Origin of the sequence: Paraburkholderia fungorum, from assembly GCF_003610895.1 — a bacterium.
Lineage (GTDB): Bacteria > Pseudomonadota > Gammaproteobacteria > Burkholderiales > Burkholderiaceae > Paraburkholderia > Paraburkholderia fungorum_B.
On the sequence record NZ_MCAS01000023.1, the window covers coordinates 345,031 to 402,047 of the forward strand.

The 57,017-nt window shown below is 62.8% G+C and carries 49 protein-coding genes and 1 other RNA gene (2 of these 50 only partly in view); 25 read left to right on the top strand and 25 right to left on the bottom strand.

What is annotated here, in order from left to right:
* Positions 1 to 769: the 5' portion of an LPS export ABC transporter permease LptF gene (gene lptF / locus BCY88_RS22270; RefSeq protein ID WP_120346329.1), read on the bottom strand. Its footprint begins 329 nt before the window's first position; 769 of the gene's 1,098 nt are visible here — the first part of the coding sequence; its start codon is at positions 767 to 769; its stop codon lies off the left edge, out of view.
* 137 nt (positions 770 to 906) lie between these two features.
* Between lptF and BCY88_RS22275 the strand changes: the two genes are divergently transcribed.
* The 3 genes from BCY88_RS22275 (at position 907) to BCY88_RS22285 (ending at position 3,631) form a co-directional block, all read left to right on the top strand.
* Positions 907 to 2,433 carry a leucyl aminopeptidase gene (locus tag BCY88_RS22275; RefSeq protein WP_120346330.1) on the top strand — a complete coding sequence of 509 codons (1,527 nt, stop codon included), beginning with the start codon at positions 907 to 909 and terminating at the stop codon, positions 2,431 to 2,433.
* A gap of 52 nt (positions 2,434 to 2,485) precedes the next feature.
* Entirely contained in the window at positions 2,486 to 2,902 is a 417-nt protein-coding gene (locus BCY88_RS22280) for a DNA polymerase III subunit chi (protein ID WP_120346331.1), read from the top strand.
* Between the two features lie 93 nt (positions 2,903 to 2,995).
* Positions 2,996 to 3,631: a DUF2486 family protein gene (locus tag BCY88_RS22285; protein WP_120346332.1), complete on the top strand. Its 636-nt coding sequence runs from the start codon at positions 2,996 to 2,998 to the stop codon at positions 3,629 to 3,631.
* A gap of 89 nt (positions 3,632 to 3,720) precedes the next feature.
* On the opposite strand, the gene BCY88_RS22290 is transcribed toward BCY88_RS22285, so the two are convergent.
* Together BCY88_RS22290 and ilvD are read right to left on the bottom strand one after the other, a co-directional pair.
* Positions 3,721 to 4,062: a c-type cytochrome gene (locus BCY88_RS22290; protein WP_120346333.1), complete on the bottom strand. Its 342-nt coding sequence runs from the start codon at positions 4,060 to 4,062 to the stop codon at positions 3,721 to 3,723.
* Between the two features lie 178 nt (positions 4,063 to 4,240).
* Positions 4,241 to 5,914, bottom strand: a complete 1,674-nt coding sequence (gene ilvD, locus BCY88_RS22295) for a dihydroxy-acid dehydratase (RefSeq protein WP_120346334.1) — start codon at positions 5,912 to 5,914, stop codon at positions 4,241 to 4,243.
* Positions 5,915 to 6,130: 216 nt separating this feature from the next.
* On the opposite strand from ilvD, the gene BCY88_RS22300 reads away from it, so the two are divergent.
* Both BCY88_RS22300 and lgt read left to right on the top strand, forming a co-directional pair.
* Complete coding sequence (locus BCY88_RS22300) at positions 6,131 to 7,123, top strand: LysR family transcriptional regulator (protein ID WP_120346335.1); 993 nt, start codon at positions 6,131 to 6,133, stop codon at positions 7,121 to 7,123.
* Positions 7,124 to 7,256: 133 nt separating this feature from the next.
* Positions 7,257 to 8,162: a prolipoprotein diacylglyceryl transferase gene (gene lgt, locus BCY88_RS22305; RefSeq protein WP_120346336.1), complete on the top strand. Its 906-nt coding sequence runs from the start codon at positions 7,257 to 7,259 to the stop codon at positions 8,160 to 8,162.
* Positions 8,163 to 8,256: 94 nt separating this feature from the next.
* Here the strand turns inward: lgt and BCY88_RS22310 are convergent, their stop codons facing one another.
* From BCY88_RS22310 to BCY88_RS22330, 5 genes are all read right to left on the bottom strand, one after another.
* Complete coding sequence (locus BCY88_RS22310) at positions 8,257 to 8,988, bottom strand: SIMPL domain-containing protein (RefSeq protein ID WP_120346337.1); 732 nt, start codon at positions 8,986 to 8,988, stop codon at positions 8,257 to 8,259.
* Between the two features lie 206 nt (positions 8,989 to 9,194).
* On the bottom strand, positions 9,195 to 9,653 hold the full coding sequence (locus BCY88_RS22315) for an EVE domain-containing protein (protein ID WP_120346338.1): 459 nt from the start codon (positions 9,651 to 9,653) through the stop codon (positions 9,195 to 9,197).
* Between the two features lie 95 nt (positions 9,654 to 9,748).
* Positions 9,749 to 9,930: non-coding RNA, 6S RNA (gene ssrS / locus BCY88_RS22320), on the bottom strand.
* A 110-nt stretch (positions 9,931 to 10,040) separates the two neighbouring features.
* The gene (locus tag BCY88_RS22325) at positions 10,041 to 10,355 is read right to left on the bottom strand and encodes a cell division protein ZapA (protein WP_007175941.1); all 315 of its coding nucleotides are present in this window, start codon (positions 10,353 to 10,355) and stop codon (positions 10,041 to 10,043) included.
* Positions 10,352 to 10,708, bottom strand: coding sequence for an ATPase (locus tag BCY88_RS22330; RefSeq protein WP_120346339.1), 357 nt, complete (start codon positions 10,706 to 10,708; stop codon positions 10,352 to 10,354). The genes BCY88_RS22325 and BCY88_RS22330 overlap by 4 nt, the downstream gene beginning before the upstream one ends.
* 569 nt (positions 10,709 to 11,277) lie before the next feature.
* Between BCY88_RS22330 and BCY88_RS39910 the strand changes: the two genes are divergently transcribed.
* The 6 genes from BCY88_RS39910 (at position 11,278) to cobC (ending at position 16,205) form a co-directional block, all read left to right on the top strand.
* Positions 11,278 to 11,712, top strand: coding sequence for a hypothetical protein (locus BCY88_RS39910; RefSeq protein WP_120346340.1), 435 nt, complete (start codon positions 11,278 to 11,280; stop codon positions 11,710 to 11,712).
* Positions 11,713 to 11,806: 94 nt separating this feature from the next.
* Positions 11,807 to 12,853, top strand: coding sequence for a FecCD family ABC transporter permease (locus BCY88_RS22340; protein ID WP_120346341.1), 1,047 nt, complete (start codon positions 11,807 to 11,809; stop codon positions 12,851 to 12,853).
* Positions 12,850 to 13,689, top strand: a complete 840-nt coding sequence (locus BCY88_RS22345; RefSeq protein ID WP_120346342.1) for an ABC transporter ATP-binding protein — start codon at positions 12,850 to 12,852, stop codon at positions 13,687 to 13,689. The genes BCY88_RS22340 and BCY88_RS22345 overlap by 4 nt, the downstream gene beginning before the upstream one ends.
* 39 nt (positions 13,690 to 13,728) lie before the next feature.
* Positions 13,729 to 14,790 carry a nicotinate-nucleotide--dimethylbenzimidazole phosphoribosyltransferase gene (gene cobT / locus BCY88_RS22350; protein WP_120346343.1) on the top strand — a complete coding sequence of 354 codons (1,062 nt, stop codon included), beginning with the start codon at positions 13,729 to 13,731 and terminating at the stop codon, positions 14,788 to 14,790.
* Between the two features lie 63 nt (positions 14,791 to 14,853).
* Positions 14,854 to 15,630, top strand: a complete 777-nt coding sequence (locus tag BCY88_RS22355; RefSeq protein ID WP_120346344.1) for an adenosylcobinamide-GDP ribazoletransferase — start codon at positions 14,854 to 14,856, stop codon at positions 15,628 to 15,630.
* A complete protein-coding gene (cobC, locus tag BCY88_RS22360; RefSeq protein WP_120346345.1) occupies positions 15,615 to 16,205 on the top strand; it encodes an alpha-ribazole phosphatase in 591 nt (196 codons plus the stop codon). Before BCY88_RS22355 ends, cobC begins: the two co-directional genes overlap by 16 nt.
* A 129-nt stretch (positions 16,206 to 16,334) precedes the next feature.
* Here the strand turns inward: cobC and BCY88_RS22365 are convergent, their stop codons facing one another.
* From BCY88_RS22365 to cobU, 4 genes are read right to left on the bottom strand one after another with little or no spacing between them, the layout of a single operon-like run.
* On the bottom strand, positions 16,335 to 17,246 hold the full coding sequence (locus tag BCY88_RS22365; protein WP_404935716.1) for a cobalamin-binding protein: 912 nt from the start codon (positions 17,244 to 17,246) through the stop codon (positions 16,335 to 16,337).
* Complete coding sequence (cobD, locus tag BCY88_RS22370) at positions 17,243 to 18,280, bottom strand: threonine-phosphate decarboxylase CobD (protein WP_120346346.1); 1,038 nt, start codon at positions 18,278 to 18,280, stop codon at positions 17,243 to 17,245. The genes BCY88_RS22365 and cobD overlap by 4 nt, the downstream gene beginning before the upstream one ends.
* Positions 18,273 to 19,208 carry an adenosylcobinamide-phosphate synthase CbiB gene (gene cbiB, locus BCY88_RS22375; protein WP_120346347.1) on the bottom strand — a complete coding sequence of 312 codons (936 nt, stop codon included), beginning with the start codon at positions 19,206 to 19,208 and terminating at the stop codon, positions 18,273 to 18,275. The genes cobD and cbiB overlap by 8 nt, the downstream gene beginning before the upstream one ends.
* Positions 19,208 to 19,762, bottom strand: coding sequence for a bifunctional adenosylcobinamide kinase/adenosylcobinamide-phosphate guanylyltransferase (cobU, locus tag BCY88_RS22380; protein WP_120346400.1), 555 nt, complete (start codon positions 19,760 to 19,762; stop codon positions 19,208 to 19,210). The genes cbiB and cobU overlap by 1 nt, the downstream gene beginning before the upstream one ends.
* Positions 19,763 to 19,928: 166 nt before the next feature.
* On the opposite strand from cobU, the gene BCY88_RS22385 reads away from it, so the two are divergent.
* On the top strand, positions 19,929 to 21,389 hold the full coding sequence (locus tag BCY88_RS22385) for a cobyric acid synthase (protein WP_259461486.1): 1,461 nt from the start codon (positions 19,929 to 19,931) through the stop codon (positions 21,387 to 21,389).
* 141 nt (positions 21,390 to 21,530) lie between these two features.
* Positions 21,531 to 21,947 carry a DoxX family protein gene (locus BCY88_RS22390; protein ID WP_120346348.1) on the top strand — a complete coding sequence of 139 codons (417 nt, stop codon included), beginning with the start codon at positions 21,531 to 21,533 and terminating at the stop codon, positions 21,945 to 21,947.
* 242 nt (positions 21,948 to 22,189) lie between these two features.
* On the opposite strand, the gene BCY88_RS22395 is transcribed toward BCY88_RS22390, so the two are convergent.
* On the bottom strand, positions 22,190 to 22,609 hold the full coding sequence (locus BCY88_RS22395; protein ID WP_120346349.1) for a PaaI family thioesterase: 420 nt from the start codon (positions 22,607 to 22,609) through the stop codon (positions 22,190 to 22,192).
* Positions 22,610 to 22,821: 212 nt separating this feature from the next.
* Between BCY88_RS22395 and BCY88_RS22400 the strand changes: the two genes are divergently transcribed.
* A complete protein-coding gene (locus BCY88_RS22400) occupies positions 22,822 to 23,460 on the top strand; it encodes a ParA family protein (RefSeq protein WP_120346350.1) in 639 nt (212 codons plus the stop codon).
* A gap of 80 nt (positions 23,461 to 23,540) precedes the next feature.
* Here the strand turns inward: BCY88_RS22400 and panD are convergent, their stop codons facing one another.
* The 4 genes from panD to BCY88_RS22420 form a co-directional block, all read right to left on the bottom strand.
* Complete coding sequence (panD, locus tag BCY88_RS22405) at positions 23,541 to 23,927, bottom strand: aspartate 1-decarboxylase (RefSeq protein WP_120346351.1); 387 nt, start codon at positions 23,925 to 23,927, stop codon at positions 23,541 to 23,543.
* A gap of 49 nt (positions 23,928 to 23,976) precedes the next feature.
* The gene (panC, locus tag BCY88_RS22410) at positions 23,977 to 24,810 is read right to left on the bottom strand and encodes a pantoate--beta-alanine ligase (RefSeq protein ID WP_120346352.1); all 834 of its coding nucleotides are present in this window, start codon (positions 24,808 to 24,810) and stop codon (positions 23,977 to 23,979) included.
* A 187-nt stretch (positions 24,811 to 24,997) separates the two neighbouring features.
* The gene (locus BCY88_RS22415; RefSeq protein ID WP_120346353.1) at positions 24,998 to 25,870 is read right to left on the bottom strand and encodes a segregation and condensation protein A; all 873 of its coding nucleotides are present in this window, start codon (positions 25,868 to 25,870) and stop codon (positions 24,998 to 25,000) included.
* A gap of 4 nt (positions 25,871 to 25,874) precedes the next feature.
* Positions 25,875 to 26,060 carry a DUF3460 family protein gene (locus BCY88_RS22420; protein ID WP_054035105.1) on the bottom strand — a complete coding sequence of 62 codons (186 nt, stop codon included), beginning with the start codon at positions 26,058 to 26,060 and terminating at the stop codon, positions 25,875 to 25,877.
* 402 nt (positions 26,061 to 26,462) lie between these two features.
* Here BCY88_RS22420 and BCY88_RS22430 point away from each other — a divergent pair, with 402 nt between their 5' ends.
* The gene (locus BCY88_RS22430) at positions 26,463 to 28,301 is read left to right on the top strand and encodes an autotransporter assembly complex protein TamA (RefSeq protein WP_183081425.1); all 1,839 of its coding nucleotides are present in this window, start codon (positions 26,463 to 26,465) and stop codon (positions 28,299 to 28,301) included.
* A gap of 28 nt (positions 28,302 to 28,329) precedes the next feature.
* Positions 28,330 to 32,688, top strand: coding sequence for a translocation/assembly module TamB domain-containing protein (locus BCY88_RS22435; protein ID WP_120346356.1), 4,359 nt, complete (start codon positions 28,330 to 28,332; stop codon positions 32,686 to 32,688).
* Between the two features lie 107 nt (positions 32,689 to 32,795).
* Here BCY88_RS22435 and BCY88_RS22440 read toward each other — a convergent pair whose 3' ends face one another.
* From BCY88_RS22440 to BCY88_RS22450, 3 genes are all read right to left on the bottom strand, one after another.
* A complete protein-coding gene (locus BCY88_RS22440; RefSeq protein WP_120346357.1) occupies positions 32,796 to 35,831 on the bottom strand; it encodes an enterotoxin A family protein in 3,036 nt (1,011 codons plus the stop codon).
* A 323-nt stretch (positions 35,832 to 36,154) separates the two neighbouring features.
* Positions 36,155 to 38,290 carry a methionine--tRNA ligase gene (gene metG, locus BCY88_RS22445; protein WP_120346358.1) on the bottom strand — a complete coding sequence of 712 codons (2,136 nt, stop codon included), beginning with the start codon at positions 38,288 to 38,290 and terminating at the stop codon, positions 36,155 to 36,157.
* A 464-nt stretch (positions 38,291 to 38,754) separates the two neighbouring features.
* The gene (locus BCY88_RS22450; RefSeq protein ID WP_120346359.1) at positions 38,755 to 39,408 is read right to left on the bottom strand and encodes a YiaD family glycine zipper/OmpA-like lipoprotein; all 654 of its coding nucleotides are present in this window, start codon (positions 39,406 to 39,408) and stop codon (positions 38,755 to 38,757) included.
* Positions 39,409 to 39,739: 331 nt separating this feature from the next.
* On the opposite strand from BCY88_RS22450, the gene apbC reads away from it, so the two are divergent.
* The 5 genes from apbC to BCY88_RS22475 all read left to right on the top strand — a co-directional run bounded on the left by apbC (position 39,740) and on the right by BCY88_RS22475 (position 45,387).
* On the top strand, positions 39,740 to 40,828 hold the full coding sequence (apbC, locus tag BCY88_RS22455) for an iron-sulfur cluster carrier protein ApbC (RefSeq protein ID WP_120346360.1): 1,089 nt from the start codon (positions 39,740 to 39,742) through the stop codon (positions 40,826 to 40,828).
* A gap of 142 nt (positions 40,829 to 40,970) precedes the next feature.
* Positions 40,971 to 41,504: a superoxide dismutase family protein gene (locus tag BCY88_RS22460; protein ID WP_120346361.1), complete on the top strand. Its 534-nt coding sequence runs from the start codon at positions 40,971 to 40,973 to the stop codon at positions 41,502 to 41,504.
* A 171-nt stretch (positions 41,505 to 41,675) separates the two neighbouring features.
* Complete coding sequence (dcd, locus tag BCY88_RS22465; RefSeq protein ID WP_012432068.1) at positions 41,676 to 42,245, top strand: dCTP deaminase; 570 nt, start codon at positions 41,676 to 41,678, stop codon at positions 42,243 to 42,245.
* Between the two features lie 83 nt (positions 42,246 to 42,328).
* Positions 42,329 to 44,614, top strand: a complete 2,286-nt coding sequence (locus BCY88_RS22470) for an arginine/lysine/ornithine decarboxylase (RefSeq protein WP_120346362.1) — start codon at positions 42,329 to 42,331, stop codon at positions 44,612 to 44,614.
* Between the two features lie 2 nt (positions 44,615 to 44,616).
* Complete coding sequence (locus BCY88_RS22475) at positions 44,617 to 45,387, top strand: lysozyme inhibitor LprI family protein (protein ID WP_120346363.1); 771 nt, start codon at positions 44,617 to 44,619, stop codon at positions 45,385 to 45,387.
* 783 nt (positions 45,388 to 46,170) lie between these two features.
* Here the strand turns inward: BCY88_RS22475 and BCY88_RS22480 are convergent.
* The 3 genes from BCY88_RS22480 to zwf form a co-directional block, all read right to left on the bottom strand.
* Positions 46,171 to 48,087, bottom strand: coding sequence for a bifunctional transcriptional regulator/glucokinase (locus tag BCY88_RS22480; protein ID WP_120346364.1), 1,917 nt, complete (start codon positions 48,085 to 48,087; stop codon positions 46,171 to 46,173).
* The gene (pgl, locus tag BCY88_RS22485) at positions 48,065 to 48,787 is read right to left on the bottom strand and encodes a 6-phosphogluconolactonase (RefSeq protein WP_120346365.1); all 723 of its coding nucleotides are present in this window, start codon (positions 48,785 to 48,787) and stop codon (positions 48,065 to 48,067) included. Before pgl ends, BCY88_RS22480 begins: the two co-directional genes overlap by 23 nt.
* Positions 48,788 to 48,983: 196 nt before the next feature.
* Positions 48,984 to 50,447 (bottom strand): glucose-6-phosphate dehydrogenase, encoded by a 1,464-nt coding sequence (gene zwf / locus BCY88_RS22490; protein ID WP_120346366.1) that lies wholly within the window; start codon positions 50,445 to 50,447, stop codon positions 48,984 to 48,986.
* 532 nt (positions 50,448 to 50,979) lie between these two features.
* On the opposite strand from zwf, the gene BCY88_RS22495 reads away from it, so the two are divergent.
* From BCY88_RS22495 to BCY88_RS22510, 4 genes are all read left to right on the top strand, one after another.
* A complete protein-coding gene (locus BCY88_RS22495; protein WP_120346367.1) occupies positions 50,980 to 52,227 on the top strand; it encodes an ABC transporter substrate-binding protein in 1,248 nt (415 codons plus the stop codon).
* Positions 52,228 to 52,424: 197 nt separating this feature from the next.
* On the top strand, positions 52,425 to 53,363 hold the full coding sequence (locus BCY88_RS22500) for a carbohydrate ABC transporter permease (protein ID WP_120346368.1): 939 nt from the start codon (positions 52,425 to 52,427) through the stop codon (positions 53,361 to 53,363).
* The gene (locus tag BCY88_RS22505; protein ID WP_120346369.1) at positions 53,353 to 54,210 is read left to right on the top strand and encodes a carbohydrate ABC transporter permease; all 858 of its coding nucleotides are present in this window, start codon (positions 53,353 to 53,355) and stop codon (positions 54,208 to 54,210) included. The genes BCY88_RS22500 and BCY88_RS22505 overlap by 11 nt, the downstream gene beginning before the upstream one ends.
* A gap of 106 nt (positions 54,211 to 54,316) precedes the next feature.
* The gene (locus BCY88_RS22510; protein WP_120346370.1) at positions 54,317 to 55,432 is read left to right on the top strand and encodes an ABC transporter ATP-binding protein; all 1,116 of its coding nucleotides are present in this window, start codon (positions 54,317 to 54,319) and stop codon (positions 55,430 to 55,432) included.
* A gap of 131 nt (positions 55,433 to 55,563) precedes the next feature.
* Here BCY88_RS22510 and BCY88_RS22515 read toward each other — a convergent pair whose 3' ends face one another.
* Complete coding sequence (locus BCY88_RS22515; protein ID WP_120346371.1) at positions 55,564 to 56,481, bottom strand: LysR family transcriptional regulator; 918 nt, start codon at positions 56,479 to 56,481, stop codon at positions 55,564 to 55,566.
* A 181-nt stretch (positions 56,482 to 56,662) separates the two neighbouring features.
* Positions 56,663 to 57,017 carry the 3' portion of a glutathione S-transferase family protein gene (locus BCY88_RS22520; RefSeq protein ID WP_120346372.1) on the bottom strand. The gene runs 305 nt beyond the window's last position, so 355 of the gene's 660 nt are visible here — the last part of the coding sequence; its start codon lies off the right edge, out of view; the stop codon is at positions 56,663 to 56,665.

The window sequence follows — 57,017 nt, forward strand, 5'->3', positions numbered from 1 at the left end:
TCGGGTTGCGCAGGAGCGTGAGCGTGGACAGGCCGGTGGTAGTCGGCGTATTGACAACAGGCTGGCTCTGGATTTTCACGCCGTAGCGCTCGAACTCCATGATGCGGAAATCAGGGTGGCCCGGTTCGCCGTCATAGCGGCGCCCGTTTTCCAGCACGACGAAGCGGTCGCCGTTCTTGTGTGTTTCGGTATGGCCGGTTTTCGACACGATCACGTTGAGCTTGCCGTTTTCCGTGCTGGTCACGAACACGTTTTCGACGCGTGCCTGGTCGGGCGACATCTTCTCGATGAAAAACACCCGGTGGCTGCTAGCCGATTCGCGGAACTGGCCCGGCGCCAGCAGCGAGACTTCGTCGCGCTGCTGGAAGCGCGCGCGCAGCAGCTTGCTCTGCTGGTTCGACCACGGCCAGCCGACGAACACGAAGAACATGATGAGGATGATGATCGGCGTGGCGAAAATGCCGATCGGCTTGATGAAGCGGGTCAGACTGACGCCCGAGGCGAGCCAGACCACCATCTCGGAGTCTTTGTACCAGCGGGTCAGGACGAACAGAATCGACACGAACAGGGTCGCGACGAGCATGATGGCCAGATAGCCGATCACGGTCAGGCCGATCAGGACCAGCACGTCGCGCGGATCGATCTCGCCCGAGGCCGCGAGGCCGACGATGCGGATCATCATCGTCGTCAGCACGAGCGTGAGGAGAACCATGAACACGGCACCAGCCGTATACGCGAGTTCGCGCTGGAGGGAGCGTTCGAAGATCATTATTGATGATGGGAGGGGGCGCTCTCAGTGACGCACGGGTTGGTTCCCGTCACGCCTCCGGTGCAGCCGCCGCGGGAAAAATAGCGGATAATTGCGGCTTTCATCCTAAGCCCAGACTTTATCCGAGGACAAGCGCGATGGACTTTAGCATAAAAGCCTGTGATTGGACCAAAGGCTCGTCAAACGGTTTCCTGACCGGGAAATCCGATTGCATCGTAATCGGCGTGTTCGAGTCGCAAACGCTCTCGGGCGCTGCGCTGGAGATCGACGCGGCCACCAAGGGCCTCCTGACCCGCATCATCAAGGCCGGCGACATGGAAGGCAAGGCCGGCACCACGTTGTTCCTGCACGAAGTTTCGGGCATCGGCGCTTCGCGCGTGCTGCTCGTCGGGCTCGGCAAGCAGGATGCTTTCAGCCAGAAAGCCTACGGCGAAGCCGTGCGGGCTGCCTGGCGCGCACTGCTCGGCACCAAGATCGTCCAGGTCACCTTCACGCTGGCCCAACTGCCGATCCTCGAGCGTTCGGCCGATTGGGGCGTGCGCGCCGCGATCCTCGCGCTGCGCGAGCTGACCTACAAGTTCACGCAGATGAAGAGCAAGCCGGACAACGCCGCGCGCGCACTCAAGCGCATCGTGTTCAGCGTCAATACCGGTGACGAGAAGGCCGCCAAGCTCGCGGCCAAGCAGGGTGCCGCGCTTGCCAACGGCATGGATCTGACGCGCGATCTCGGCAACCTGCCGAGCAACGTCTGCACGCCGACCTACCTGGCTAACACCGCGAAGAAACTCGCCAAAGACTGGAAGCTGAAGGTCGAAGTGCTCGGCGAGAAGCAGTGCGAGGCGCTCAAGATGGGTTCGTTCCTGTCGGTCACGGCCGGCTCGGTCGAACCGGCCCAGTTCATCGTGCTGCAGTATCACGGCGGCGCCGCGAAAGCCGCGCCAGTGGTGCTGGTCGGCAAGGGGGTGACGTTCGACACCGGCGGCATTTCGCTCAAGCCGGGCGAAGGCATGGACGAGATGAAGTACGACATGTGCGGTGCCGGATCGGTGCTGGGCACGTTGCGCGCCGTCGCCGAAATGGGCCTGAAAATCAACGTGGTCGGCATTATCCCGGCTGTCGAGAACATGCCGTCGGCCACCGCCACCAAGCCGGGCGACATCGTCACCAGCATGAAGGGCCTGACGATCGAAGTGCTGAACACGGACGCCGAAGGCCGGCTGATCCTGTGCGACGCGCTGACCTACGCCGAGCGCTTCAAGCCGGCAGCGGTTATCGACATCGCCACGCTCACGGGCGCCTGCATCATCGCGCTGGGTCACCACAACAGCGGCCTGTTCTCGAAAGACGACGCGCTGGCGGGCGAGCTGCTCGATGCATCGCGAGAAGCATCCGACCCGGCCTGGCGCATGCCGCTCGACGACGAGTATCAGGACCAGCTCAAGTCGAACTTTGCCGACCTGGCCAACATCGGCGGCCGTCCGGCGGGCAGCGTGACGGCGGCGTGCTTCCTGTCGCGCTTCACCGAAGCGTACCCGTGGGCGCACCTGGACATCGCCGGCACGGCATGGAAGAGCGGCGCGGCGAAGGGCGCGACCGGCCGTCCGGTACCCTTGCTCGCGCAGTTCCTGATCGATCGGGCCGCTGACGGTCGCGTTGCACAATGACGCATTGCAGTAAAGTTGCGGGCGTCGCTGCAGACGCAACGCGGAGCCGCCGATGACGAGAATCGATTTTCACTCGAACGTCGGCGATTCGCTGCTGTACGCGTGCCGCCTGATCCGCAAGGCGTATCAGGCGGGCCAGCCGACCATTGTGCTGGCTGAGCCCGAGCGCCTGCGGGCTTTCGATGAGCAGTTGTGGACCTTCTCGCCCCTCGATTTCGTGCCGCACTGCATGGCGGGCACGCCGCTCGCCGCGCAAACACCGATCGTGCTGGCATCGAATCTCGACGATGTGCCGCACTATCAGGTGCTGCTCAATCTCGGCGCGGCGGTGCCGGCGCAATTCGCGCGTTTTGAAAGATTGCTTGAAGTGGTCGGTAACGCACACAACGAACTCGCCGCGGGCCGCGAACGCTATCGTTTCTATCGCGATCGCGGCTATGCTTTGAACAACTACAAGCAAGGCAGCTAGGCTTCGTTCCGCTCGTGTCGCGTGGTGTTCCGTCGTGTGAATTCGGCGCGTGCGCGGCCTGCTTCCGCTTGAACTCAAACACGGAGAGTGCGCGTGTCCGATCCTAACGACGATAGTTCCATCCCTGTTCTGCACGAGATTCTCGTACCGGGCAAGCCTGCCGAGGCGCGTCACGCGCCGGATAGCGCGGCGGCTCCGGCTGCGCAGCCGGTATCTGATCCTGATGAGACCACGCAGGAACCTGAGCACAAGCCTGAGCCAGTGCTCGCGCGTGAGGAGCCAACGCTTGCTCCGGAGCAAGCGCATCCTGCAGACCACGCCCACGCAAAAAAACGCTCGAGGGCGCACCACGCAACCGATCACCGGCACGGGCATGAGCCTGCCGTTGCGCCCTCAGCCGGTGTTTTCGATCGGGCTGAGCCACATGCGCCGATCGAGACAGGCGCGATCGTGCCGCCGGATATTGCTCACGAGGCGCTCGGGCAGCCGCAGCCGAGTCTCGATGCGGATCTCGTTGCCGAGCGTCTGCGCGGGCGGTTTACGAGTTTTCTGACGGGCGAGGGGCGCGACATTATCGAAGCACGCTGCCGTGGTGCGTTGCAGGATCACACGGCGTGGCTCGTCAACCAGATCACGCGCGAGGTGGCGCTGGCTCTGGAGACCGAAATGACCGGCTGGGTAAAGGAAGCGGTCGATCAGGAACTCGCGCGGCGCTCAAGCGACGCTTGAGCATGGCAGGGACGGGGGCGCCTCTTGATTCGGGTGCGCTTGCCGTGGTCACCGGGCCGCGGTCATTCGAGTCCTCAATCAAGCGTCGATCATTTGAGGGTCATCACCCAACTTGCCAGCGTAGCCGCCTGATCGGGCGTGAGTTGCGTGTTCGCGGGCATTGGCACCCGGCCCCACACCCCCGTGCTGCCATCCAGAATCTTGCGCTTGAGATAGGTGGCGGCATCTTCGCGACCGGCATATTTGGCGGCGACGTCATGCAGCGCCGGTCCCATGACCGGACGCGACACCGAGTGGCAACTCATGCAATTTTGCTGCTGGGCAAGCGCGAGACCGGCGGAGGCCTCCGCATGCGCCGCCGGACTGCTGGCGCTTAACATCGCGCCCAGCACGCCGGCTGCTGCAAGCGCCGCATACGACATTGATTTCATTCTGGTCTCCGTCGGTGCAGGTGCCCGACTCGTGGTGCACGCATTATAAAAGGAAAGGGGCGCACGGTTTTCCGTACGCCCCTTTGCGCTTTTTCGTAACCTGGGCAGCTTAAGCAGTATCGAGCGCTGCTCCCTGATTAGCGCAGCGAGCCACGACTTGCGTGTGCCCGATGCGCGCTTAGCCTGTCACCGCCCCCTTGTTGGCCGGCAGCGCCAGTGCGGAGTACTTCGCCAGCACGCCACGCGTGTAACGCGGCTTCGGCTGCTGCCATGCGGCGCGGCGGCGTTGCAGTTCGGCATCGTCGATATTAAGTTGCAGGAGCAGTTTGTGCGCGTCGATCGTGATCGAGTCGCCTTCCTGCACCAACGCGATCGTGCCGCCCACGAAGGCTTCCGGCGCGACGTGACCGACCACCATGCCCCACGTGCCGCCCGAGAAGCGGCCGTCGGTAATCAGGCCGACGCTTTCACCGAGCCCCTTGCCGATGATCGCCGAGGTCGGCGCGAGCATCTCCGGCATGCCAGGGCCGCCCTTCGGGCCGAGGTAGCGCAGGACCACCACGTCGCCGGCAACGATCCTGTCGGCCAGAATGGCTTCCAGCGCGCTTTGCTCGTCGTCGAACACGCGGGCTGGGCCCGTGATCACCGGGTTCTTCAGACCGGTGATCTTGGCGACCGCGCCGTCAACCGCCAGGTTGCCCTTCAGGATGGCGAGGTGGCCTTCCTTGTACAGCGCCTGTTCGATCGGGAAGATCACCTGCTGGTTGGCGCGCGGCTTGCCCGGCACGTCCTTCAGTTCTTCAGCGATCGTCTTGCCGGTGATCGTAATGCAATCGCCGTGCAACATACCCGCGTCGAGCAGAATCTTCATGACTTGCGGAATGCCGCCTGCTTTATGCAGATCGGTCGCGACGAACTGGCCCGAGGGCTTGAGGTTGCAGATCACCGGCACTTTCTTGCGCATGCGCTCGAAGTCTTCGATGGTCCATTCCACTTCAGCCGCATGGGCGATGGCGAGGAAGTGCAGCACCGCGTTGGTCGAGCCACCCGTCGCCATCAGCACGGCCACGGCGTTTTCGATCGACTTCTTCGTGACGATGTCGCGCGGCTTCAGATCCTTCTTGACTGCTTCGACGAGCACGCGGGCCGATTCGGCTGCCGAATCGACCTTTTCCTGGTCAGGATTGGCCATCGTCGACGAGTACAGCAGCGACATGCCCAGTGCTTCGAACGACGAGCTCATCGTGTTGGCGGTGTACATGCCGCCGCACGAACCGGTGGACGGGCATGCGTTCTTCTCGATCCCTTCAAAATCATCCTGCGACATCCGGCCGGCCGTGAATTCGCCCACGGCTTCGAACGACGACACGATGGTCAGATCGGTGCCCTTCCAGTTGCCCGGGCGGATCGTGCCGCCATAGACATAGATGCTCGGCACATTGGTGCGCAACATGCCGATCATGCCGCCCGGCATGTTCTTGTCGCAACCGCCGATCACGACCACGCCGTCCATCCACTGGCCCTGTACGCACGTCTCGATACAGTCGGCGATGACTTCGCGCGACACCAGCGAGTACTTCATGCCTTCGGTGCCCATCGACATGCCGTCCGAGATCGTCGGCGTGCCGAAGATCTGCGGATTCGCGTCGGCGCCCTTGACCGCGGCGACCGCTGCGTCGGCCAGACGCTGCAAGCCGGCGTTGCACGGCGTGATGGTCGAGTGGCCGTTGGCGATGCCGATCATCGGTTTATCGAAGTCGTCCTTCTGATAGCCGAGCGCGTAGTACATCGAGCGGTTGGGGGAGCGCGCCACGCCTTGCGTGATGTTCTTCGAACGACGGTTGTATGCCATGGGGAACTCCAATCTGTTTTGTTTTGATCTGTGTGCGTGTTCAGGGCTCAGGCGCGGCAGCCTGGGCCGCGTCTATGTCGTCTCAATGCGCTGCCGGCAGGTTTGGCCAGCGCGTCAGTTCAGTTTAGTGCCGGTGCGTGGCGCAAGGATGCAGTTTTGCGAGGCACGCGTCTAATATATTATTCAGGCTCGAATAGGTCGTAAAATATATTAATCATGCTGCCTGCCATTCCTGATCTGCGCCAGTTGCGCTATTTCGTGACTGTCGCCGAGGAAAAACACTTTGGGCGAGCGGCCGCGCGTCTTTCCATGACGCAGCCGCCGCTGTCGCAAGCGATTCGCGCGCTGGAGGAGACGCTCGGCGTCGAGTTGTTCGCGCGCACCAAGCGCTCGGTTGAGCTCACTCCGGTGGGCGCCGACCTGCTGCCCGAAGTTCAGCGCCTGCTGGCAGGCGCGGAGGGGCTGCGGCCGCTGGCGCAGAGCCTTGCGCGAGGCGAGGCGGGGGTGCTGTCGCTGGCCTTCGTTTCGACGGCCGATTACGGCCTGCTGCCGCTGCTGTTGCGCGATTTCGGCGCACGTCATCCACGCGTGCGCCTCGAGCTGACCGAAGCCACCAGCGACGTGCAGGTCGACGAACTGGTGGCTGGGCGCATCGATGCGGGCCTCGTGATCGCGCCGCTGCCGTCGCGCCATGCCACCCAGCTCTCATGGCTGCCGATCGCCCGCGAGCCGCTGGTGATCGCGATGTCGACGGAAACGGCGGCGCGCGTGGCAGCAGCAGGGTCCGACGCCAACACACATGCCGACCCGCACGCCGAATGGCTGGACACGCCGATCAGCCTGCGCGACGTCGCCGACGAGCCGCTCGTGATCTTCCCAAGACGTTTGGCGCCAGGCTTTTATGACATCATTATGGATTGCTACGGCGTGGCGGGTCTGGCACCCCGGATCGGCCAGGAGGCGATCCAGATGCAGACGATCGTGAGCCTCGTGTCGGCCGGAATGGGCGTCGCACTGGTGCCGCAATCGTTGCGTAACCTGCGCCGCACGGGCGTTGTGTACCGGCCGCTCTCGGAATCGGTGCCGGCGATCGAGACGGGGCTGGTCTGGCGCACGGCGGAGGTGAGTCCGGTATTGGCGGGCTTCATCGAGATCGTGCGAGCACACGCGGCTACCGTCGAGGCCCAGTTCGCCGCGCCTGCCGGTTAGGCTTGCCGCCGCCGCGAACGCATTGCGAACCGGACCGTCCAACGCATGCGCCGCATGGTGTGCAAACCGCCCGCTGCAATGTGAAAACCGATTAGAAATCCGCTTTTGAACCCGAACTGCCCATAACAACACGATGCTCATTCACCCGAATTTCGACCCCGTTGCCATTCATCTGGGGCCGCTTGCTGTGCGCTGGTATGGACTGATGTACCTCGTTGCGTTCATCGCGGCGATTGTCGTCGGCCGGCTGCGGCTGCGTTTGCCATACGTCGCCGCGCAAGGCTGGACTGCCAAAGATATCGACGACATGCTCTTTTACGGTGTGCTCGGTACGATTTTCGGCGGCCGGCTCGGTTACGTGCTGTTCTATAAGGCGAGCTTTTACTTTGCGCATCCGCTCGACATCTTCAAGGTGTGGGAAGGCGGCATGTCGTTTCACGGCGGCTTTCTCGGCGTGACGCTGGCGATGGTGCTGTTCGCGTATCAACGCAAACGCTCGTGGTTGCAGGTCACCGATTTCGTCGCGCCGATGGTGCCCACCGGGCTCGCGGCAGGGCGCCTCGGCAACTTTATCAACGGTGAGTTGTGGGGCCGTGTGACCGATCCTGCTGCACCGTGGGCGATGCTGTTTCCAGGTGCCGCGCCGGATGACGCCGCGTGGCTCGCCGCGCATCCGCAACTGGCCGCGCAATGGCATCTGAACGAAGTGTTCGCGCAATATCACATGCTGCCGCGCCATCCGTCGGAGTTGTATGAGATTGCGCTCGAAGGCGTGGCGCTATTTTTCGTGATGATTTTCTTCTCGCGCAAACCGAAGCCGATGGGCGCGATTTCCGCCGTGTTCCTGATCGGCTACGGCCTCGCTCGCTTCACGGTGGAATTCGCGCGTGAGCCGGATGACTTCCTTGGGTTGCTCGCAATGGGCCTCTCGATGGGCCAATGGCTCTCGCTGCCCATGATCCTTGTGGGCGTCGGCATGCTGGTGTGGTCTTATCGCCGTGCGCGCCGTCAACCGGCACCGGCAGTTGGCGCAAACTGATCGCTACGTTTTATCGTAGTGGTCAGCCCATGAAAAAAAGCCACGGCATGCCGTGGCTTTTTTCTTTGCAGCGGTACCTCAAGCGTTGATCGTGTTACTTCATCTGCACCGAGCCCGACACGTTGACCGTCACCGTCGACGTGCCGCCTTCGATCGGTACCGGCGCGGACGCCTTCGCGTCGGCGCTCATGGCGCGTGCGCTCATCATCATCATGGGGCGTGGCATGACGCCGTTGTGTCCCACGTTGACTTCACGAATCGAATAGCCGTTGTAGCCGAACGCCTGTGCCGACGAAGCGGCCTGCTCGCGGAACGACTTGATGGCTTCACCGGTGAGCTTCTGCTCGGCGGTACGCTGCGCTTCAGGCGACAGCGAGAACTGCACGTTGCCGACTTGCATGATCGATGCCATCTGGCCGGCGAGTTTCGACGCCGCGGCGAAGTCGTGCGATTCGAGCATAACTTCGGTACGGCCGCGCCATGCGGAGATGCGGCCATCACGATCGGTGGACGGGTAGATCGAGAAGGACCCGGTGCGCGCCGTTACGCCGCTGACACCCTTGGCTTTTTGCAGCGCGGCATCAGCGCGCTGATTCAGCGTGGAGGTGAGCGCGGACGGATCGCTTGCTTCCTGCTCGTAGAACAGCGTGATATCGACGACATCCTGCGGCACTTCCGCGCTTGCTTGTGCGTTCAGCGACAGCACGCCCGCGGGCTGATACTGCGTCACACTCTGCGCGCGGGCCATGGCCGGCGTCAGCGCGAGTGCGGCAGGGGCGGCGCAAACGAGAGCGAGAGCGAGTGCACGTGCGGTGTTTTTCGTCATTTTTGGACTCCTTGCTTGAACAGGTTGTGCACGATTTGAGCGAGCGCTGTGCAATGGCACAACGTTTGCGAGTCCGTTAGGCGCCTGTAACCTGAGCTTGGTTCCCTAATTTGACGTTTGCTCACACTTGCTTTCAGGCGTGCGTGGATTCGCGCATGACGTGCGTAGCACGCCAGCGACGCCGGGCCGCTTGTGCAGATGCAGCGTCAAACAAGACGTTTGGTGATGAAGCGCCATTCGGCTTCGGTCACCGGTGTGATCGACAGACGGTTGCCTCTGGCGAGCACGCGCATGTCCTTCAGTTCCTCGTGCTCGCGCAGCGCGGCAAGCGGAATCAACGGAATCTTCTTCTTGAACACTACGTCGACGAGCAGCCAGCGCGGCGTCTCCTGCGACGACTTCGGGTCGTAGTAGGGGCTCTTCTTGTCGAATTGAGTCGGGTCCGGATAGGCTGTGGAGGATACCTCCGCGATCCCGGCGATGCCCGGCTCAGGGCAACTCGAGTGATAGAACAGCACACCGTCGCCAACCTGCATCATGTCGCGCATGAAATTACGCGCCTGATAGTTGCGCACACCAGTCCACGGCAACGTGTGTTGCGGTGCGTGGGCGAGATGGTCGATGCTTGCCTCGTCCGGTTCGGACTTCATTAGCCAGTAGCGCATGAATCGAATTGAACGTTAAAGGTTTGAGAATACAGAAGAAAATGCGAGGCCCAAAGAAAAACGGCACCGAACCGAAGTCCGATGCCGTTTTGAATAAGGTCCCCGCCTTAGCCGCTAGGCCGGCATCCTGAACCGGGGGTTCAGAATTGGTCGCAGTTAGCAGCACTTCGGGTACATCAGACAGAGTGACGCGCACACCCGTGCTACAAATTTCCACAACCGTGCACATGGCATTGGTTCAAGGAATATATGACCTTGGCGAACCAGGCAGGGAAGTCAAACCGATTGAACTCAATCACTTGCATGAGTCTCTGCTCATGCATTGCGCTTGAATTCGCAGCCGATCTCAGGAGCGGCTACTTGAAATTGTTCGAGACGGCTGAGTACTTACTGCATGCTGTACTGCTGAATCACAGTACCCAGTTGTTCGTTCATTTGGTGCATTGTACGCCGGATTTCTTCTGCAGGAAATGCTTCTCCGTGTCGCACGCTAGATTGCAGCTTAAGCAGTTCCGATGCCAGCGACAGCGCAGCCATGACGGCAATGCGATCCGTGCCGCGCACGTTGCTGTTATTGCGGATCTTCGACATCTCGGCGTCGACGCGTGCAACCGCTTCAAGCAGCGCGCCTTCAGTTTCCGGCGAGCAGGCGAGGCGATAGGGCACACCGAGAATCGATACTTCGATCTGCTTGGTGGTCATGCATTTTCTCCATGGCGGGTGACGTCGCTCTCCGCTTCGACCTCATGCGGCGCGGTATCGAGCAGATCGAGCTGATTGTCAGGCTCGCTGTGCGCGCGAGCGCGCGGCAGCTTTTCGAGGATCGCATTCAGGCGCACCTGCGCGTCGTCGATCTTTGCCGACAGCGCGTCGCGCTCCGCCTGGAGTGCATCGCGCTCCTCGCGCATCAATGCGAGTTCCGTGCGCGCGGCCTCTGCTTCGGCATGCGTTTGGGCGAGCTCATTCTCAAGCGCGAGCCGCGCTTCATTGTGGCGTTGGCTGATCGCGATCAGCTTGCCGATATTCTGTGAAAGTGTTTCGAGTTCGGTGAGCATCTGCTGCGTCCTCTAAAGACATTGCATTTTAGCGCGGAATGTCGCAGGTTCCGACAATTGTCTCGTTTCGAGACGTAACAACATCGCTTTGTGCAGGCATTTATCGACCATATGATGAAAAGCGACCCGCGCATCGGACAATAACCTGCACATAACGGAACAGATTGCGCACGGATTAACCATTCTTGACGGACCCGAAGGCCGCTCCTAAACTGGCCGCACTTTTTTGCTGCCCGCGCGCTTTTTCACAATGCGCGCTGCTTGACGGGAGGCAGGGCGCGTGTCTCGCGTGAACGCGCGGACCTGCGCGGCCCCGCAACGGTGAGCGGCCGCACTCGTCATGGCAGTCGATTCTGATCGTGTGTTTGAAGCTGAACACGCGAGTGTGCCACTGCGCGCCACGCGTGGGAAGGCAGGATCGATGTGTCGTTAGCCGGGACGCTGGGCAGAGGGAGAGAGCCGTCTTCAAGCGAACGTAAAAAAGCGCCGGCGCCCAACGCGAATCCGAGCACGAACGGCTATCCGAACGAAAGCAGCCCGGTGTTGATGAGTCATAAGGTCAACGATAGATGGGACGCGAACCTCATGCATTTTCTGCCGGGCGCTCACGGCAGCTTCGACAAAGCGCGCGGTTTGATCTTCCGGCGCAGCCAGCTTCATCTCAATCCACTGCGCGATCGGTATTCCGGTTTCGGCGGCGGGCGAACAGTTACTATCTCGGCTACGGCTACGGCTACGGCTACGGCTACGGCTACGGCTACGGCTACGGCTACGGCTACGGCATCACGGGTATTGGAAGGCGGCTGCAAGCTATTCGAACCCGATCGATTATCCGCAACTCTCGCCCGGAACTTACTTGGTCGAACAGGCTGGCCGTGCAGAGGTACACGGATCGAAGGATCGTGGAGCGGCCATGCGCGCAAGACGGATATGCGCGCGACAACAACATCGCGAAGGCCTGGTACGTTACCGCGCGGATCCAGAGCCTGTCGAAAGGACTATGAAACGGCTTACTTGTATGACTCGCCGCGACGCGGTGCGTATCTCTCAGCTGGTTGGCAGCGGCAGTGACGAAGCGGCTTGCATGAGAACGCGTCGATGAACCGAGGCTCGAGTCCGATGCCCACGACCACGATGCGCGTGATGAGCGCGAAGCGCGCTGCCGCGATCTGGTTCGCGCTCGCCGGAATCGCCCTTGTTGTGCTGACGGCTTCGCTCGCGCTCGGCAGCGTATCGCTCGCACCCGCGCGCGTGTTGGCGGCGCTGCTGCCGTCGCATGCCGAGTCCGCCGATCTGGCCGGCGAGATCGTGCGCACACTGCGTTTGCCGCGCGCGCTGGCTGGCTTCGCGTGCGGCGCGTTGCTGGCGCTGGCCGGTGCGTTGCTGCAAGTGCTGTTGCGCAACCCGTTGGCCGAACCCTACGTATTGGGCGTATCGGGCGGCGCGGCGACGTTCGCGCTGGTCGCGATGATCGCCGGTTGCGCGTGGTGGATCGTCGATGCCAGCGCGTTTGCCGGCGCTTTCGTGTCGATCCTGCTGGTGCTCGGTCTCGCCCGCCGGGAGTTGTGGCGAGGCGAGCCGCAGGATACGTCGCCGCGTTTGCTGCTGACCGGCGCCGTGATCGCGGCCGGTTGGGGCGCCGTGATTACCTTGCTGCTCAACCTCGCGCCGGACAACCGGCTGCGCGGTATGTTGTTCTGGCTGACCGGCGATCTGAACGGCGGCGCGATGCCCTGGATGGCGCTCGTCGCGCTGGTTGTCGCTCTGGTGGCGATCGTACCCGCCGCGCCGCGTCTGAACGTGCTGCTGCGCGGCGATGCCGCCGCGCAGGCACTCGGCGTTGCCGTGATGCCGCTGCGCCTGCGCGTGTATCTGGTGGCGTCGCTCGCGGCTGCCGCGGCGGTAACGACGGCGGGCACCATCGGTTTTGTCGGCCTCGTAGTGCCGCATGTGCTGCGGCTCGCGTTCGGCAACGATCAGCGCATGCTGCTGCCGGCGGCGGCGCTCGGCGGTGGCGTTGCGGTGATGGGTGCGGACCTGATCGCGCGGACCGTGGTCGCACCGGCGCAATTGCCGGTCGGCGTGATCACGTCGATCGTGGGTGTGCCAGTGTTTCTGTGGATGCTATTGCGCAGGCGCCGATGATGAACCCACACGACGCCCCCCAAGTGGCGCTCAGCGCGCAACGCCTGAGCTTGCGCGCGGGCATGCGCACCTTGCTCGACGCGTTCACGCATACGTTCTACGCAGGCGAGATCTGGTGCATCGCCGGACCGAACGGCGCGGGCAAGACGACCTTGCTGTCCACACTGGCGGGTCTCGCTCAACCGTCGGCGGGCCATGTCGAACTCGACGGCGTGCGTCTCGCCGACTGGCAGCCGCTCCCGCTCGCGCAGCGTCGCGCGCTGATGCCGCAAAGCGCAGCGGACGCTTTCAGCGCGAGCGTGCTCGACATCGTGATGCTGAACCGCTTTCCGCATCTGAGCGGCTGGGGCTGGGAAGGCGAAGCCGATCGTGCGGCGGCGCATGCCGCGTTAGATAGTCTGGGACTCACCGCATTCGCCGCGCGCGACGTGCTCTCGCTTTCGGGCGGTGAACGTCAACGCGTCGCGCTGGCCGCGGTGTTGTGCCAGGAGGCGCCGTTGTTGCTGCTCGACGAACCGCTCTCGCATCTGGATCTGCACCACCAGATCGATTGTCTGGAAGCGTTGACCGCCTGGACGCGCGAGCCTCGGCGTACAGTGATGTTTTCGTGCCACGATCTGAATCTCGCGCGCCGCTTTGCGACTCATGCGCTGCTGCTCGACGGCAACGGCGGCGCGTATGCCGGACCGGTGCACGACGTGCTGACGCCCACGCTGACGAGCCGTGCGTTCGGCTATCCATTGATTCTGATTCGCGACGGCGAGCATGAGGCGCTGATTCCCGCGCCGCGCTCGCGTCACGAATCGCTTGCGGCTGATGACACAGCGGCAGGCTAAACACCTTATAACAACACCCTCTCTCTGTTTGAAACGTCTATGACTTCTTTACCAGGTTTGCCGGGATTGACCGACGTCGAACCGCTCGACCAAACGTTGCGCGCCGAACTGCAGCACATTATCGATACCAAGACCAAGCCGCCTGGCAGTCTTGGACGGCTCGAAACACTCGCGCGGCAGTTGGGATTGATCCAGCGCACAACGCACCCTACGGTCGCGCTCCCGGCGATGATCGTGTTCGCCGGCGATCACGGCATTGCGCAGGAGGGCGTGAGTCCTTATCCGCAAGCGGTGACCGCGCAAATGGTCGCCAACTTTCTCGCGGGCGGCGCGGCGATCAATGCTTTGAGCCGCGTCTGCGGCGTCGAACTCGAAGTGGTCAACTCGGGCATCGCGACGCCGCTGCCATCCACTGAAGGTCTTATCGATATTCCGGTTGCGGCCGGCACGCGCAACTTCGCGCACGAACCCGCGATGACGCGTGAACAGGCGCTGGCCGCGATGCAGGCGGGCGCGGCTCGCGTGCGGCATCATGCGGCGCTAGGCACCAATGTGATCGGCTTCGGCGAGATGGGCATTGCGAATACGTCGTCGGCTGCGTGTCTGATGAGCCGCCTGTGCGGCGTGCCGATCGACGAATGTGTCGGACGCGGCACGGGTCTCGACAATGCGGGGCTGGCGAAAAAGCGCAACGTGCTGGCTTCGGCACTCGCGCATCACGTCGTTTCCAACGATCCGCTCGACGTGCTCGCCACTTTCGGCGGCTTTGAAATCGCCATGATGACGGGCGCATATCTCGCCGCCGCGCAAGCGCGGATGACGATCCTCGTCGACGGTTTCATCGCGACTTCGGCATTGCTGGTGGCCGATGCGTTCGCACCGAACGTGCGCGAGTATTGTGTGTTCGCGCATGCGTCGAATGAGGCGGGGCATCGGCGCATGCTCGATCATTTCGGTGCGCTGCCGTTGCTTTCGCTCGACATGCGTCTCGGCGAAGGCACTGGCGCAGTACTCGCGGTGCCGTTGCTGCGCGCAGCGGTGGCGTTCATCAATGAAATGGCGAGCTTCGAATCGGCTGGGGTTGCGAATCGCGATGCCTGACTCATCGTACAAAGCGCCCGTATACGAAGCGCTGTCGTACAGAAGCGCGCGTCCGGCTCACTTATGAACCCGCTCGCTGAACTGCGTTATTTCTTCACGGCGCTCGGCTATTTCACGCGCGTACCGGTGCCGCGCTGGGTTGGCTACGAACCGCACTATCTGAATGCGGCGGCACGTTATTTTCCGCTCGTCGGTCTATTGATTGGCGGATTGAGCGCGCTGGTCTATCTCGCGGCGTTGCATGTCTTTCCCGCCGGCGTGGCGGTGCTGCTGTCGATGGCGGCGTCGCTTCTCGTGACTGGCGCGTTTCACGAGGACGGACTCGCCGATTGCGCCGATGCGTTCGGTGGCGCCTATACGCGCGAGGACGTGTTGCGCATCATGCACGATTCGCGCATCGGCGCTTTCGGGGCCATCGCGCTCGTGATCGCGTTGGCGCTGAAATGGCAAACGCTCGCCGCGTTGCCGCCGGTGCGCGCTGCGAGTCTGATGATTGCGGCGCATGCGGCAAGCCGCGTGTTTGCCATCAGCTATCTGGCCACGCTCGACTATGTGCGCACCGAAGGCAAAGCCAAACCGGTCGCGCAACGCCTGAGTAGTCCCGCGTTGCTCTGCGCGGCGGTGTCCGGTTTGCCGTTGCTGCTCTGGCCGAACGGGCCCGGGTTGCCGGATTGGCGCTTCGCCGGCGCGGCGTTCGTCGTGCTGGCGGCGCTGCGGTTTGCCATGGGGCGTTACTTCGTCAAACGGATTGGCGGCTACACCGGCGACTGCCTGGGCTTCGCACAACAGATTTTTGAATTGAGCATCTATCTGCTGGGGCTTGCATGGATATCGTCCTGATCCGTCATCCCGCTGTCGCGATCGATGCGGGCGTGTGTTACGGCCAGAGCGACATCGCGCTTGCCGAGGATGCGGAAGTGTCCTCAACCGCGCTTGCGTTGAAACTCGCCACGTTGCAGGTGCCGCCGCCGCGCGTGTTCATCTCGAGCCCGCTGACGCGTTGCTCGGCGCTCGCCGCCGCCATGGCGAACGATTTCGGTTGCGCGCTCAGCCATGACGACCGTCTGCAGGAAATGAACTTCGGCGCCTGGGAGCTGCAGCGCTGGGATGCGATCGATCGCGCGCTGCTCGATGACTGGGCGGCCAATTTTGAACACGCGCGTGCGCACGGCGGCGAGAGTGTTGCGCAATTCGTCGCGCGGGTGCGGGCGTGGTTCGACGCGTTCGCGCAGACGCGCGAGCTGTCGCCGGCGTATGTGGTCACGCATGCCGGCGTCATGCGGGTGATCGCGTCGCTCATGCTGGATGTGCCGCTGGAGCGCTGCCTGCGCTGGTCGTTGGAGATGACCGGGATTGTCTGGCTGCGCAGGGATGAGGGGGCGCAGGAGTGGTCGTTGGTGAGGTGGAATGCGTGAGGTGTGTGCGCTGCGTGGGCCCTGCTCTAATTGCGCCAGGCGGCGCCCTGATCGTGCCGCTTTTCCCGAAGATTCGTCACGGGATTGCGTATTCGCGCCACTTCTTATCAAAAAGTGGCGCGATTAAAGTCACTGCGCGCCGCTCTTCCTGCGCGAGCGTGCCAGGTCGAGGTCCTCGCATATCTGCTTTGCCCCTTGCGCAATACGCGGCGCCGGCCGGCTGATCAGATCGCCGTCGATGGCGAACAGGTTATTGTTTGCCACCGCCTTCAGGCTCGGCCACGCACGCCATGTGGCGAGTTGCGGCAGGGGGGTATCCGGTTTGGTCGCGCCGGGCGCAGCCGTGAAGATTGCTTCCGGGTTCGCCGCGAGTACGGCTTCAGTCGAAACGGTCGGCACCAGCGGCTCCAGTTTTGCAAACACATTGCGGCCGCCGCATAACGCAATCACGTCACTGATCATATGTTCGCCGTTGAGCGTCATCAACGGCTGATCCCACACCTGATAAAACACGCTGACAGGCGGCAGGCCGCTGTATTGCGTGCGCAATCGCGCGATGTCCTGACGGTATGCCGCAGCGGCCGCATTGGCGGTCGGCGAGGTGCCGAGCAATTGTCCGAGCTTTGTCAGCGATATGGCAACGTCGTCGAGATGATGCGGCTCGCTGAAGAACAGGGGGACATGCATCTCACGCAGGCGATCGAGTTGGCGCTGCGCGTTGCCATGCCGCCATACAACGATCAGATCGGGCTTCAGCGCGACGATCCGTTCGAGGTCGAGCGCCTTGTTATCGCCGACGCGCGGCAATTGCTTCGCTTCAGGCGGGTAGTCGCTATACGACACGGCGCCGACCAGTTTCGCGCCACCGCCGGCGGCATACAGCAGTTCGGTGACATGCGGCGCGAGACTGATGACGCGCTGCGCGGGTGCAGGCAGGGTGACGGTTGCGCCGGAATCGTCGGTGACGGTGATGGCGGCGTGCGCATGCACGGTGCCTGCGAAAAGCGCTGTGGCGATGGCGAAACGCAAGCGGCGCATCATCGCAGCGCCTCGCGCAAACTCTCTTCGAAACGCGCCCATTCGGCGTCGTTCGCGGGCAGCCCGAAGCGTACGCTGCCCGACGCCGTGAAGAGGCGGGTCCACACGCCACGCCGCGCCAGCGCTTCGTGCAGAGCAGCCGCGCGCGCATCGTCGGTCCACGCGAAGAGCGGCGTGCTTCGTGTGGCAAAACCGTGTGCATGCAACAGACTCACCAGACGGGCGCTTTCGGCAGCGAGCCGCGTGCGCATCTGTTGCTGCCACACTTCGTCTTCAAACGCGGCCTTGACGGCGTGCCGAGCGGGGCCACTGACGGTCCAGGCGCCGAGCGTACGGCGCAATGCGCCGAGCAAAGCGGGCGCGGCCAGGACGAATCCCGCGCGCGCACCGGCAAGACCAAAGAATTTGCCCGGCGAACGTAGCACGATTAGCCCGTCGCGATGAGTGTTTGCCGCGAGCGAGGCTGAAGGCAGCGTGTCGGCGAAAGCCTCGTCGATCAACAACGTGCCGTTGCGCGCGCTGAGTTGCGCATGCCAGTCCAGCAGCTTGCCGGCGTTCAGATGTTCCGCCGTCGGATTGTTAGGATTCACGACGACCACGTGAGTGAGCGGCTCGGGCAAGCTGTCCCAGGACACGTCCAGTTGCACGACTTCGTGTCCAGCCTGCTCGAAGGCAGGCGCATATTCGCTATACGTGAGCGGCGCGATGCCGACCCGGGCACACGGCAGCAGCGAGGGCAGCGCGCGAATCGCGGCCTGGCTTCCTGCTACGGGCAGCACGTGCGCGGCATCGGGCGCGCCATAGTAGCGCGCGGCACAGGCGGCAAAGCCGTCGCCTTCGTCGGGCAGGCGGCGCCAGACATCGGCGGGAACCGGCGGCACCGGATAGCCGTGCGGATTGATACCCGTCGACAGGTCGAGCCATTGTGCGTAGGGAATGCCGTAACGCGCGGCCGCTTCGTGCAGATTGCCGCCGTGGGTTACGGCGTTGAGCGGGGTCCCGGTAGCGACTTTATAAGCAGCCATTCGATCAGACATGAAAGGGCACACTCAGCAAAGCCAGCACGATCAGCACCGCTAGCCAGAGAATGACCGTGCGTTCGACCAGCATCAGCGCAGCCGTGACGTGACTGGCTTTTGCTGGGTGGCCAAAACCTAGCGTGGGCCTGTGTTCAAGCGCGCCGTGATACACGGCGGGTCCGCCGATCAACACGTTCAGGCTGCCCGCGCCGGAAGCCATGACCGGTCCGGCGTTCGGACTGTCCCAGCGCGGCGCCTGCTCGCGCCAGCAATGCAGCGCGGTGCGCGTGTCGCCGAGCAAGGCGTAGCTCGCGGCGGTGAGACGCGCGGGAATCCAGTTGAGCACGTCGTCGAGGCGCGCCGCGGCCCAGCCGAAGCGCAAATAGCGCGACGTGCGGTAACCCCACATGGCGTCGAGCGTGTTGGCCAGACGAAACCCCAGCGCGCCAGGACCGCCCGCGATCGCGAACCAGAACAGCGCGCCGAAGATCGCGTCGTTGCCGTTTTCAAGCGCCGATTCGACAGCGGCGCGCGAGAGCGCCGCTTCGTCGGCGTGAGTGGTGTCGCGCGACACGATACGCGCGGTCAGCAAGCGTGCTTGTGCCAGATCGCGTTGCGCGAGAGCCTGCGCGATCGGCGCGATGTGATCGTGCAGACTGCGCGCGCCGAGCGCGAACCACAGCAGCACGACATGTACCGCACAGGCCGCAAAAAACGGCAGTATGGAGACGAGGCACCAGGCGATCAGCACCGGCGGCATGACCGCCAGCGACCACGCGAGCAGCCCCTTGAGCCGCAAGCGGCGGCCGGTGTTGTAGCGCTTTTCGAGGCGCATCGCCCAGTTGCCGAAGCCGACCAGCGGATGCGCGGTGCGCGGCTCGCCGAGCCAACGGTCGATGGCGACGCCCGCCGTTGCCAGCGTAACGATCAAAGGCAGCGACAGCATTACGGATTGCCCGAGGTTTTCAGCGCGAGTGGCAAGCCCGCGACCATCATCGTGACGTGGGTGCTCAATGCGGCGATGCGCTGATTGAGCCGCCCGAGTTCATCGACATAGAGGCGGGTTGCCGCGCCGAGCGGCACCACGCCCAACCCGATTTCGTTGCTGACCACGATGACCTTCCCTTTGGCGTTGATGAGCGCCGCTTCCAGCGCAGCAAGGTGCGCGTGATATTGATCGACCGGCAAGCCGTTGCTGTCAGGCGGACACAGCAGACCGGCGAGCCACAGCGTCAGGCAGTCAAGCAGAATACAGTGGCCGTGCGCATCGATTTGTGACACCGCGCCGGCGAGATCGACGCCGGCTTCAAGCAAAGCCCAATGCGCCGGACGCCGCTCGCGATGATGCGCGATGCGCGCGCTGAATTCGGCGTCGTCAACCACGCGGGCGGTGGCGATGTACGTGACGGGCAGGGCGCTATCGTTTGCCAGTTGTTCGGCGTGCACGCTCTTGCCGGAACGGGCGCCGCCGAGAACGAAGGTGAGGTCGCGGGAAATCATCGCGTGATTGTACCGGCGTGTGCAGGCGTGCAGTGCATGCCTGCACGATGGGATAATGCCGCGCTCATGGCCTGCATTCATTGCTATTCAACGCTGGACCCGAGCTCCCGTGACCACCTCCACTTCGAATCCGCATCGCGCCGTACCCGTGCCGCGCGGCACACTGATGATTCAGGGCACCACCTCCGATGCAGGCAAGAGCACGCTGGTCGCGGGCCTGTGCCGGCTGGCGCGCCGCGCCGGCGTGCGGGTCGCGCCGTTCAAGCCGCAGAATATGGCGCTCAATAGCGCGGTAACGGTCGACGGCGGCGAGATCGGCCGTGCGCAGGCCCTGCAGGCGGTGGCCGCGGGCATTGCCGCCCACACCGATCTGAACCCCGTCCTGCTCAAGCCGACGAGCGACCGCGGCGCGCAGGTGATCATCCACGGCAAGGCGCGCATGAATCTCGATGCGCGCGCGTATCACGACTACAAGCCCGTCGCCTTCGAGGCCGTGCTGGAATCGTATGCGCGTCTGCAAGCGGCGTACGACACGATTTTTGTCGAAGGCGCGGGCAGTCCCGCCGAGATCAATCTGCGCGAGCGCGACATCGCCAATATGGGTTTTGCTGAAGCGGTCGATTGCCCGGTCGTGCTGGTGGCCGACATCGACCGAGGCGGGGTGTTCGCGCATCTGACAGGAACGCTTGCGTGTCTATCGGAAAGCGAGCAGGCGCGGGTGCGTGGCTTCATCATCAACCGGTTTCGCGGCGACATCAGCTTGCTCAAACCGGGACTCGACTGGCTTGAAGCGAAAACCGGCAAACCGGTGCTCGGCGTTGTGCCCTACCTGCACGGCTTGACGCTCGACGCCGAAGACATGCTGCCGCCCGAGCTGCGCGCCGCGCATAGCGGCGATACCGGCCGGATGCTGCGGGTGGTCGTGCCGGTGCTGCCGCACATCAGCAATCACACCGATTTCGACGCGCTGCGTGCGCATCCGCAAGTCGATTTTCATTACGTGCGAAGCGGCACGCCGCCCCCGCCGGCCGATCTGATCATCCTGCCAGGCTCGAAGAATGTGCCGGGCGATCTGGCCTTCCTGCGCGCGCAAGGCTGGGATGGGGTGCTGCAGCGGCATTTGCGCTACGGCGGCCGCGTGATCGGAATTTGCGGCGGCATGCAGATGCTCGGGCGCGAAGTGGCCGATCCGCACGGTGTGGAAGGCCCGCCCGGAACGAGTGCGGGCCTTGGCTGGCTCGATTACGCGACGGTGCTGACGCGCGAAAAAACCCTTAAGAACGTGACGGGGCGTCTCGCCTTGCCCGGTTCACCCGAGGTCGCCGGTTACGAGATTCACATGGGTGAGACGCAGGGTCCGGCGTTGAGCTCGCCCGCGCTGCAGTTGGGTCTTGAGCAACACGCCTATCCTGACGGCGCGATCTCGTCGGATGGTCAGATCCTCGCCACCTACGTGCACGGGCTGTTCGACACGCCGGCAGCATGCGCCGCATTGCTCGCGTGGGCGGGCTTAAGTGACGCCGAAAAAATCGACTACCCGGCGTTGCGTGAAGCTTCGCTGGACCGCCTCGCCGACACGCTTGCCGAGCATTTAGATCTATCGAAGCTTTTCGCCGCGATTGGATGACGAAGAACAGGCAGATGGCGTCGATTAAATCTCAATAGGAAATAATCAAAGCCTGGGAGGTGATTTTTCATCCCGTTTGGTTCGAATACAGTCTTGACGTCGACGCCCGTCACGGGCCGTCTTTCTCGTAAAGGACTCGTCATGAACTCGAACCGCTCCGCCGATCTGGCCGCTTTGCTACTTCGTCTGGCCTTGGGCGTTCTGTATCTCGCGCATAGCCTGCAAAAGATTTTTGTCTTCACGCTGCCGGGAACGGCGCAGTTTTTCGTTTCACTCGGTTTGCCGGGCTGGCTCGGGTATGTGACGGCGTTCGTCGAACTGATCGGCGGCATCGCGCTGCTGCTCGGCGTGCAGGTCCGCTGGGTCGCGCTGGTGCTGCTGCCGTTCATGCTCGGCGCCATGTCGCAGCATTTGCACAATGGCTGGGGGTTCGCTTCGCCGCATGGCGGCTGGGAATATCCGGCCTTCTGGGCGGTGACTTTGGCGGTGCAGTCGCTGCTCGGCGACGGTGCCCTGGCGCTGAGCAGTGTGAAGACGCCGCGCGCGGTGGCCGCCTGAACGTTTTCGGCGGCATGTGGACGGGTTGCCAAAGCTGGCGCGCCGGAGAAGCTTCAAGCCGGTGATGCGCCTGGACACACAGGCATCCAGACACCGAACCGGGCCGGCATTGCGTCCCGCCAGGCAACAAAAAAAGCACGCGCCGTGAGGCCGCGTGCTTTTTTTATCGTGCAGACGCAGGACGCTTCAGGCATTCCGGGCTCTTCGCCGCACCCCTGCGCCCTCTGCGCCGCTCGCCTCAGTCAGTACAACACGATCTGCGTGCAGCGAAACAGCGCAATCGTCTTGCCATTCGGATCAGTGACGGTGGCATCCCACACCTGCGTGCTGCGGCCCAGATGCACGGCCTTGGCGACTGCGCGGATCGTGCCTTCCGTCGCCGTACCGAGAAAGTTGCTTTTCAGCTCGACGGTCGTGAAATTGCGCGCCGTCTCAGGCAGATGCGCGAGACAGGCGTAGCCGCAGGCAGTATCGGCGAGGCCGATCACGGTGGCGGCGTGCAAAAAGCCGTTCGGCGCCAGCAATTCTTCGCGCACGGTCAATTCCGCGCTCAGGCTGCCTTGCTCCAACGCCAGAACATGTACGCCCAGCAAGCCGGGAAGCTTGCCCTTCTGACGTTCATGCAGACGCTCGACGGTGTATTCCGGACGGAGTTTGCTCATGAGATTTTGGGGTCCTCGGTGGAAAAATCAGGGGGCTGGACGGGTCAATAGCCGTTTGGGGGCTTCGGCCCCGGTGCATTTGTCGATATTATCAACGGCTAGATCGGCGGGTGAACCTGAAATCGGTACGGATCAGGACGCACCGGCCCCCAAGTCAGAGCAAACTGCGGCAAACCGGCTGGCGGCGCCCAGCCATCTTTCCGGGAGAATTCATGACGGTGATCGTGGTGGCGAATCCGAAGGGCGGCGTGGGTAAAAGCACGCTGTCCACCAATCTGGCGGGCTATTTCGCGTCGCAAGGGGAGTGGGTCGCGCTGGCGGACCTGGACAAACAGCAGTCCGCGCACGCGTGGTTGTCGCTGCGGCCTCCAGCGTTGCCGCCCATCGAGACCTGGGAGGTCGACCTTGAAAACCCTGCCAAACCGCCCAGAGGTCTGGAGCACGCAGTCATCGACACACCGGCCGGATTGCACGGCAATCGCCTGAGTATCGCGCTGGATCTGGCCGACAAGGTGATCGTGCCGCTGCAACCGTCGATGTTCGATATTCTCGCCACCCAGGAGTTTCTCGAACGGCTGGCGAAGGAGAAGGCGGTCAGGAAAGGCGCGATCGAGATCGGCGTGGTCGGTATGCGCGTGGACTCGCGAACGCGCTCAGCGGAGCAATTGCACCGCTTTGTCGAGGGATTGAAGCTGCCGGTGCTGGGTTACCTGCGTGACACGCAGAACTACGTGCAACTGGCGGCCCACGGCCTGACCTTGTGGGACGTCGCGAAAAGCCGCGTGGACAAGGATCTGGAGCAGTGGCAGCCGATCATCCAGTGGACCAACGGCGCCGGCAAACCGGCTTGATGTGAACTGGCAGGCGGCGTGGCCGCCCGCTATGGAACCGTGAGGTACCAGGCCAGGCTACGGCCGGCCCAGGTTCCAGTTCAGGTCCAGTTCTGGGTCGGCACGTGATCGCGGCTGCCCTTGATCTTGTTGTTGTCGTCGACGAACACCAGATCCGGTTTCCAGCCTGCCTTCAGTTCCGCTTCCTCGACCACCGCGAACGCAGCGATGATCACCAGATCGCCCAACTGCGCGCGCCGCGCGGCCGAACCGTTCAGCGAAATCATGCCGCTGCCCCGTTCGCCCTTGATCGCGTAGGTCGAGAAACGCTCGCCGTTGTTGATGTTCCAGATGTCGATCCGCTCGTTTTCGACGATGTTCGCGGCTTCCAGCAAGTCTTCGTCGATCGCGCACGAGCCCTCGTAGTGCAGTTCGCAGTGCGTGACCGCGACGCGATGGATTTTCGACTTCAGCATGTTGCGTTGCATGACCAATCCCTTGTGCTTCTAATGCGTGTTTGCGCAGCCGAAGACGGCTTCAGATTTCGAGGTTGTCGATGAGACGGGTGGTACCGAGCTTGGCGGCGGCCAGCACGACCAACTCCGCGTTCGCGTCTTGCGAGCCCGGCGGCAGCAGATTCGAGCGCTTGCGCACGGCGATGTAATCGGGCTGCCAGCCGCGCGCGGCCAGCGACGCCATTGCTGTCTGTTCGAGTTTTGCGAAGTCGCGATCGCCGGCGAGCACTGCATCGCGCACGCGATTCAGTTCGGCAGCCAGCACCGGCGCCTCTGCGCGCTCGGCCGTCGCCAGGAAACGGTTGCGCGAGCTGAGCGCGAGGCCGTCGGTGTCCCGCACGGTTTCCGCGGCGATGATGTCGGTCGGCAGCGCGAACTGGTGGCACATGCTGCGCACGATCATCAGCTGCTGGTAATCCTTCTTGCCGAACACGGCGACGCGCGGCTGCACGCACGACATCAGCTTCATGACCACCGTACACACGCCCTGGAAGAAACCCGGCCGGAATTCGCCTTCGAGAATGTCGCCCAGATCGTGCGGCGGATGCACGCGGTATTCCTGCGGTTCCGGGTACAGATCCCGTTCCGTCGGCGCGAACAGCACGTAGACGCCTTCTTTCTGCAGCTTGTCGATGTCGGCTTCGAGCGTGCGCGGGTATTTGTCGAAATCTTCGTTCGGGCCGAACTGCAGGCGGTTGACGAAAATGCTTGCCACCACCGGATCGCCGTGCTGGCGCGCGAGGCGCATCAGCGACAGGTGGCCTTCGTGCAGATTGCCCATGGTCGGCACAAAGGCGGTGCGATTCTGGCCGCGCAACTGGTCGCGCAATTCATGGATCGAGCTGATGACTTTCATGATCGGACAGGGATTTCCTCGCGCGGCGCAAGACTCGGTCGGCGCAAACACTCAGGTTTTGCGTGGCCCGCGGCCTCACTGGTAATGACAGGTTCGGAGCGCGGGATTGTAGTGGATTTGGTCCGTGGACGCACCGAAACGAGGCGTTTGCGGCAGCAATGGCGCACGCAAGCCCCGTTTCGCGGCTTCAGGCCGGCAGATAGGCGAGGCGCACATAGATCGGTGCGAACGGCTCGGCCTGGGTAATTTCGATGAGCGATTCGCGGCACAACTCGAGCATGGCGATGAAATTCACCACGACCACCGGCACGCCTTTGCTCGTGTCGAACAGGTCGGAGAACTCTATGAAGCGCGCGTTCTGCAGGCGCCGCAGGATCGTGCTCATATGCTCGCGCACCGACAACTCCTCGCGCGAGATCTTGTGGTGCTGAACGAGCTTGGCGCGCTTGATCACGTCGGCCCACGCGGCGCGCAGGTCTTCGCTATCCACATCCGGAAAGCGCGGTGTAATGCTTTGCTCGATATACACCTCGGCGCGCAGGAAATCGCGGCCGAGCTGCGGCAAATGGTCGATGCGCTGGGCGGCGAGCTTCATCTGCTCGTACTCGAGCAGGCGGCGCACCAGTTCGGCACGCGGATCCTCGGCTTCTTCGCCGCTGTCGGCCTTTTTCACCGGCAGCAGCATGCGCGACTTGATCTCGATCAGCATCGCGGCCATCAGCAGATACTCGGAGGCGAGTTCGAGATTGGTCTGACGCAGCTGATCGACATAGCCGAGGTACTGGACCGTGACGTCCGCCATCGGGATGTCGAGCACGTTGAAGTTCTGCTTGCGGATCAGGTACAGCAACAGATCCAGCGGGCCTTCGAACGTTTCGAGGAACACCTCGAGCGCATCTGGCGGAATGTACAGATCCGTCGGCAGCTTGAAGAGCGGCTCGCCGTACAGGCGCGCGAAAGCGATGCCGTCGACGGTGTCCGGTGTCGAATCGGTGGCGGGCGCGGCAAGCGCGGCGTCGGGCGCCGATTCGACGCCCTTTGCCTCGTCGGCGTGACTCACGCGCTTAGAAGTTTTGATAGTACGAGTAAGGCGTCTGCTCCACGCGCGAGGCTTTCTGCTCGGCGCGTTCTTCGAGGTCGATCGGCTGTTTGTCCCACAGCAGCGACCGGCCACGGCGCTGCTCAGCTTCCAGATTCGGTTTTTGTTGCTTGAGCTGGTTCAGGAACTGGGTGATGTCCGATTGATACATGGCTAGACGTCCGTGATTGGGGGAACGGCGGCTGCCAGGCGGGAATCCGCGCGGCATCGCTGCTATTCCATAATTTTACCGCATGCGCCGCGTGCGGTCGAAAAACGGTGGTGGCGCCGGCGGCCTGCCTGCAAAATCGCCCGGAACCCGCGCTGCTGCAATGCGTCAAAGGCGGGCGCGTGGCCGGCTGGGCGGCGTGGGAGTCCGGGCTGCGCGCCCGGGTGGTCACTACAACGGTTGCCGCATGCGGCACGCCGCATCGGCCGAAAGACCCGCCGCGCATCAGGCTGCAAAGCCCCTTTTAGAGATGGCGCGACTGCGCCGATGTGGTCAAATAGCGAGCTTCGGCCGCCGCGGCGAGCCCAAGCGACAGAATTCATCAACCACGGCCGGAGGTCCTGTTTGGCGGGGTGTGCGATCGAAGAGCCGCGTGTGCGGTGCGGCAGAGCCGGCAGCGAGCCCGGGCATCCGACGCCCAATCGGCGCTGGCTGCGCGCGTGGCTGACACTCGGCATCGTCATGCTCATGCTCGCCACGGTCAGCGCGCATGCGGCGCGGCGCGCGGCCGCCAGCTACAAGGTCGATATCGAAGCCACGCCGCGTTCGCTGCGCAAGCTGCTCGAAGCGCACCTCGACGTGGCGCGCTTCGCCAAGCGTCCTGACATCAGCGACGACCAGTTCGAATTTCTGATTACCGCCACGCCCCAGCAGGTGCGCGACCTGGCTGCCACTCAAGGCTATTTCACACCGGTTGTGCGGACCGACGTGCGAACCGTCGACGACCAGAAGCGCGTGACCGTGAGCGTCGATCCCGGCCCGCAAACCCTCATTACGTCGATTTCGTTGTCCTTTCGCGGGCCGGTGCTGACCGAAGACCCGGCGCAGGAAAACGCCACACGCTTCGCATTTTCACTGCATGAAGGCGACCCGTTTTCGCAGGGCGAGTGGGACGACGCGAAAAACGCGTCGCTCAAGGCGTTGCAGGCACGCCGTTACCTGGGCGCGAAAATCTACCATTCCGAAGCGCGGATCGACCCGCGCACGCACGAAGCAAAATTGTCGGTGACGTTCGACAGCGGCCCGACCTTCACGATGGGCAAACTCGACGTCTCCGGTACGCGGCGCTATCCGGAACAGATCGTCGACAACGTGAATCCGATTTCGCCCGGCGATATTTACGACGTGCAGCGCGTCGCCGAATTGCAGCGGCAGTTGCAGAACACGCCGTACTACGCGAGCGTGGCGATCGACGTGGACAGCGATCCGGCCAAGCCGGTCGATACGCCGATGCATGTGAAGGTGTCGGAGTATCCGTACAACAGTATCCGCGGCGGGATCGGTTATTCGACCGACAACGGCCCGCTGATCCAGGGTTCGTATTCCTATCTCGACACGTTCGGCAAAGCGTGGCCGTTCACGGTCGACGGCCGCATCGACCAGATCCAGCAATACGGGCAAATTCAGCTCGCAATGCCGCCTGGGCCGCGCGCGTGGACCAATAGCGTGCTGGCGTCCTACACCACGACCGACGTGTCCGACACACGCATCTACAGCATTCGTGGCGGCGTGCAGCGGGCCCGTACTTCGCAATTCATCGACTACAACTACGCGATCCTCTATTACCAGGACCGGCTCGATCAGAACGCGGCCGCGCCGACCACCAGTCGCGCGCTGGTGCCGTCATGGTCGTGGACCCGCCGCAATACCGACGATCCGTTGTTCCCGCGCTCGGGCAACCTGATTCACGTCGAAGCGGGTTTCGCGGTCAAAGGCGTGCTGACCGACCAGACGTTCGCGCGTGGCTACGCCCGTGGGCAGCAGTACCTGCCGATTGGCCGGGAGGACCTCGTGCTGTTCCGGGCCGAACTCGGCGGCGTGTTCACGAGCGGCAGTTCGAGCGGAATTCCGGCGTCGCTGCTGTTCCGTGCGGGCGGCTCGAATTCGATTCGTGGCTATAGCTATCAGAGCATCGGTAACAACGTCGATGGTTCGGTGCTGCCCACCAAGTACCTCGTGACGGCGGCGGCCGAATATCAGCACTGGTTCAGTCACGACTGGGGTGCCGCCGCGTTTTTCGACGTCGGTACCGCCACCGATACCTGGGGCGAGAAAGTCTTTTATCCCGGCGTCGGCGTCGGCGCGCGCTGGCGCAGCCCGGTCGGTCCGGTCAATGTCGACGTCGCCTACGGAATCCGCAACAGGAGTGTGCGGCCGTACCTGACCCTCGGCATCGCCTTCTGATGGAAACCTGCTTCTACATGATCCACGCATGACCACGGACGCTTCCGCTCAACCACCCGCGCAGCCGCCCGGCGCTCATCCGCCGGGACAGCCGCCTTCGCCCGACGCGCAGCCGCCTGAGCGCCGCCGGGGCCGGTTGTTGCTGAAAACGCTCGCGTGGATGGTTGCGGTGCTGGTGCTGCTGGTCGCCGTGGCCGCCGGACTGCTGTACGGCGCGCTCACGACCGAGCGCGGCACCGCTTACGCGTGGCAGGCGGCTGTCAAACTGCTGGGCGGCAAGCTGACGGGCACGCTCGAGGGCGGCACCATCGCGCGCGGTGTCCAACTCCGGCAAGTGCGCTGGCGCAGTCTCGACGGCAGCGGCACCGATATCCAGATCGACCGTGTGGCCGGCCGCTGGGGCCTCATACATCAGCCTTGGCGCTTCACGATCGACTATCTGCATGTCGGTACGATCGACGCTCGTATCGGCGCTTCGTCGTCCAGCAGCGGACCGCTTGAATTGCCGAAAGACCTGCGTTTGCCGATGCAGCTCGAGGTGCGCGACGTGCAGGTCGACAAACTGCTGTTGCACGAGGGTGGCTCGACAACCGAGTTTGCCCGCTTCATGTTCCATGGCCGCAGCGACGGCCGCCACCACGAGGCGGCCATCGAGAGGCTCGACACGCCGTTCGGCGCGGTGACGGCAGCGGCGAAGCTCGACGGGATGCGGCCGTTTCCGCTGAGCGGTGATGTCGGCTATTCCGGCAAGGTCAACAACGAGGCGGTGCAGGTGGGCGGCCATCTGAGCGGCTCGCTGGAGAATCTCATCGCCGAACTCGATGCCAGCGGCATGAAGCTCGCCGGCCATGCCCGGGTCGAAGCGACGCCGTTCGGCGACGTGCCGTTGCAACGCGCCGTGCTGAGCTTCGACCACGTCAATCCGCAGGCGTTTGCGCCCGGCGCGCCGCTGGCGGATCTGGCAGTGCGTGCTGAACTGCAGCCGGTGGGGCAGCGCGCAGCGGACGCGGCTACTTTGGGTGCGGCAAGCACGGCAAGCACGGCAAGCACGGCAAGCACGGCAAGCACGGCAAGCACGGCAAGCACGGCAAGCACGGCAAGCACGGCAAGCACGGCAAGCACGGCAAGCACGGCAAAACCCGCAGCCGCCTCCGGCGCCGCGGGTTTTGCCGTCGCGGGCCATGTCTCGATCGTCAACGCCAAACCGGGGGCGATCGACCAGAATCTGCTGCCGCTAATCGACGCGCGAGCCGACGTGCGTCTCGACGCCCAGGCGCAGCGCATCTCGAATCTGAACGTGCGGCTGGTGAAGAGCGCCACGCTCACCGGCGGCGGCGTGCTGACCGGCAAGCACGGCCAGTTCGATCTGCAGGTCGCCGGGCTCGACCTGAACGCGCTCGAAGCGACCGTGCGGCCAACCCAACTTTCCGGCCCGATCGGGTTTCGTCTGAACGACGACGTGCAAAGCCTGACCCTCGATCTCGCCGACCCGAAAGCCGGGTTGCGCGCACAGGGTAAAGTCACCTTCGACCCCGCGCGCATCAGTTTCAACGACGTGCGCGTCACGTCGGGCAAAGGCCGCATCGATCTGTCCGGTGCGCTCAAGCACGACGCGAATTCGACCTACAACCTGAAAGCGCAGTTGACCGATTTCGATCCGCTGACGCTGACTTCGCAGATGCCTTCGCGCACCCCCGTGACGGGTCCGGCGCCGGCGGCGGCCAACACCAAAGCCAAGGCGCTGCCGCAAGGTGCGGCGCAAGCGGGCAGCACGGCCGGTGCGAAAAGCGCGGCCCCCGCCGACAAAGCCGCCGCGGCGGTCAAGAACACCGCCAGGGCCGCAGTGCGGACCGAAGTGGTTCAACGCAGCAAAGCGTCACCGCCGCCGAGGCACGCCGCGCCCCCGGCCCGCAAGATCGAGGCACGCGTGAACGGCACGCTCACCGCGGCCGGCGTGCTCGGCCCGGTCTTTACCACCAAGGCTGAATTCAAACTCGGCCCGAGTGTCTATGACGGCCTGCCCTTGACGGGTGGCGGTGTAGTTCAGTTGGCCGGCTCGCGGATTCTGCCGAGCCGCGCGAATCTCTCGGTGGCGGGCAATCAGGTGGACTTGCAAGGCAGCTTCGGCGCGAGCGGCGACCGGCTGCGTTTTCGCATCGACGCGCCGGAGCTCGAGCGACTCGGTTTCGGTCTCGCCGGCCTCATCGCGGCAGACGGCGACGTTACAGGCTCGTTCGCCCACCCGAATGTCGTGCTGAACTACAAGGCAGACAGCGTGGTGTTCAGCAGTAACCGCATCGGCCATGCGGAAGGTCATGCCGAACTGCGTGACGGCGCGAACGGCGCGCTCGTCTTCACGACCGACGCGCGCAATCTCAGCGCCGGCGGCGTCGATCTGACTACCCTCACGGCACGCCTGTCCGGCACGCGCGCCAACCACACGCTGGAGGCCGCGGCCACCGGCAAGCTGCAGGATCGCCCGCTCGATCTGACGCTCGCGGCCAACGGCAAGCTGACCGAAGCACGCGACGGCACGCGCTGGGACGGCACCGTGACCCGTCTGCAGAATCGTGGCACACCGGCATTGAATCTGGAGTCGCCGCTGGCCATCAGCGCCGGACCGAGCCGCCTGACACTCGGCGCGACACGTCTCACGATCGAAGGCGCTGTGCTGAGCCTGAAATCGTTCGCCTTCGACCACGGCAAGATCCAGTCCGCGGGCACCTTGACCGACGTTTCGCTGGCGCGCCTGCAGGATTTGCGGCGCGAGATCACCGGCGCGCCACCGGCCGTCAAAACCGATCTGGTGTTCGACGGCGACTGGGACTTCGCGCTCGGCAGCACGGCGAGCGGTCACATCCAGTTGAAGCGCCGCGGCGGTGACGTCACGGTCGAAATCGGACGTGGGTTGGCCTCGCTGGGTATCACGGACATGATCGCGCGCGCCGAATTCAGCGGCGGCAACCGGCTGAATGCCACCGTCCACGCTCAGGCCAGCCGGATCGGCGTGATCGATGCCGACGCCCACACCACGCTCGTAATGCGCGACGGCTTCCTGAGCGTCAATGAAGAGGGCGCGCTCACCGGCAATGTGAATGCCAACGTGCCGTCGCTGAAAACCACCGGCGGCCTGTTCGGTCCGAGTTATCTGCTCGACGGACATCTCGCGCTGAAACTCGCGCTCGGCGGTACTGTCGCCAAGCCGAACCTGACAGGGTCGCTGCTCGGCGACGGTTTGTCCGCGACCATGGTCGACCAGGGCGTGCAGCTAAAGGACGGTGTGGTGCGCATCGCGCTTTCGCAAAATCTGGTGGACTTCCAGCAGGTCGAGTTTCATGGTGCGAGCGGCACCTTGCGCGCCACCGGCCGCGTGCGTCTGGACGGCGCCGAGCCGGATCTGTCCGCGAGTATCGTGGCGGATAAGCTGGAATTGTTCGCGTCGCCGGATCGCAATCTGTCGCTGTCGGGCAGCGCGAGCGTGGCCAATGCCGGCGCGCAGGGCGGCATGGCGATCAACGGCAAGTTCGTGGTGGACCACGCGCTGTTCGATATGCCGGAGCAGTCCGCGCCGAAGCTGGGCGACGACGTCGTGATCGTCCGTCCGGACGGCACGGTGGCCGGCGAGAAATCACCGCCGGTGGAGGGGACCAACAAGCCGATCGGGCCGTTCGCGCCACGCGCCAATATCGACATCAGTCTCGGCAACAACTTCCGTTTCCGCGGGCAAGGCGCTGACCTCGGGCTGAGCGGCACGATTACCGCGATGAGCGCGCCGAACCTGCCGTTGCGCGCCGTCGGCAATGTTCGCGTGACGCAGGGCTCGACCTATACCGCGTTCGGCCGCAAGCTCAACATCGAGAATGGTTTCTTCACGTTCAACGGGCCAGTGGCCAATCCGGGCATCAACATCCTCGCCATGCGCCGCAATCAGCAGGTCGAGGCAGGCGTGCAGGTGACGGGCACCGTTCAGTTCCCGGTCGCGAAACTGGTGTCCGAGCCGAACGTGCCGGACAACGAAAAGCTCTCGTGGCTGCTGTTTGGACACGGCACGGATCAAGGCAATAACCTCGGCCAGCAAAGCACCATGACGACCGCGCTAGCCTTGCTCGGCAGCGCGAGCGGCAAGCGGATCGCGCAAACGTTCGGGCTGGATGAATTTTCGATCGGGCGAAGTGAAGTCGGCCTGACCGATCCTCAGGTGGTGATGGTGTCGAAAGCTATCAACGAGTGGCTCGTGGTCGGCTACGAACAGGGCCTGCAGTCGGCGAGCAACGCGATCAAGGCAACGATCAACCTCACGCGCTATTGGTCGGTCGCGGCATATGGCGGCACGTTCGACGGCATAGAACTGCTTTACACACGACGCTTCGATCAGATCCGCTGGTGATGGGCGAGGGCCGTGGTTCAGCAAGTCGACGCAGACGCAGTAGGGCGGCACGCGTTGCTCCGTTTCCGGAGCAACGCGACGTGCCCCTGCCGTTTTACGTCGCGGCGCTAACTCGTCTTGTTCAGTTCCTCAAAGCGCATGTAGCGCTCGTGTTCCTGCTGCAGGTGTATCCATGTCTGATCGGGCACCGAGTAGTCGGACCCGATGTCGGAGCGATCGTCGTTTGACCCTGCATCGAGATGAAGCGTCCTCACGGTATCGCCCTGCAGATTGCGAATGTCCAGGGTGTGCTCGTTTGTCGCGGTGACATAGAAGCCGTCCTTGAGCAGCAGCGCCGACGTGTGGCCGTTGAGCCAGTCGGCGGCCGCCTGCTGGTCGGCAGCGGAGCCTCTCAGGAACCCATTGGCGCTGTCGTACCCTGACGGCGCACCCGGCAGACTGGTCGTGAAGCGCGTGACCCCGGACGGCAAAGCCGAGTCGGGGTCACGGTCGAAATCGAACTGGGTGCGTGCGCTACCCGCGGTGCGGTCGCGGTACTCATGGATGCTTTGTGGCGGTCTATAGGACTTGTTGTTGTCGGCGTCGGTCAACTTCCAGATCGAATAATTGCTGCGATAGTCACCGCTGCTGACATACGCATAGCCCGCGTGCGAATAGGTCAGGACCTTGCCGTCTTCGACGTGGATCAAGCGGTTGTTGTTGTCATAGCGGAAGACGCCGTTCGTGTTTTGCGGGTCGCTGGGAACCTTGCCGAGATACAGATAGCCGTCGCCGCCCACTCGCAGGACCGCTTCCTTACCGAATATCCGAGTGTGGAACCGGCCGTCGCCGTCCATGCTAAACGTGTGAATGCCCGGCTGATGATCGTTGTTGACAACGGTGACGTCGCTGCCGCCGGTGCTGCCGGGAGTAGGGTGCTGGCCCGGCACCAGATACAGGTTGCCCTGCAGCGTCCCGTACGCGCCATCGTGCGAGACGAGTTTCACCGGGCCGCGATAGTCCCTTCCCTCGCTCTGCCTGTCGTTCAGATAGGCGATTTTTTCCAGCGCGTGGTTATAAAAGCTCGCATGGGCGAGATCTGGATCCTGACGCGGCGAATAGACGGTTTTGCCGTCGTCCGTCCGCGCGGTGACAAACGGACGGTGCGCAGCGTCCGCCCAGTTGGTGTCGTTGGAGGTGAAGCGCGACAGTTGCGGCTGGGCGCCCGCGATTCGGGTCTGATCGTAGACGTCCCAACGGTAGTCGGGATTGGGCGTGAACGCGCCCGGCTTGCCGTTCTCTATCTTCTGCCAGCCGCGAATCTGCGTGTAGTCGATGCGGCCCATCGCGGCGACCTCGCCCCTGTCGGCGTTGCGGGCGTTTGCGCCGAGTGTCGGTGCGACGTCGACCATATTGGGCGCGGGTGCGACCGCATAGATGTAACCGTCCTTCGAATTGGCAAGCGCGGGATTTTGCTGGGCTGTTTCGAGCTTGCGGAAGGTGCCGAGATAGCCGGAGCCGTCTATCAGGCCGGGGTTGGCCGCCATGTCGAAATCGTGCAGATCGAGGTTGATCTGCCCGACGGGCGTGTGCTCTGTATCGAATCCGCCAAGCTTCCTCAGGTCATCCGGCGTGACGCTCGATGGCCGGTACAGCGCCATGGGCTGAAGCGCGTGCTGGTCGTCGGTGCTGCGTTTGAATTCATCGCGCGGCGGTGGCTGATAACCCGACGGACCCGGCTGGTCGAAGGAGGGCAGCGGCGGCAGGTCCGCCCGCGGCGGCGTGAGGGTGGGGACGGGGATGTGCGGGGGCAAGTAGTTCGCGGCCCCGGAATTTGCCGGCAGCGGTAGGGGTAGCGCCGGCATCCCGTAACTGCCGCCCACGTCTCCGAGACGCTGGTTCCCCAGTGCATGCTGACGCACGTTCTGCATCGCATAGTAAGACGTGCTCGCCGACGTGAAACCGCCCAGTCCAGGATAGGCCGCGTCGAAGTAATGGCTTAGCGCATAGGTTAGCTGACCGAAATTCGCGTAGCGAAACGCGCCCTGGCTGGGGTCGTACAGCGTGTAGGTATCATTGCGATAGTCGCCGTTCGCATGCATGCGTTGCACGCTCAGCGCGTGTGCCGGAGCGTCTACGGAAAAAGTGCCGGCGGGCGCATTTCCCAACGAAAGGCCGACCAGGGCGAACGTATTGGGATGTCCCATCCTCTCGCCCTGAGGGTTGTAGGGCGTTGCGAAATGGTCTTCCAGATCGGAAACCAGTTCTTCGCCGCTTCTCAGTCCGGACCGCCCAGGGTGGCGGATATAGCCCGGCAACTCGCGGGTCTCGCCGCTCCATTGACCGTTCCCTTGCAAGTTTCTGATCGATGCGAGCAAAGCGGTCCTGGATGTTCCGCCTTTGGCGTAGGCCTTTCCTACTGCGTTCGCGGCATCGAACAGATTGGCCTGTCGCGTGCTCGTGGCGGCTCCCCGCATGACCTGCAGGGTGCAACCGAGGCAGCCCGATTCGATCCGCCGCCCTTGCGCCACGGCCTGAACCCTAGGGTTGTTCTCCATGTCCTCCTGGTGCAGATAGGACGACGTCACGCCGCTTGACGCCGACGCGGGACGATAAAGCGTGTCGGCGACGCCGAAGCGGATGGCCTGCTCCGGCGTGGGATTGGCCGGCGCGAGACTCGGGCGCAAGTGGATGGTGAGACCGTAGAACTGGGTGCTTGTCGCGCCGCGCGGGAGGGTGTGGGAGTCGGTTGGCGGTGGCGTCGGCGAGCGCGGTGTGCGGCTGCTTGTGCCGCTGGCGGCCTGACGGATGCGCTCGTTCGTCGGCAATGGCATTGCCGATTCGCGACGCGTGATATTTGGCGCGGCATCGATCGCCTCGCGTTGCGGCAGCGTTCTGGACGCCAGCTCGGAGAACGGGCGCGCAGCTTGCTCGCGATCCGGTGAGCCGAATGCTGCTGCATGCTCGCCGCCAAAGCGGGACAACAGCTTAAGCGCGCCCGGCGAGGCGGCCTTTGGGTCTTGCGCGGGTAGCGGTTCGGCCGGCAGGACGCCGGCAGGTGGTCTCGGCGAGGCGCTACGCGCGAAATTCTGGGTGGACTGCGAGTCCGGCCCGTCTTCGGCAAGACGAGCCAATACGTTTTCACCATTTGCTTCGGTTCGCATGAGATAGACCTCTGGTTGCCGAACAGCATTCCGCTGCAGTCTGGAAGCTGGATCGGAGTTCGCAATTGATAAGGTATGCAAATCATTTGTCAGAAATTGACGCTGGTTCAATCCGGTGTATGTTGCTGTGGCAGTTGTCTACCTTCCGGGGAGGCTGGCTAGTGTCCTGCGGCACCCAACATATGGCAGCGTCCGAAGACGTTCAATGCCGCACGGTCAAGTCTGACGGTATTTCGCTTTTGCGTGTAATACAGGGCTGTGTCCAAAGAAAACGACCCGCTTGCTTGCGCGAGCGGGTCGTTGTCAAAAGATGCCTGGCCGTTTTACTTCACGCGCATGCCCGGCTTCGCGCCGCTGTCCGGTTCGAGCACGTAGAGGCCCGGTTCGGCTTTCTCGTCAGTCGCCGAGGCCGCCAGCACCATCCCTTCGGACAGGCCGAACTTCATCTTGCGCGGCGCGAGGTTCGCGACCATCACAGTCAGCTTGCCGACCAGTTGCTCAGGTTGATAGGCCGACTTGATGCCTGAGAATACGTTGCGGGTCTTCTCTTCACCGATGTCGAGCGTCAGTTGCAGCAGCTTGTCAGAGCCTTCCACTGCCTTGCAGTCGACGATCTTCGCGATGCGCAGATCGACCTTCGCGAAGTCGTCGATCGAGATGATGCCGGGCGCCTCGTCCTGGTCGGCGGCGGCTGCTTTCGCTGCCTTCGACTTGGCCTTCGTATCCGCCGGCACGGCAGCTTCCGGCGTGGCTTGCAGCGACTCGCGATTTGCTGCGATGAGCGCCTCGATCTGCTTCGGATCGACGCGTGTCATCAGGTGCTTGTACGCGTTGATCGGGCGCGCGGAGGAGAGCGGCACACTCGCATCGGCCCACACCAGCGGCTCGATGCCGAGGAAAGCTTCTACCGCTTCCGCCAGCTTCGGCAACACAGGCTTGAGCGCGAGCGACAGCAGACGGAATGCCTCGATGCTCACGCTGCAGGTTTCGTGCAAGGCAACTGCGTTGGCCGGGTCTTTCGCCTGATCCCACGGCTTGGCGCTGTCGACGTATGCATTCACCGCGTCGGCCAGTTCCATGGTCTGACGAAGCGCCCGGTTGTACTCACGCGCTTCGTAGTTCGCGGCGATTTGCGGCACGGCGGCGCGCAGCGTGGCGAGCAGCGGATGGTGCATGGCGCTGTCCTGCACGCGACCCTCGAAACGCTTGATCAGGAAGCCGGCAGCGCGGCTCGCGATGTTCACGTATTTGCCGACCAGATCGCTGTTCACACGGGCCTGGAAGTCGTCGAGGTTCAGGTCGAGGTCTTCCATTGTGCTGTTCAGCTTGGCCGCGAAGTAGTAGCGCAGCCATTCCGGATTCAGGCCCGTGTCGATCACGCTTTGCGCGGTGATGAACGTGCCGCGCGACTTCGACATCTTCGCGCCGTCTACCGTCAGGAAGCCGTGCGCGAAGACGTTGGTCGGCGTGCGGTGGCCCGAGAATTCGAGCATGGCCGGCCAGAACAGCGTGTGGAAATACAGAATGTCTTTGCCGATGAAGTGGTACTGCTCGGCGGTCGAGCCCTTGCGGATCCACGCCTCGAAATCCAGGCCGCGTTTCTCGGCCAGGTTCTTGAAGCTCGCGTAATAACCGACGGGTGCGTCCAGCCACACGTAGAAATACTTGCCCGGCGCCCCCGGGATTTCGAAGCCGAAATACGGCGCGTCGCGCGAAATATCCCAGTCGGCGAGCTTGGCTTCGCCTGCGTCGCCGAGCCACTCGCGCATCTTGTTGGTGGCTTCGGGCTGCGCCAGGCCGCTGACCCACGCGCGCAGGAAATTCTCGCAGCGCGGATCGGACAGGCGGAAGAAGTAGTGCGTCGAGGTCTTACGAATCGGCGTGGCGCCCGAGACGACCGAATACGGATTGATCAGTTCGGTCGGCAGATAGGTCGAACCGCATACTTCGCAACTGTCGCCATATTGATCCTTCGCACCGCACTTCGGGCATTCGCCCTTGATGAAGCGGTCCGGCAGGAACATTTCCTTGACGGGGTCGTATGCCTGTTCGATGTCGCGTGCATCGATCAGGCCGGCTTCCTTGAGCGCAAGGTAGACCGATTCGCTCAACACGCGATTCTCTTCGGAATCGGTTGAGTAGTAATTGTCGAACGAAATCCCGAAGCTGTCGAAATCGCGCTTGTGTTCCTGCCAGACGCGGTCGATCAGCTGCTTCGGCGTCAAACCTTCCTTTTCCGCGCGCAGCATGACCGGCGTGCCGTGCGTGTCGTCGGCGCCCACGTAGTAGACCTCGTGCCCGTGCATTCGCAACGTCCGGACCCAGATGTCCGTCTGGATATATTCAACCAGATGGCCGATATGGATTTGCCCATTCGCATACGGAAGGGCCGACGTGACGAGAATCTGGCGACGGCCTGACGGCGCGCCTGCGGAGAGATCGGTTGCGGGTGCTGACATAAGGATGGTGGGAGCCTGCGGTGGGACGAAAGGTTGATTCTAGCAGGGCGGGCGCCCCGCGCGGGCTGGGCCGCCTGGGCCGCACCTGGGTCGATGCTGGGGCAAGACGGTGTGTCCCTAATCCGCGAAGGGGACTTCCTTCGGAGCGGGGGGCTTCTTGCGGGGGGGGGGCAGGGCGAAAACCGAGCGCCCAAAAAAAAAACCGGGGCTATTAACCCCGGAGCAACAACGACAAGAGGAGAATGGTGACGCAGCGGCTTCGCCAGCCACGTACCGTAAAGACAGACCGCGAATTTTCGGCAGAGTTCGAAAAATTTTCGATCTCGAGTGAGATTTTTTGCGTCCCCCCGCGTTTGTCCGCGTTTGTCTTTTACGGCTTGCCTGACACCGGCTGCGCCAGAAGGCAAAAAGGCGGCAAGCCTTGCTTGCCGCCCAGTTGCTTCGCCCTCTTTCAGGCTGTGCCGTTATTGCGTGGCGTGCTGAGCCGTGGCGCGCAGATAGATTTCCACGCGGCGGTTTGCGGCGCGGCCGGCTTCGGTGTTGTTGTCAGCGATCGGCTGGTTCTGGCCCATGCCTTGTGCCGACAGGCGTTGCGGCGCGACGCCGCGTTGCCCCAGATAGCCCGTCACGCTTTCCGCACGGTTAACCGACAGCGTCTGGTTGTACGCCGGCTGACCCGTGCTATCCGTATAGCCGACCACCTGGGCGATCAGTTCCGGATTCTGTTGCAGGGTCTGCGTCAGTTGATCCAGCACCGGCGCGAACGACGGCTTGATCGCGTAGCTGTTGGTGTCGAATGTGACCGAGCTCGGGATGTTCAGCTTGAGCGAGCCGTCCGGCTGCTCGGTGATCTGCGTGCCGGTGCCCTTGGTGGCGCCCGACAGCTTGTTGTGAATGGCTTGCCAGTTGTAGCCGGTGATGCCGCCCACCGCAGCGCCGACGCCCGCGCCGATCGCCGCACCCTTGCCGCCGCCGAAGATTGCGCCGAGCGCCGCGCCGGTGCCGGCGCCCACGCCCGTGCCAACTGCCGTGTTAGTGCCTTGTTGGGTCGCGCAGCCTGCCAGCAGCGAACCGGCAACCGCGAAAACGGCAAGGCGAGTCATGAGTTTTGCGTTCATTTTTTGATTCCTCTTGAGTGAAGCAGGTGGAAGCGATAAATCTATCCGCCGGATGTAACGGCCGTAAAGCGCACAAGTCGAAAATACGAGAATCCTGCGTCTTCCCTCGTCCCGGTCCGACAGTGGAGAAGGGTCTTCCGGCAAGGCTTGGCGCCAGCCACTACAATGATGACTGAAGTACGCAGCGATGCGACCCCATGGCGTTCCGCCTGCCCGAAGCGTGCACGGCGCGCCTGGTTTTAGCAATGCTGCCTAACAATTTTTTTCAAATTCTGGCAAGTGGCCGAAACTTGGATTCCGCCACCCCGCAAGTGTTCCCCACGGAGTGTCAATGAGTATCGATCGGGCTTTGGTCGACGCCGCCCTCGCGGCCGTCACTGACCCCAACACGGGCAAGCCCTACGCGGCTGCCAGGAACGTCCGCAACGTCACCGTGGAGGGCGACACGGTTGGCGTCGAAGTGGTACTCGGCTATCCGGCCAAACGGCAGTTTGAAGCGATCCGTACGCAGTTCGCCGACGCGCTGAAGGCCGTTCCGGGCGTGGCCAACGCACGTGTCGAGGTGTCCCAGAACATCGCGGCACACACCGTGCAGCGCGGCGTCAAACTATTGCCGAACGTCAAGAACATCGTCGCGGTGGCGTCGGGCAAGGGTGGGGTCGGCAAGAGCACGACCGCCGTGAACCTCGCACTGGCGCTCGCGAGCGAAGGCGCGTCGGTCGGCATTCTCGATGCGGATATCTACGGCCCCTCGCTGCCGATGATGCTCGGCATTACCGGCCGCCCCGAATCGCCCGACGAAAAGTCGATGAACCCGATGACCGGCCACGGCTTGCAGGCCAACTCGATCGGCTTTCTGATCGAGCAGGACAACCCGATGGTGTGGCGCGGCCCGATGGCCACTTCGGCGCTCGAACAGCTGTTGCGGCAGACCAACTGGCAGGATCTCGACTACCTGATTGTCGATATGCCGCCGGGCACCGGCGACATTCAGCTGACCTTGTCGCAGCGCGTGCCGGTAACCGGGGCGGTGATCGTCACCACGCCACAGGACATCGCGCTGCTCGACGCGAAGAAAGGTCTCAAGATGTTCGAGAAGGTGGGTATTCCTATTCTTGGCATCGTCGAGAACATGGGTATGCATATCTGCTCGAATTGCGGCCACGAAGAGCATATTTTCGGCGCGGGCGGCGGCGAGCGGATGGGCAAGGAATATGGCGTGGACGTGCTCGGCAGCCTGCCGCTCGATATCGGCATCCGCGAGCAGGCCGACTCCGGCACACCCACCGTGGTGGCGGATCCGGAAGGCCGCATCGCCGGGGTCTACCGGTCGATCGCGCGCAAGGTGGCGATCCATATCGCCGAGCGGGCTCGCGACATGACATCGAAGTTTCCCAGCATCGTTGTCCAGAACACCTGAGTAGCCATTCAGGCAAGGTGTCAAAGCGGGGTCAAAGCGGGGCCACGGCGTCAATTTGCGCCTGGTCTCGCGGTATCATGTCGACTTCACAAGTTCGGCTCGGCGGCCGCAGGGGCGGCCGCCAGGCCGGCAAGAGGATCGCATGGGAAAACGAATCGACGGGCAGGCGGTGTATGCATTCATCGTCCTGGCTGCCAGCAGCGCGCTGTTATGCGGCTGCAGCACGTTCCTGAGACCACAGGAAAAGCGCGCCGACGCGCAGTTGCTGCCCACCGTGGGCAATCAGGCGCGCGGCCTCGTAACGTTCATCGAGCGTTCGGACGGCGTGCAGGTCACTTACAATCTGGCGGGCTTGCCGCCCAATAGCGACCACGCATTGCAGGTGCACGAGCGCGGCGACTGTAATGCCGCCGACGGCTCCAGCGCCGGTCCGGTGTTCTCGCCGGCAGCCGAGCGTCTGAAAGCGGGTGCCCGGGTCGAAGGCGATCTCGGCAACATCCACGCGGACGCCAATGGCGTGGCCACCGGCTTTATCGTTGCACCAGACGTCTCACTCGACGGTATCCGCTCGGTGCTGCAACGCGCCGTGCTGTTGCATCACGACGCAACCGACCCTTATGCGTATCCGCAGCATGGTGCTGGCCCCGCGCTCGCATGCGGGCTGATTCGCCAGTGAAGGCTGCGCCGGCGGCGTTCAGGCCATCCTGCAGCAGCTATTTCACGATCGCGTAAAATAAGCGCCTTTTCGGGGCGCGTAGCCGACGGGACCCGGTCCGGAACTTACCCCGGGTGTTATCCGTCACACCCCCGTCACACACCTGTCACTCAAGTCGAGCAGCGTTTACCTATGACTATCAAATCCGACAAGTGGATCCGGCGCATGGCCGCGTCGCACAATATGATCGAGCCGTTCGCACCCGATCAGGTCCGCGTTTCTGAAGACGGCCGGAAGATTGTCAGCTACGGCACGTCGAGCTACGGCTACGACATCCGCTGCGCCGACGAATTCAAGATCTTCACCAATATCAACTCGACCATCGTCGACCCGAAGAACTTCGACGAGAAATCGTTTGTCGACTTCAAGGGCGACGTCTGCATCATTCCGCCGAATTCGTTCGCGCTTGCCCGCACCGTCGAGTATTTCCGTATCCCGCGCAGCGTCCTGACCGTGTGTCTGGGCAAATCCACCTATGCGCGTTGCGGGATCATCGTCAACGTGACGCCGTTCGAACCGGAATGGGAAGGGCACGTTACGCTCGAATTCTCGAATACGACACCTTTGCCTGCGAAAATCTACGCGAACGAAGGCGTCGCTCAAGTGCTGTTTTTCGAAAGCGACGAGATTTGTGAAACGTCGTACGCGGATCGCGGCGGCAAATATCAAGGTCAGCACGGCGTCACGTTGCCCAAGACCTGAGGCCCGGCAGTACTGACCCACCAGCTATTCGGGTGACCGCTGCCTCATCAAAGGCAGCGGTCGTTCTTTTTGGAGAATCGCCCATGAAGTTTCGTTTTCCCGTCGTCATCATCGACGAAGATTTTCGCTCCGAGAACATCTCGGGTTCCGGCATCCGGGCTCTGGCCGAAGCCATCGAGAAAGAAGGCGTGGAAGTGCTCGGGTTGACGAGCTACGGCGATCTGACCTCGTTCGCGCAGCAGTCGAGCCGCGCGTCGTGCTTCATCCTGTCGATCGACGACGACGAGCTGCTGCCGTACGTCGATAACGTCGTGGTGGAAGGTGAGACGCCGGAACTGGCCGCGGCGATCGTCGCGCTGCGCGCGTTCGTGACCGAAGTGCGCCGCCGCAACGCGGATATTCCGATCTTTCTGTACGGCGAAACGCGCACCTCGCGCCACCTGCCGAACGACATCCTGCGTGAACTGCACGGCTTCATCCACATGTTCGAGGACACGCCGGAATTCGTCGCGCGCCACATCATCCGCGAAACCAAGGTGTACCTGGATTCGCTCGCGCCGCCGTTCTTCAAGGAACTGGTGCAGTACGCGGACGAAGGCTCGTATTCGTGGCATTGCCCGGGGCACTCGGGCGGCGTCGCGTTCCTGAAGAGCCCGCTTGGCCAGATGTTCCACCAGTTCTTCGGCGAGAACATGCTGCGCGCCGACGTCTGTAATGCCGTCGACGAACTCGGCCAACTGCTCGACCACACCGGTCCGATCGCGGCGTCCGAGCGCAATGCGGCGCGTATTTTCAGCGCCGACCACGTGTTTTTCGTGACCAACGGCACGTCGACCTCGAACAAGATCGTCTGGCACGGCACGGTGGCGCCGGGCGACATCGTGCTGGTGGACCGCAATTGCCACAAATCGATCCTGCACGCGATCACCATGACCGGCGCGATTCCGGTGTTCCTCACGCCGACGCGCAATAATTTCGGCATCATCGGCCCGATTCCGCGCAGCGAATTCGAGCCGGAAAACATCAAGAAGAAGATCCTCGCGAATCCGTTCGCGCGCGAAGCGCTGGCGAAGAATCCGGATCTGAAGCCGCGCATCCTGACCATCACGCAGAGCACCTACGACGGTGTGATCTACAACGTCGAGATGATCAAGGAAATGCTCGGTGACTGGCTCGATACGCTGCACTTCGACGAAGCGTGGCTGCCGCATGCCGAGTTCCACGAGTTCTATCAGGACATGCACGCGATCGGCGCGGGCCGTCCGCGGATCGGCGCGCTGGTGTTCGCGACGCACTCCACGCACAAGCTGCTGGCCGGTATTTCGCAGGCTTCGCAGATCGTCGTGCAGGATTCGAAGAACAGCCGCTTCGACAAGCACCGCTTCAATGAAGCGTATCTGATGCATACGTCAACGAGCCCGCAGTACGCGATCATCGCCTCCTGCGACGTGGCGGCGGCGATGATGGAAGCGCCGGGCGGCACCGCGCTGGTCGAAGAGTCGATTGCCGAAGCGCTCGACTTCCGCCGCGCGATGCGCAAGGTCGACGACGAATACGTCGACGACTGGTTCTTCAAGGTGTGGGGTCCGGAGGAGTTCGCGGAAGAGGGTATCGGCTCGCGCGAAGACTGGATGCTGCGTCCGAACGACGCGTGGCACGGTTTTGGCCCGCTCGCCGACGGTTTCAACATGCTCGACCCGATCAAGGCGACCATCGTGACGCCGGGTCTGGACATGGACGGCGGCTTCGGCGAGTCCGGCATTCCGGCTGCGATCGTCACGAAGTACCTGGCCGAGCACGGCATCATCGTCGAGAAGACCGGCTTGTATTCGTTCTTCATCATGTTCACGATCGGCATCACCAAGGGCCGTTGGAACTCGATGGTCACCGAACTGCAACAGTTCAAGGACGACTACGACAACAACCAGCCGCTGTGGCGCGTGCTGCCCGAGTTCGTCTCGCATCATCCTATGTACGAGCGCGTCGGCCTGCGCGATCTGTGCCAGCAGATCCACAGCGTCTACCGTGCGAACGACATTGCACGCCTGACGACCGAGATGTACCTGTCGAGCATGGAACCGGCCATGAAGCCGTCGGATGCGTTCGCGAAGCTTGCGCACCGCGAGGTCGACCGGGTACCGATCGACGAACTCGAAGGCCGCGTCACATCGATCCTGTTGACGCCGTATCCGCCGGGCATTCCGCTGCTGATTCCGGGCGAACGGTTCAACAAGACCATCGTCAACTATTTGCGTTTCGCGCGCGAATTCAACGAACGCTTCCCGGGTTTCCACACGGATATCCACGGGCTGGTCGGCGAAACTATCAATGGGCGCATCGAATACTTTGTCGATTGCGTACGCGCCTGACGATGCGCATAGCGCAGTCCCTGCTGGGCGCTGACGGCTGGCGGCGCGCGTTTGGCGCGCCGGCTTTGGCATCGGCATCGGGGAAGTTGTTGGCGGCGTTCGGCGTGGTGCTTGCCGTGACGCTCGGTGTGACGCCTTTGGCGGCTCATGCCGAAGTCGCTGCCGCCGATCCGATCGACGCGTCGATGCGTTCGTGCCTTGCGCGCAGCGACATGTCGTCGACGACGGGGCAGGTGCAATGCATGGACAACGCTCGAATCGGCTGGAAGGCGGCGTTGGATGGCGCGTGGCAGCAGCTTGACACGAAGTTGCCGCGTGCGCGGCGCAAGCAGTGGGAGAAGAGCCAGGCGAGCTGGCTGGCTTCGCGTGAGGTCGAGAAGCCGTTGCTGGCGGCGGTGTTCGCGACGACGAGCGGCTCGATGTATGTGCTGGCCGAAGCCGATATGCAGTTGCAGCCGGTGCGTGATCGCGCGCTTGCGCTGCGCAGCGCTGTGGCCAGGATCAGCGCAGGCGGGGAGCCGCCGCGCCGTCCGCGTGCCTGTAATGCGGATGCGCAGTGCGAGCACGCGATGTTCGATCTGAATCGTTATTACCGCCGCTTGCAGGCGAAGATGCCGGCGCGTTCGCGGTCGACGTTGGTGCGTGCGCAAGGGGCCTGGACTGCGTATCTCAACGCTACTACGCCGTTGGTCGATGAGCGTGGGCGGATCGATATTATTGGCGCCCGGGTGGCTACGCTCAAACGGTTGTCGGAGACTGTTGGTAATGATTGAGGGATTGGGTTAGGCGGTGTCGGCCGGGTTCCTCTGCTTGTCTGTTGGTTTTATGGTGTTGGCCTTTCCTTGCTGTGTTAGTGGTCTGTTTTGTTTGTGCTTTTATGGCGTTGGCCTTTCCTTGATTTGTTATTGGTCTATTAGTGTTGCCCCTGTGCGGGGCGGCACCTACTTTTCTTTGCCTGCCGCAAAGAAAAGATAGGCAAAAGAAAGCGGCTCACCCCGCCAGCTCATAAGCGGGTCCCTCGCACAGCCACGGTAGTGGTGCATCTGGAATCTGTGTTCTCGCACATTCCGCCCTGGTGACAAGGCTGTCATACCTCCGGCGGCGCTACGCGCGCCGAAGCGCGGTTCGAGAACCAGCGCGTTTTTTGGCACATCGCCGAGGCGACGCCGATGGCCCCCGCTACGCGAAACGAAACCTCTGGTTTCCCTTGCAGACCCGTCCGCGACGCACGCAGTGCGGAGTGGGAGCGGATGAGCCCTGTGCCGCTAACGCGAAGTGTGCGAGAACACGGATTCCAGATGCACCACTACCCCCTCCAAGCCAGGGGACCCGCTTATGAGCTGGCGGGGTGAGCCGCTTTCTTTGCTTATCTTTCTTTGCGGCGGCAAAGAAAGTAAGTGCCGCCCCGCACAGGGGCAACACTAATAGACCACTAAGAAATCAAGGAAAGCCCAACACCGCAGACCCACAGACAAAACAAACCACCAACAAATCAAGAAAAAACCAAAACCACATACAAACAAAAACAAGCGCCGCGAAGGCCAAAAAAAACCCGACTAATCCCGCGCCGAAGACGCCGCCCCATGACTTAACCAGTCAAGCACAGCCGTAGCATCATCATCCGCGCCTTGTCGCGCCTTAGCGACCGTCTCAGCCACATCCTCGCTCGGCACGGCGCGCCGAATCGCCACACCCACAGCAAGAATATCAATCATCACAAGATGCAAGATCCGCGAAATCATCGACAACTGCGACTCGCGAATCTCAATGTGATCGGTCTCCAACGCGACAGTGGCCCGCTTGGCCAGCGGCGTATTGCTCGACGTAATAGCAATCACCTTGGCCCCCGCCTGCATGGCGACATCCAGCACACGCAGCAGCTCAGGCGCACGTCCTGACTTGGACACGGCAACTATCACATCACCCTTGCCGAGCAAGGCAGCCGACGCCGCCTGCATATACAGATCGCCATAAGCAATCGTCGGAATACCAAACCGGAAGAACTTGTAATGCGCATCCTGCGCGACGATGTTCGAATTGCCGAGCCCATAAAACTCGATCCGCCGCGCGCCGTTCAACAGATCGATGGCCCGCTCGACCTGGTCGAAATTCAAATGCTCCCGCAACTGCAAAATCGCCGACACGGTGTTGTCGAGCACCTTCGCACCGAAGTCCGTCGCGGTATCGCCCAGATGCACCTGGCTGTGACTCACCGGAATCGTGCCGGTCAAACCCGTCGCCAGCTTCAGCTTGAAATCGGACAGGCCCTGGCAGCCAAGCGAGCGGCAAAAGCGGATCACCGTCGGCTGGCTCACGTCGGCCTTGCGCGCGATATCCACGATCGGATCGTTGATGATCGAACGCGGATGATTCAACGCGAGATCGGCCACACGGCGCTCGGCCGGCGTCAACGCATCGCGCATCTGGCGAATCCGCTCGAACACGGCCGATGAACTGCCGCCCGTGCGGTTCGACAACTGTTCCGCGAGAATCGCCGAAACCCCCAGAAACGCGGGGTATTCAGCGGTAATCACGTAGGTCGGCACGTTCTGCAAATATGCCTCGAAGCGGCCCTTCGCCTCGAAGCGCTTGCGAAACGACGAGCGCGCGAAGAATTCGCCGAGCCGCGGCACCACGCCGCCGCCAATGTAAATGCCGCCCAGTGCGCCGAGCGTCACCGCGATGTTGCCCGCGAAGGTGCCGAGAATTCCGCAGAACACATCGACGGATTCGGCCGCGAGCGGCTCGCCTTCCATCGCGCGTTTGACGATCTCGATCGTGTCGACGTTCGCCGCCACACGCTTCTTGTCGCGACCGGCCAGCGCACGGTAAATCACCTCGATGCCGGGGCCCGCCGCCACACGCTCGAACGAGACGTGCGACCACTTCTTGCGCGCGTACTGCAGCACGATGTCTTCGCGCTCGTCGGCCGGCGCGAAGGTGGCGTGGCCGCCTTCGCTGCCCAGCGCGATCCAGCGGTCGTCGGCCGGAATCAGGCCGGATACGCCCATGCCGGTACCCGGGCCGAGCAGGCCGATCACGCTGTTCGGACGGCGCGTGCCGCCGCCTACCTGCACGCGTTGCGTGTCGGTCAGGCCAGGCAGCGCCATGGCCAGCGCGGTAAAGTCGTTCACCACCAGCAGCGTGTCGAAGCCGAGCGTACGGCGCGTGGCTTCGATCGAAAAGCTCCAGTCGTGATTGGTCATCCTGACCTGATCGCCGTCGACCGGATTCGCAATCGCAATCGCCGCGTGATTCACGCGGCCGATCCTGGTGTCCTTCAGGTACTTCTTGATGACTTCGGCAACGCCCGGATAGTCCGCGCACGGATAGACCTGCACCGAGCTGATCTCGCCGGGGCTGGTTTCGAGCGCGAAGCGCGCGTTGGTGCCGCCGATGTCGGCGAGCAGCCTCGGTCCATCGGCGTGCTGGCCCGCGCCCGGAACAGCCTTAGTTTGCACACCAGTAGACATCGAGTCTCACTCCCTTGTCGTTTGCCAACTGCGAGATGGCATTTTTTTGTAGCGAAGCGGCGGCGGCATTCAGCACGTCCATCTTTCGCGGTCCTGCGATCAGCAAAAACAGATGCTTCACTTCTTTCAGCGCGGAGAGCGACCAGCTCACGCGTGCATGCGGCGCGCTGCCGGGATGCACGGCAACGAAGCGCTCGGGCGTGGTGATCGCGTAATCCCATTCGGGCGCATCCGCGAAAATCGACGCGGTGTGGCCGTCTTCGCCCATGCCGAGAATCGCGACATCCGGCACGGCGCTAAAGCGCGGGTCGGCGTTCAGCGCGGCAACATGCGCGTTCAGATCCTGCGTCGCGTCCACCAGCGGCCAGAAAGTGGCGTGTTTCGCGGCGTTCTGCAACAGCGTGTCATGCACGAGTTGTGAATTGCTCGCGCTGTCCGTCTCCGGCACCCAGCGATCGTCGACCAGCGTCACGGCAATGCGCGCCCAGTCGAAGGGTTGCGTGGACAACGTCTGCAGGAACGGACGTGGACTGGTGCCGCCGGACACTGCAAGGACTGCCGGCCGCGCGCCAGGATGTGGCGTGCCCGCGGCGGCCGTGGCCGCCTGTGCGGCGAGCGACGCATGTAACGCGTCGCCAACCGCTTTCGCCAACGCGTCGGATTGGGCGCGTTGATCGTCGAAAGCGTGAAGCTCGATCACTTCTCCTCCGTGCTGCTTTCTTGTTAGATCTGCGGAACGTGCCGTGCTGCTCTCGCGCGATGCCTGCAAGCGGGATGACTTGCAGGTGCCTTCGTGATACCGGCGCCGTTCCGTTCAGTTCGTCAGTGGATCCCGCAGGCGCTGCGCTGTGCTTCGATCGTAATCGGGCAACGCGCGGCGCCGTAATTCAATTGCTTCAATTCTCTTCCTCGAGCCAGCAGGTGCCATGCTGCGCCAGCATCGCGCTCGCCGCGGCCGGTCCCCACGTGCCTGCTGCATACGGCTTGGGCGGCTTGTTCGACGCGGCCCATTCGTTGAGGATAGGCTCGACCCAGCGCCATGCCGCTTCCTGCTCGTCACGCCGCACAAACAGCGCGAGGCGGCCGTTGATGACATCGAGCAACAGGCGCTGATACGCCTCCATCTGCCCTTCGCGGAAGAACCGGTCAAATGCGAGGTCGAGGTGGACGCTGGCGAGGTTCATGCCTTCGCCCGGTTGCTTGGCCAGACAGTAGAGACGAATGGTCTCGTTCGGCTGCAAACGGATCACCAGGCGATTCGCACCGCCGCGCAACGCGGACGCGCCCAACGCCGAATGCGGCACCGCACGAAAATTCACCACGATCTCAGCGACACGGTCCGCAAGACGCTTGCCGGTGCGCAGGAAGAACGGCACGCCGGCCCAGCGCCAGTTCTCGATTTCCACCTTCAGCGCAACGAAGGTTTCGGTCGTGCTCTCCGGCTTCACGCCAGGTTCGGTAGCATACGCCGGCACCGCGTTGCCGCGGATCACGCCCGCATGATACTGGCCGCGCACCGCGACCTTGCCAATATCGCGCGGATCGATCGGCTTCAAGGCGCGCAGCACACGCAGCTTCTCGTCACGCACCGAGTCGGAATCCATCGAATGCGGCGGTTCCATCGCGACGATGGAAAGCAGTTGCAGCAAATGGTTCTGCACCATGTCGCGCAATGCGCCGGTGTTGTCGTAGAAGTCGCCGCGCGCTTCCACGCCGAGTTCTTCCGCAATCGTAATCTGGATGCTTTCCACCCATTCGCGGCGCCACAGCGGCTCGAACAGCACATTGCCGAAGCGCAGGGCGAGCAGGTTCTGCACCGGCTCCTTGCCGAGGTAGTGATCGATCCGGTAGATCTGTTCTTCAGCGAAGATTTCACCGACTGCATCATTAATTGCGTTGGACGACTTGAGGTCGTAGCCGAGCGGCTTTTCCAGCACGATGCGCGAATTTTCGTTGAGCCCCACCGACGCCAGCGCGTGGCAGATCGGCACGAACAGCGACGGACCCGTTGCCAGATAGAACACCCGAATGCCGGGCAGGCCGCTCACGGCGTCGCGCAGCAGCACGAAGTCTTCAGGCTTGCCCAGATCGATCTTCACGAACTCGATCCGATCGAGGAAGCTCGCCCATGCGGCTTCATCCAGACCGTTCTTCGACACGTGCGGCTTGACGTGCTCGTTGACCCATTCCAGGTAGCCGGCACGATCCGCCACATGCCGCGCAACCGCGAAGATCTTGCCGCTGTCGGCCAGCATGCCACCTGCACGGTGCGCTTCAAACAGTGCCGGCAGGATCTTGCGCATCGACAGATCGCCAGTTCCGCCGAAGAGAACGAAGGTGAAGCTTGAATCGGTTTGCATGAGTCTCCGTCGATATCCTGGGGCCGCCGTGGTGCTCGGAAAGGGCGACCGTAGTCCGATAAAATATTTTTTGACACTGAATTGTAGTTTAACTACAATCCAAATCAAGAGGTAGCGCTAATTCGATGAAAAAAGCGTGCGCTGTGAGGCTGGTTGCGCGTTTTCCCGAATCGGCAGGCGTCCCCTGCATGTTAACGGACATTGCGTGCGAGCACGCGCCAGCATGCCCCCCGGCGGCCCTTACGGAAAGCCGGAAGGCGGGTCTGGCGTCAGGGTTAACGTGTGAGGCACCTCGAGTCTGCCGCGCGCGACGCGGGCAGGCAAAAATCAAAAGAGGAGACAGTCAGTTGCATCCCGAACCACTCATCTCTTGAGCTTCCAGCGGCCGGATATCGGTCCGCCGGCACATGCGTGAAGCATGCGCCCGACCGTGCTCGATCGCCCAGTGTTTTGCCTGTTTGAACCAACCACAGCACCCTGGCGACATCAGGGGCCATTTGTTTTTTGTTCAGGTGTCTGGAGGAGATAAGCAATGAAATTTCGCGCGATCATGGGCGCTTTGTGCGCCGCAGGTCTGATGTGTGGCGTCTCGGCCGTGCAGGCTGCCGAGTCGATCGAAGTGTTGCACTGGTGGACTTCGGGCGGCGAATCGAAAGCCGTCGGCGTCCTCAAGGACGACATGACGAAGCAGGGTTACACGTGGAAGGACTTCGCGGTTGCTGGCGGCGCAGGTGCGGCTGCCATGACGGCACTCAAGACGCAGGTGATCTCGGGTAATGCGCCGAGCGCCGCGCAGATCAAGGGTCCGCTGATCCAGGACTGGGCTTCGCAAGGTGTGCTGGTGCCGATCGACGCCGCAGCAGGCGACTGGAAGAAGAACCTGCCGCCGGAAATCGACAAGATCATGCACGCAGACGGTCATTACGTCGCTGCGCCGTTCTCGGTGCACCGCGTGAACTGGCTGTACATCAACAAGGCGGCATTGGACAAGGCCGGCGGCAAGGTGCCGACCACGTGGCCTGAGTTCTTCGCCGTGGCTGACAAGATGAAAGCCGCCGGCATCCAGCCGATCGCGATGGGCGGTCAGCCGTGGCAAGACCTGACGCTGTGGGAAGACGTCGTGCTGTCGCAAGGCGCGGGCTTCTACAAGAAGGCGCTGGTCGACCTCGACGAGAAGACGCTGACGTCGGACCAGATGGTCGGCGTGTTCGACACGGTCCGCAAGATCCAGGGTTACTTCGACGCGGGCCGCACGGGCCGTGACTGGAACCTGGCAACGGCCATGGTCATCAACGGCAAGGCCGGCATGCAGTTCATGGGCGACTGGGCGAAGGGCGAGTTCGCCAACGCCGGCAAGAAGGCGGGTTCGGACTACGTCTGCGCTGCGGTTCCGGGCACGGAAAAGTCGTACACGTTCAACGTCGACTCGTTCGTGTTCTTCCAGCAGAAGGGCCAGACGGGTGCAACGCCGGGTCAACTGGCGCTGGCCAAGACGATCATGTCGCCGGACTTCCAGGAGCAGTTCAGCCTGAACAAGGGTTCGATCCCGGTTCGTCTGGGCGTGTCGATGGCCAAGTTCGACGACTGCGCGAAGAAGTCGTACGCGGATGAACAGGTGGCGATCAAGTCGGGCGGCTATGTGCCTTCGCTGGCACACGGCATGGCGCAACCGGATGCAGCAGCCGGTGCGATCTCGGACGTGGTTACGAAGTTCATGAACTCGCAGCAGGATTCGAAGAGCGCAGTTGCCGCGCTTGCGAAGGCTGCGAAGACCAAGTAAGTAGCGTCAAGCGAAGTCATGCGCCTGGCCGTTCCCTGCGGGGGCGCCAGGCGCGTTCTTCGGAATGCTTGCAGCCGTTGCGTTACTTAGGGCGAGACGCTTCACCCCTGGTTTCATCGAGTCACACCTATGCCGTTGCGGCCTCGCGCTTTCATGCGTGAGCGATCCGGCGGTACAGTTTCAGCAGGAGTCGAGTAGTGACTGCTTCTATCAGCGGAAACGGGAAAACGGCCACCGTGACCCGCCGCACGTCGCCGATGGCGGCCCTCGCCGATCGCTGGATTCCGAAGCTGGTGCTCGCACCCAGCGTCGTGATCAGCCTGATCTTCGTGTATGGCTTCATCGCTATTACCGGCTATCTGTCGCTGTCGAATTCGCGACTGATGCCACGCTATGATTTTGTCGGTCTCGATCGTTATCGCGAACTGTTCGATAACGATGTGTTCTGGACCTCGGCTGCCAACCTCGGCTGGTTCGGCATTCCGTTTATCGCTATCTGTATCGGCCTCGGCCTGTTCCTCGCGATCCTGCTCGATCAGCAGATTCGCAATGAAGGCGCGCTGCGCGCCGTGTTCCTTTATCCGATGGCGCTCTCGTTCATCGTGACGGGTACGGCATGGCAGTGGATCATGACGCCGAGCGTCGGCCTCGAAAAGGTGTTCCACGACTGGGGCTGGACGAGCTTTTCGTTCAGCTGGCTCGGCGACCCTGACAAGGCGATTTTCTGCGTCGTGATCGCGGCGGTATGGCAATCCACCGGCTTCGTGATGGCGCTGTTTCTCGCGGGCCTGCGCGGTGTCGACGGTGAAATCTTCAAGGCCGCGCAGATGGACGGTGCGGGCTTGCCTACCATCTATCGCAAGATCGTGATTCCGAGCATGCGCCCGGTGTTCTTCTCCGTGCTGCTGATTCTTTGCCACATCACGATCAAGACCTTCGACCTGGTCGTTGCGTTGACCGCGGGCGGCCCGGGTACGTCTTCGTCGCTGCCGGCTATTTTCATGTACACGTTTTCGTTCAATCGCGGGCAGCTGGGCGTCGGCGCGGCATCGTCGATGATGATGCTCGCTACCGTTGTGGCCGTGCTCGTGCCGCTGATGTATCTGGAATCGAGGAGCACCCGCAATGCAGCCTAAGATGACGATCAGCCGTGCCGTCATTTATGCGGCCTTGTTTCTGTTTGCCCTGTATTTCCTGTTTCCGCTGTACGTGATGCTGTCCACGTCGTTCAAGGACATCGACCAGCTGCGCTCCGGCAATCTGCTCACGCCGCCGACTCACTGGACAATCGATCCGTGGATCAAGGCATGGAGCGGTGCATGTACCGGGGTGCGCTGCGACGGTATGCAGCCGTTCTTCATGAACTCCGTGCGCATGGTGATTCCGGCCGTGCTGATCTCGTCGATCATCGGCGCGTTCAACGGTTATGTGCTCACGCACTGGCGTTTCCGTGGCGCGGATCCGATCTTCACCATGATCCTGGTCGGCTGCTTCATTCCGTTCCAGGCAATCCTGCTGCCGATGGCGCGTTTCGAAGGCCTGCTTGGCCTGTCGAACACGACGACCGGTCTGGTGGTAGTGCACGTGATCTACGGTATCGCCTTCACCACGATGTTCTTCCGCAACTTCTACGTGAGTATTCCGGCTGAGCTCGTGAAGGCCGCGCGGATCGACGGTGCGGGTTTCTTCACGATCTTCACGAAGATTCTCATGCCGGTGTCGCTGCCGATTTTCATGGTGTGCCTGATCTGGCAATTCACGCAGATCTGGAATGACTTCCTGTTCGGGATTGTGTTCTCCGGTGTCGATTCGATGCCGATCACGGTGGCGCTGAACAACCTCGTGAACACCTCGACCGGCGTGAAGGAATACAACGTGGACATGGCCGGCGCGATCATCGCCGCACTGCCGACCTTGCTCGTCTACATCGTCGCCGGCCGATATTTCGTGCGCGGTCTGACGGCGGGCGCAGTCAAGGGCTAGACGCGGGGTTAAACCATACGCATCGCGGCGGGGCGTCGTTAATAGTGCGCCGCCGTCATTCGACCAGAAGTTTTCAAGCGGTACCAGAGACAAGAGGATTCACAGCATGGCAAGCCTTTCCATCCGTGACGTGTACAAGACTTACCCGAACGGGGTGCCGGTTCTGAAGGGTGTCAACATCGACATCGAAGACGGCCAGTTCCTGATTCTCGTCGGCGGCTCGGGCTGCGGGAAGTCGACGCTGCTCAACATGATCGCCGGCCTCGAAACCGTCACCAAGGGCGAGATCCAGATCGACGGCAAGACGGTGAACAACCTCTCGCCGAAAGATCGCGATATCGCGATGGTGTTCCAGTCGTACGCGCTGTATCCGTCCATGACGGTGCGCGAGAACATCTCGTTCGGCCTGAACATTCGCAAGGTGCCGAAGCAGGAGCAGGCGCAGATCGTCGACCGCGTGTCGAACACGCTGCAGATCACGCACCTGCTGGACCGCAAGCCGGGTCAGCTGTCCGGCGGTCAGCGTCAGCGCGTGGCTATGGGCCGCGCGCTCGCGCGCGATCCGGTGATGTTCCTGTTCGACGAACCGCTGTCGAACCTCGACGCGAAACTGCGTATCGAGATGCGTTCGGAAATCAAGCTGTTGCATCAACGTCTCGGCACCACGATCGTCTACGTGACGCACGATCAGATCGAAGCAATGACGCTCGGCGATCGCATCGCGGTCATGAAAGACGGCATCGTCCAGCAGTTCGGCGCGCCGCAGGACATCTACGACTCGCCGGCCAATCTGTTCGTGGCCGGCTTCATCGGCGCACCGCCGATGAACTTCATCCAGGGCAAGCTGGTGGAGCAGGGTTCGGGCGTCGGCATCGAACTGGATACGGGCGGCATGCGCGGCGTGCTGAACCTGCCGTTCGACTCCGCGAAAGTGAAGTCGCACCTGGGGCGCGAAGTGATTCTGGGCCTGCGTCCGGAGCGCATTACGGATGCACGCGGCGCGCATGGCGACAATGCGTCGTTGCAGCCGATCGAAGTGAAGGTCGACGTGATCGAGCCCACCGGGCCGGACACGCTCGTGTTCGCGCAGGTCAACGGCAAACGTATTGTGAGCCGTGTGCACCCGGCGTCGAATCCGCAACCGTTGGCGAATACGACGCTGCTGTTCGATACGTCGAAGGCGGTGTTGTTCGATCCGTCCAATGAGGAGCGGATTGCGTAAGGCGGCTTATTCGCTGAGCGATTCGGGTTGCAGAAAGCCCCATGCGTGGTGAGACGCATGGGGCTTTTTGTTTGCCAGGCGCGATATGCTGCGGATCCGGTGTACGAGGAGAGTGCCCCCGTGCCGCAACGTCAAAGGTCCGTGATGCGCAGATCCGGATTATTTCGCGCCAGTTCGGTGACCCACTCGGTGAAGGCGCGAAGCCGTGAGCTCAGATTGCGGCGATGCGCGTACAGAATCGACAGCGGCGTACCCGGGCTCGTATAGTCCGTGAGAATTTCCCTAAGCGCACCTTGCGCGATCAGATCGGCCACCATGAAACGCGACGGCTGGATGATCCCGTGGCCGAGCGCACTCGCACCGATATAGACGCTGCCGTCGTTCACCGCGAGCACGCTCTTCAACGTGACCTTGACGATCTCGCCGTCTACCTCGTACTCGAACGGAAAGGTCTTGCCGCTGCGCGCGGAAATGTAGTTCACGGCGCGATGCTCGCTGAGCTCGTCGAGCGTAGTGGGCGTGCCGAATTTCTCCAGATAGGCGGGTGACGCGCAGGTCACGATCCGCGCCTGGCCGATGTGCCGCGCAACGAGACTCGACTCTTCCGGCGTGCCCATCCGGATCACGCAATCCACGCCGTCCTGAATCAGATCGATATTGCGATCCGCCAGCCCGAGCCGCACGTCGATCTCGGGGTATTGCCGGTAGAAATCGTCGAGCGCGGGCAGCAGCAGCGCGCGGGCGAGCGTGCCGGAGGTATCCACGCGAATCGTGCCGCTCGGATTCTCGCGCTTGTTCGATAGCGACGATTCGGCGTCGGTGACTTCCGCGAGGATGCGCACGCAGCGCTCGTAGAACAGCGCGCCGTCTTCGGTAACGCTGACCTGCCGCGTCGAACGGTTCAGCAACCGCACGCCGACATGCTCTTCCAGAGCCTGAATGGTGCGGCTGACTTTGGCGCGGGGCAGGTCGAGCGACTCGGATACTTTGGTGAAGCTGTTCGCCTCGACCACCCGCGTAAATATCTCCATCGCTTCGAAACGGTCCATGTTTTGCCTTATGAGTGATGGGCGGATGTGGGTTTCGAAGTGAAGTGTATAGGTTGGAAATCGTGTTGTGGCAATGAGCTCAGCGCCGCGCGCAGACGGGCACCTCTGTCGGGTTATTCGCGGGTTGGCGCCGTCGTGCCCTGGGTGTACCGGGCGTCCCCGGTCTGCTGCGCTGGCGTGTTCAATCCCGGTCGGGCGCACCGAGCGGAAACAGCGGCCGGTACGGGCGTGCTTCGTCGACCGCGCGTGCGAACGACGGCCGGGCCAGCAGCCGCTTGCGGTAGGCGAGCACATGCTCAAAAGCCGGGCTGATGCGATGCGTCCAGTCGGCATAGAACAGGAACGGTCCCGCGCCGCAATCGGCGAGGCTGAACGTATCGCCGGCCGCCCATTCGCGCCCGGCCATTACCGTGTCGAGCCAGCCGTAGGCGGTGTCGAGCATATTGCGGGCATCGGCCACGGCGCGCGGATCACGCTCCGTCTCGGCGCGCATGCTGTCGTACACGATCTTCTGCTGCGGCGTGGAAATGTAATTG

What these genes read in the sequence shown, in the direction of transcription:
- BCY88_RS22275 (WP_120346330.1), top strand. Translation starts at nt 907, where the DNA reads ATGGACTTTAGCATAAAAGCCTGTGATTGGACCAAAGGCTCGTCAAAC.
- BCY88_RS22280 (WP_120346331.1), top strand. Translation starts at nt 2,486, where the DNA reads ATGACGAGAATCGATTTTCACTCGAACGTCGGCGATTCGCTGCTGTAC.
- BCY88_RS22290 (WP_120346333.1), bottom strand. Translation starts at nt 4,062, where the DNA reads ATGAAATCAATGTCGTATGCGGCGCTTGCAGCAGCCGGCGTGCTGGGC.
- ilvD (WP_120346334.1), bottom strand. Translation starts at nt 5,914, where the DNA reads ATGGCATACAACCGTCGTTCGAAGAACATCACGCAAGGCGTGGCGCGC.
- BCY88_RS22300 (WP_120346335.1), top strand. Translation starts at nt 6,131, where the DNA reads ATGCTGCCTGCCATTCCTGATCTGCGCCAGTTGCGCTATTTCGTGACT.
- lgt (WP_120346336.1), top strand. Translation starts at nt 7,257, where the DNA reads ATGCTCATTCACCCGAATTTCGACCCCGTTGCCATTCATCTGGGGCCG.
- BCY88_RS22310 (WP_120346337.1), bottom strand. Translation starts at nt 8,988, where the DNA reads ATGACGAAAAACACCGCACGTGCACTCGCTCTCGCTCTCGTTTGCGCC.
- BCY88_RS22315 (WP_120346338.1), bottom strand. Translation starts at nt 9,653, where the DNA reads ATGCGCTACTGGCTAATGAAGTCCGAACCGGACGAGGCAAGCATCGAC.
- BCY88_RS22325 (WP_007175941.1), bottom strand. Translation starts at nt 10,355, where the DNA reads ATGACCACCAAGCAGATCGAAGTATCGATTCTCGGTGTGCCCTATCGC.
- BCY88_RS22330 (WP_120346339.1), bottom strand. Translation starts at nt 10,708, where the DNA reads ATGCTCACCGAACTCGAAACACTTTCACAGAATATCGGCAAGCTGATC.
- BCY88_RS39910 (WP_120346340.1), top strand. Translation starts at nt 11,278, where the DNA reads ATGGGACGCGAACCTCATGCATTTTCTGCCGGGCGCTCACGGCAGCTT.
- BCY88_RS22340 (WP_120346341.1), top strand. Translation starts at nt 11,807, where the DNA reads ATGAACCGAGGCTCGAGTCCGATGCCCACGACCACGATGCGCGTGATG.
- BCY88_RS22345 (WP_120346342.1), top strand. Translation starts at nt 12,850, where the DNA reads ATGATGAACCCACACGACGCCCCCCAAGTGGCGCTCAGCGCGCAACGC.
- cobT (WP_120346343.1), top strand. Translation starts at nt 13,729, where the DNA reads ATGACTTCTTTACCAGGTTTGCCGGGATTGACCGACGTCGAACCGCTC.
- BCY88_RS22355 (WP_120346344.1), top strand. Translation starts at nt 14,854, where the DNA reads ATGAACCCGCTCGCTGAACTGCGTTATTTCTTCACGGCGCTCGGCTAT.
- cobC (WP_120346345.1), top strand. Translation starts at nt 15,615, where the DNA reads ATGGATATCGTCCTGATCCGTCATCCCGCTGTCGCGATCGATGCGGGC.
- BCY88_RS22365 (WP_404935716.1), bottom strand. Translation starts at nt 17,246, where the DNA reads ATGATGCGCCGCTTGCGTTTCGCCATCGCCACAGCGCTTTTCGCAGGC.
- cobD (WP_120346346.1), bottom strand. Translation starts at nt 18,280, where the DNA reads ATGTCTGATCGAATGGCTGCTTATAAAGTCGCTACCGGGACCCCGCTC.
- cbiB (WP_120346347.1), bottom strand. Translation starts at nt 19,208, where the DNA reads ATGCTGTCGCTGCCTTTGATCGTTACGCTGGCAACGGCGGGCGTCGCC.
- cobU (WP_120346400.1), bottom strand. Translation starts at nt 19,762, where the DNA reads ATGATTTCCCGCGACCTCACCTTCGTTCTCGGCGGCGCCCGTTCCGGC.
- BCY88_RS22385 (WP_259461486.1), top strand. Translation starts at nt 19,929, where the DNA reads ATGATTCAGGGCACCACCTCCGATGCAGGCAAGAGCACGCTGGTCGCG.
- BCY88_RS22390 (WP_120346348.1), top strand. Translation starts at nt 21,531, where the DNA reads ATGAACTCGAACCGCTCCGCCGATCTGGCCGCTTTGCTACTTCGTCTG.
- BCY88_RS22395 (WP_120346349.1), bottom strand. Translation starts at nt 22,609, where the DNA reads ATGAGCAAACTCCGTCCGGAATACACCGTCGAGCGTCTGCATGAACGT.
- BCY88_RS22400 (WP_120346350.1), top strand. Translation starts at nt 22,822, where the DNA reads ATGACGGTGATCGTGGTGGCGAATCCGAAGGGCGGCGTGGGTAAAAGC.
- panD (WP_120346351.1), bottom strand. Translation starts at nt 23,927, where the DNA reads ATGCAACGCAACATGCTGAAGTCGAAAATCCATCGCGTCGCGGTCACG.
- panC (WP_120346352.1), bottom strand. Translation starts at nt 24,810, where the DNA reads ATGAAAGTCATCAGCTCGATCCATGAATTGCGCGACCAGTTGCGCGGC.
- BCY88_RS22420 (WP_054035105.1), bottom strand. Translation starts at nt 26,060, where the DNA reads ATGTATCAATCGGACATCACCCAGTTCCTGAACCAGCTCAAGCAACAA.
- BCY88_RS22435 (WP_120346356.1), top strand. Translation starts at nt 28,330, where the DNA reads ATGACCACGGACGCTTCCGCTCAACCACCCGCGCAGCCGCCCGGCGCT.
- BCY88_RS22440 (WP_120346357.1), bottom strand. Translation starts at nt 35,831, where the DNA reads ATGCGAACCGAAGCAAATGGTGAAAACGTATTGGCTCGTCTTGCCGAA.
- metG (WP_120346358.1), bottom strand. Translation starts at nt 38,290, where the DNA reads ATGTCAGCACCCGCAACCGATCTCTCCGCAGGCGCGCCGTCAGGCCGT.
- BCY88_RS22450 (WP_120346359.1), bottom strand. Translation starts at nt 39,408, where the DNA reads ATGAACGCAAAACTCATGACTCGCCTTGCCGTTTTCGCGGTTGCCGGT.
- apbC (WP_120346360.1), top strand. Translation starts at nt 39,740, where the DNA reads ATGAGTATCGATCGGGCTTTGGTCGACGCCGCCCTCGCGGCCGTCACT.
- BCY88_RS22460 (WP_120346361.1), top strand. Translation starts at nt 40,971, where the DNA reads ATGGGAAAACGAATCGACGGGCAGGCGGTGTATGCATTCATCGTCCTG.
- dcd (WP_012432068.1), top strand. Translation starts at nt 41,676, where the DNA reads ATGACTATCAAATCCGACAAGTGGATCCGGCGCATGGCCGCGTCGCAC.
- BCY88_RS22470 (WP_120346362.1), top strand. Translation starts at nt 42,329, where the DNA reads ATGAAGTTTCGTTTTCCCGTCGTCATCATCGACGAAGATTTTCGCTCC.
- BCY88_RS22475 (WP_120346363.1), top strand. Translation starts at nt 44,617, where the DNA reads ATGCGCATAGCGCAGTCCCTGCTGGGCGCTGACGGCTGGCGGCGCGCG.
- BCY88_RS22480 (WP_120346364.1), bottom strand. Translation starts at nt 48,087, where the DNA reads ATGTCTACTGGTGTGCAAACTAAGGCTGTTCCGGGCGCGGGCCAGCAC.
- zwf (WP_120346366.1), bottom strand. Translation starts at nt 50,447, where the DNA reads ATGCAAACCGATTCAAGCTTCACCTTCGTTCTCTTCGGCGGAACTGGC.
- BCY88_RS22495 (WP_120346367.1), top strand. Translation starts at nt 50,980, where the DNA reads ATGAAATTTCGCGCGATCATGGGCGCTTTGTGCGCCGCAGGTCTGATG.
- BCY88_RS22505 (WP_120346369.1), top strand. Translation starts at nt 53,353, where the DNA reads ATGCAGCCTAAGATGACGATCAGCCGTGCCGTCATTTATGCGGCCTTG.
- BCY88_RS22510 (WP_120346370.1), top strand. Translation starts at nt 54,317, where the DNA reads ATGGCAAGCCTTTCCATCCGTGACGTGTACAAGACTTACCCGAACGGG.
- BCY88_RS22515 (WP_120346371.1), bottom strand. Translation starts at nt 56,481, where the DNA reads ATGGACCGTTTCGAAGCGATGGAGATATTTACGCGGGTGGTCGAGGCG.